General features: G+C 63.4%; 55 protein-coding genes and 1 tRNA gene (1 of these 56 cut by a window edge). 37 read left to right on the forward strand and 19 right to left on the reverse strand.

What is annotated here, in order from left to right:
• Positions 1–2,496: heavy metal translocating P-type ATPase (locus tag J7392_RS17580; protein WP_209218710.1), on the reverse strand; the 2,496-nt coding region annotated here is incomplete at its 3' end.
• Between the two features lie 272 nt (positions 2,497–2,768).
• Between J7392_RS17580 and J7392_RS17585 the strand changes: the two genes are divergently transcribed.
• Both J7392_RS17585 and purU read left to right on the forward strand, forming a co-directional pair.
• On the forward strand, positions 2,769–7,988 hold the full coding sequence (locus J7392_RS17585) for a DUF11 domain-containing protein (protein ID WP_209218711.1): 5,220 nt from the start codon (positions 2,769–2,771) through the stop codon (positions 7,986–7,988).
• Between the two features lie 234 nt (positions 7,989–8,222).
• Entirely contained in the window at positions 8,223–9,107 is an 885-nt protein-coding gene (gene purU, locus J7392_RS17590) for a formyltetrahydrofolate deformylase (RefSeq protein WP_209218712.1), read from the forward strand.
• Positions 9,108–9,235: 128 nt separating this feature from the next.
• On the opposite strand, the gene J7392_RS17595 is transcribed toward purU, so the two are convergent.
• Positions 9,236–9,311: transfer RNA gene (locus J7392_RS17595), tRNA-Thr, on the reverse strand.
• A gap of 127 nt (positions 9,312–9,438) precedes the next feature.
• On the opposite strand from J7392_RS17595, the gene J7392_RS17600 reads away from it, so the two are divergent.
• On the forward strand, positions 9,439–10,314 hold the full coding sequence (locus tag J7392_RS17600) for a hypothetical protein (RefSeq protein WP_209218713.1): 876 nt from the start codon (positions 9,439–9,441) through the stop codon (positions 10,312–10,314).
• On the opposite strand, the gene J7392_RS17605 is transcribed toward J7392_RS17600, so the two are convergent.
• On the reverse strand, positions 10,311–11,711 hold the full coding sequence (locus J7392_RS17605; protein WP_209218714.1) for a pyridoxal-dependent decarboxylase: 1,401 nt from the start codon (positions 11,709–11,711) through the stop codon (positions 10,311–10,313). The two genes, J7392_RS17600 and J7392_RS17605, sit on opposite strands and share 4 nt — an antisense overlap.
• A 186-nt stretch (positions 11,712–11,897) precedes the next feature.
• Between J7392_RS17605 and hpaR the strand changes: the two genes are divergently transcribed.
• Positions 11,898–12,368, forward strand: coding sequence for a homoprotocatechuate degradation operon regulator HpaR (hpaR, locus tag J7392_RS17610; protein WP_331710992.1), 471 nt, complete (start codon positions 11,898–11,900; stop codon positions 12,366–12,368).
• Positions 12,369–12,393: 25 nt separating this feature from the next.
• Here hpaR and J7392_RS17615 read toward each other — a convergent pair whose 3' ends face one another.
• Positions 12,394–13,272: a 2-dehydro-3-deoxygalactonokinase gene (locus J7392_RS17615; RefSeq protein WP_209218715.1), complete on the reverse strand. Its 879-nt coding sequence runs from the start codon at positions 13,270–13,272 to the stop codon at positions 12,394–12,396.
• A 180-nt stretch (positions 13,273–13,452) separates the two neighbouring features.
• Here J7392_RS17615 and J7392_RS17620 point away from each other — a divergent pair, with 180 nt between their 5' ends.
• From J7392_RS17620 to J7392_RS17685, 14 genes are all read left to right on the forward strand, one after another.
• A complete protein-coding gene (locus J7392_RS17620) occupies positions 13,453–15,744 on the forward strand; it encodes a bifunctional salicylyl-CoA 5-hydroxylase/oxidoreductase (RefSeq protein ID WP_209218716.1) in 2,292 nt (763 codons plus the stop codon).
• A complete protein-coding gene (locus J7392_RS17625) occupies positions 15,741–16,472 on the forward strand; it encodes an SDR family NAD(P)-dependent oxidoreductase (protein ID WP_209218717.1) in 732 nt (243 codons plus the stop codon). The genes J7392_RS17620 and J7392_RS17625 overlap by 4 nt, the downstream gene beginning before the upstream one ends.
• Positions 16,469–16,930, forward strand: coding sequence for a MarR family transcriptional regulator (locus J7392_RS17630; RefSeq protein WP_209218718.1), 462 nt, complete (start codon positions 16,469–16,471; stop codon positions 16,928–16,930). Before J7392_RS17625 ends, J7392_RS17630 begins: the two co-directional genes overlap by 4 nt.
• Entirely contained in the window at positions 16,920–17,720 is an 801-nt protein-coding gene (locus J7392_RS17635; protein ID WP_209218719.1) for an enoyl-CoA hydratase family protein, read from the forward strand. The genes J7392_RS17630 and J7392_RS17635 overlap by 11 nt, the downstream gene beginning before the upstream one ends.
• Before the next feature lie 44 nt (positions 17,721–17,764).
• Complete coding sequence (locus J7392_RS17640) at positions 17,765–18,916, forward strand: acyl-CoA dehydrogenase family protein (RefSeq protein ID WP_209218720.1); 1,152 nt, start codon at positions 17,765–17,767, stop codon at positions 18,914–18,916.
• On the forward strand, positions 18,913–20,535 hold the full coding sequence (locus tag J7392_RS17645) for an AMP-binding protein (protein ID WP_209218721.1): 1,623 nt from the start codon (positions 18,913–18,915) through the stop codon (positions 20,533–20,535). Before J7392_RS17640 ends, J7392_RS17645 begins: the two co-directional genes overlap by 4 nt.
• Positions 20,532–21,359: a tryptophan 2,3-dioxygenase family protein gene (locus tag J7392_RS17650; protein WP_209218722.1), complete on the forward strand. Its 828-nt coding sequence runs from the start codon at positions 20,532–20,534 to the stop codon at positions 21,357–21,359. The genes J7392_RS17645 and J7392_RS17650 overlap by 4 nt, the downstream gene beginning before the upstream one ends.
• Complete coding sequence (gene kynU, locus J7392_RS17655) at positions 21,360–22,547, forward strand: kynureninase (protein WP_209218723.1); 1,188 nt, start codon at positions 21,360–21,362, stop codon at positions 22,545–22,547.
• An 87-nt stretch (positions 22,548–22,634) separates the two neighbouring features.
• Positions 22,635–23,780, forward strand: a complete 1,146-nt coding sequence (locus tag J7392_RS17660; protein ID WP_209218724.1) for an ABC transporter substrate-binding protein — start codon at positions 22,635–22,637, stop codon at positions 23,778–23,780.
• 97 nt (positions 23,781–23,877) lie between these two features.
• Positions 23,878–24,795 (forward strand): branched-chain amino acid ABC transporter permease, encoded by a 918-nt coding sequence (locus tag J7392_RS17665; protein WP_136720382.1) that lies wholly within the window; start codon positions 23,878–23,880, stop codon positions 24,793–24,795.
• Positions 24,796–24,798: 3 nt separating this feature from the next.
• Positions 24,799–25,782 carry a branched-chain amino acid ABC transporter permease gene (locus tag J7392_RS17670; protein ID WP_209218725.1) on the forward strand — a complete coding sequence of 328 codons (984 nt, stop codon included), beginning with the start codon at positions 24,799–24,801 and terminating at the stop codon, positions 25,780–25,782.
• A 4-nt stretch (positions 25,783–25,786) separates the two neighbouring features.
• A complete protein-coding gene (locus tag J7392_RS17675; protein WP_209218783.1) occupies positions 25,787–26,542 on the forward strand; it encodes an ABC transporter ATP-binding protein in 756 nt (251 codons plus the stop codon).
• Positions 26,539–27,228 (forward strand): ABC transporter ATP-binding protein, encoded by a 690-nt coding sequence (locus J7392_RS17680; RefSeq protein WP_209218726.1) that lies wholly within the window; start codon positions 26,539–26,541, stop codon positions 27,226–27,228. Before J7392_RS17675 ends, J7392_RS17680 begins: the two co-directional genes overlap by 4 nt.
• A 23-nt stretch (positions 27,229–27,251) precedes the next feature.
• Positions 27,252–27,650 carry a RidA family protein gene (locus tag J7392_RS17685; RefSeq protein ID WP_209218727.1) on the forward strand — a complete coding sequence of 133 codons (399 nt, stop codon included), beginning with the start codon at positions 27,252–27,254 and terminating at the stop codon, positions 27,648–27,650.
• Between the two features lie 18 nt (positions 27,651–27,668).
• Here the strand turns inward: J7392_RS17685 and J7392_RS17690 are convergent, their stop codons facing one another.
• From J7392_RS17690 to J7392_RS17700, 3 genes are read right to left on the reverse strand one after another with little or no spacing between them, the layout of a single operon-like run.
• The gene (locus tag J7392_RS17690; RefSeq protein WP_209218728.1) at positions 27,669–28,475 is read right to left on the reverse strand and encodes a metal ABC transporter permease; all 807 of its coding nucleotides are present in this window, start codon (positions 28,473–28,475) and stop codon (positions 27,669–27,671) included.
• Positions 28,468–29,226, reverse strand: a complete 759-nt coding sequence (locus J7392_RS17695) for a metal ABC transporter ATP-binding protein (RefSeq protein WP_209218729.1) — start codon at positions 29,224–29,226, stop codon at positions 28,468–28,470. Before J7392_RS17695 ends, J7392_RS17690 begins: the two co-directional genes overlap by 8 nt.
• On the reverse strand, positions 29,223–29,702 hold the full coding sequence (locus tag J7392_RS17700) for a transcriptional repressor (RefSeq protein WP_067267520.1): 480 nt from the start codon (positions 29,700–29,702) through the stop codon (positions 29,223–29,225). Before J7392_RS17700 ends, J7392_RS17695 begins: the two co-directional genes overlap by 4 nt.
• A gap of 83 nt (positions 29,703–29,785) precedes the next feature.
• On the opposite strand from J7392_RS17700, the gene J7392_RS17705 reads away from it, so the two are divergent.
• The gene (locus tag J7392_RS17705; protein WP_209218730.1) at positions 29,786–30,979 is read left to right on the forward strand and encodes a zinc ABC transporter substrate-binding protein; all 1,194 of its coding nucleotides are present in this window, start codon (positions 29,786–29,788) and stop codon (positions 30,977–30,979) included.
• A 99-nt stretch (positions 30,980–31,078) separates the two neighbouring features.
• Here J7392_RS17705 and J7392_RS17710 read toward each other — a convergent pair whose 3' ends face one another.
• The 4 genes from J7392_RS17710 to J7392_RS17725 all read right to left on the reverse strand — a co-directional run bounded on the left by J7392_RS17710 (position 31,079) and on the right by J7392_RS17725 (position 34,923).
• Complete coding sequence (locus tag J7392_RS17710; protein WP_209218731.1) at positions 31,079–33,100, reverse strand: PhoX family phosphatase; 2,022 nt, start codon at positions 33,098–33,100, stop codon at positions 31,079–31,081.
• Between the two features lie 65 nt (positions 33,101–33,165).
• The gene (locus J7392_RS17715) at positions 33,166–34,224 is read right to left on the reverse strand and encodes a YeeE/YedE family protein (protein WP_209218732.1); all 1,059 of its coding nucleotides are present in this window, start codon (positions 34,222–34,224) and stop codon (positions 33,166–33,168) included.
• Positions 34,217–34,555 (reverse strand): metalloregulator ArsR/SmtB family transcription factor, encoded by a 339-nt coding sequence (locus J7392_RS17720; protein WP_209218733.1) that lies wholly within the window; start codon positions 34,553–34,555, stop codon positions 34,217–34,219. The genes J7392_RS17715 and J7392_RS17720 overlap by 8 nt, the downstream gene beginning before the upstream one ends.
• On the reverse strand, positions 34,552–34,923 hold the full coding sequence (locus tag J7392_RS17725; RefSeq protein ID WP_209218734.1) for a hypothetical protein: 372 nt from the start codon (positions 34,921–34,923) through the stop codon (positions 34,552–34,554). The genes J7392_RS17720 and J7392_RS17725 overlap by 4 nt, the downstream gene beginning before the upstream one ends.
• Before the next feature lie 97 nt (positions 34,924–35,020).
• Between J7392_RS17725 and J7392_RS17730 the strand changes: the two genes are divergently transcribed.
• The 14 genes from J7392_RS17730 to J7392_RS17795 all read left to right on the forward strand — a co-directional run bounded on the left by J7392_RS17730 (position 35,021) and on the right by J7392_RS17795 (position 46,461).
• Entirely contained in the window at positions 35,021–35,758 is a 738-nt protein-coding gene (locus J7392_RS17730; RefSeq protein WP_209218735.1) for a cytochrome c biogenesis protein CcdA, read from the forward strand.
• Between the two features lie 28 nt (positions 35,759–35,786).
• The gene (locus tag J7392_RS17735) at positions 35,787–36,371 is read left to right on the forward strand and encodes a thioredoxin family protein (protein WP_209218736.1); all 585 of its coding nucleotides are present in this window, start codon (positions 35,787–35,789) and stop codon (positions 36,369–36,371) included.
• Between the two features lie 138 nt (positions 36,372–36,509).
• Positions 36,510–36,983: a sulfur oxidation c-type cytochrome SoxX gene (gene soxX, locus J7392_RS17740; RefSeq protein WP_067267550.1), complete on the forward strand. Its 474-nt coding sequence runs from the start codon at positions 36,510–36,512 to the stop codon at positions 36,981–36,983.
• Positions 36,984–37,105: 122 nt separating this feature from the next.
• Entirely contained in the window at positions 37,106–37,525 is a 420-nt protein-coding gene (gene soxY / locus J7392_RS17745; RefSeq protein ID WP_168613463.1) for a thiosulfate oxidation carrier protein SoxY, read from the forward strand.
• A gap of 31 nt (positions 37,526–37,556) precedes the next feature.
• Entirely contained in the window at positions 37,557–37,886 is a 330-nt protein-coding gene (gene soxZ / locus J7392_RS17750; RefSeq protein WP_168613464.1) for a thiosulfate oxidation carrier complex protein SoxZ, read from the forward strand.
• A gap of 44 nt (positions 37,887–37,930) precedes the next feature.
• The gene (soxA, locus tag J7392_RS17755; RefSeq protein WP_209218737.1) at positions 37,931–38,782 is read left to right on the forward strand and encodes a sulfur oxidation c-type cytochrome SoxA; all 852 of its coding nucleotides are present in this window, start codon (positions 37,931–37,933) and stop codon (positions 38,780–38,782) included.
• Between the two features lie 88 nt (positions 38,783–38,870).
• Positions 38,871–40,571 carry a thiosulfohydrolase SoxB gene (soxB, locus tag J7392_RS17760; protein WP_209218738.1) on the forward strand — a complete coding sequence of 567 codons (1,701 nt, stop codon included), beginning with the start codon at positions 38,871–38,873 and terminating at the stop codon, positions 40,569–40,571.
• 73 nt (positions 40,572–40,644) lie between these two features.
• Complete coding sequence (gene soxC / locus J7392_RS17765; RefSeq protein ID WP_209218739.1) at positions 40,645–41,907, forward strand: sulfite dehydrogenase; 1,263 nt, start codon at positions 40,645–40,647, stop codon at positions 41,905–41,907.
• On the forward strand, positions 41,891–42,949 hold the full coding sequence (locus J7392_RS17770) for a c-type cytochrome (RefSeq protein WP_209218740.1): 1,059 nt from the start codon (positions 41,891–41,893) through the stop codon (positions 42,947–42,949). The genes soxC and J7392_RS17770 overlap by 17 nt, the downstream gene beginning before the upstream one ends.
• 121 nt (positions 42,950–43,070) lie before the next feature.
• Positions 43,071–43,727, forward strand: coding sequence for an ATP-dependent Clp protease proteolytic subunit (locus J7392_RS17775; protein WP_067267539.1), 657 nt, complete (start codon positions 43,071–43,073; stop codon positions 43,725–43,727).
• A 124-nt stretch (positions 43,728–43,851) separates the two neighbouring features.
• Positions 43,852–45,120, forward strand: a complete 1,269-nt coding sequence (clpX, locus tag J7392_RS17780; protein ID WP_067267540.1) for an ATP-dependent Clp protease ATP-binding subunit ClpX — start codon at positions 43,852–43,854, stop codon at positions 45,118–45,120.
• 67 nt (positions 45,121–45,187) lie between these two features.
• Positions 45,188–45,556, forward strand: a complete 369-nt coding sequence (locus J7392_RS17785) for a Rid family hydrolase (protein WP_209218741.1) — start codon at positions 45,188–45,190, stop codon at positions 45,554–45,556.
• A 103-nt stretch (positions 45,557–45,659) separates the two neighbouring features.
• Positions 45,660–46,043: an NADH:ubiquinone oxidoreductase subunit NDUFA12 gene (locus J7392_RS17790; protein ID WP_067267544.1), complete on the forward strand. Its 384-nt coding sequence runs from the start codon at positions 45,660–45,662 to the stop codon at positions 46,041–46,043.
• A 55-nt stretch (positions 46,044–46,098) separates the two neighbouring features.
• Positions 46,099–46,461 carry a DUF2155 domain-containing protein gene (locus J7392_RS17795; protein ID WP_247744633.1) on the forward strand — a complete coding sequence of 121 codons (363 nt, stop codon included), beginning with the start codon at positions 46,099–46,101 and terminating at the stop codon, positions 46,459–46,461.
• On the opposite strand, the gene aat is transcribed toward J7392_RS17795, so the two are convergent.
• The 8 genes from aat to J7392_RS17835 form a co-directional block, all read right to left on the reverse strand.
• Positions 46,425–47,060 carry a leucyl/phenylalanyl-tRNA--protein transferase gene (gene aat / locus J7392_RS17800; RefSeq protein ID WP_209218743.1) on the reverse strand — a complete coding sequence of 212 codons (636 nt, stop codon included), beginning with the start codon at positions 47,058–47,060 and terminating at the stop codon, positions 46,425–46,427. The two genes, J7392_RS17795 and aat, sit on opposite strands and share 37 nt — an antisense overlap.
• 6 nt (positions 47,061–47,066) lie before the next feature.
• Positions 47,067–48,419, reverse strand: coding sequence for an acetyl-CoA carboxylase biotin carboxylase subunit (accC, locus tag J7392_RS17805; RefSeq protein ID WP_209218744.1), 1,353 nt, complete (start codon positions 48,417–48,419; stop codon positions 47,067–47,069).
• Between the two features lie 9 nt (positions 48,420–48,428).
• Positions 48,429–48,932: an acetyl-CoA carboxylase biotin carboxyl carrier protein gene (accB, locus tag J7392_RS17810; RefSeq protein ID WP_209218745.1), complete on the reverse strand. Its 504-nt coding sequence runs from the start codon at positions 48,930–48,932 to the stop codon at positions 48,429–48,431.
• A gap of 197 nt (positions 48,933–49,129) precedes the next feature.
• Entirely contained in the window at positions 49,130–49,882 is a 753-nt protein-coding gene (locus J7392_RS17815) for an ABC transporter ATP-binding protein (protein WP_209218746.1), read from the reverse strand.
• 33 nt (positions 49,883–49,915) lie between these two features.
• Positions 49,916–50,680, reverse strand: coding sequence for an ABC transporter ATP-binding protein (locus J7392_RS17820; protein WP_067261818.1), 765 nt, complete (start codon positions 50,678–50,680; stop codon positions 49,916–49,918).
• 10 nt (positions 50,681–50,690) lie between these two features.
• Positions 50,691–51,896: a branched-chain amino acid ABC transporter permease gene (locus J7392_RS17825; RefSeq protein ID WP_209218747.1), complete on the reverse strand. Its 1,206-nt coding sequence runs from the start codon at positions 51,894–51,896 to the stop codon at positions 50,691–50,693.
• 3 nt (positions 51,897–51,899) lie between these two features.
• A complete protein-coding gene (locus J7392_RS17830) occupies positions 51,900–52,928 on the reverse strand; it encodes a branched-chain amino acid ABC transporter permease (protein WP_209218748.1) in 1,029 nt (342 codons plus the stop codon).
• 104 nt (positions 52,929–53,032) lie between these two features.
• Complete coding sequence (locus J7392_RS17835; protein WP_209218749.1) at positions 53,033–54,379, reverse strand: substrate-binding protein; 1,347 nt, start codon at positions 54,377–54,379, stop codon at positions 53,033–53,035.
• A 234-nt stretch (positions 54,380–54,613) separates the two neighbouring features.
• Here J7392_RS17835 and J7392_RS17840 point away from each other — a divergent pair, with 234 nt between their 5' ends.
• The 4 genes from J7392_RS17840 to J7392_RS17855 all read left to right on the forward strand — a co-directional run.
• Positions 54,614–55,906, forward strand: coding sequence for a helix-turn-helix transcriptional regulator (locus J7392_RS17840; protein ID WP_209218750.1), 1,293 nt, complete (start codon positions 54,614–54,616; stop codon positions 55,904–55,906).
• Positions 55,907–56,023: 117 nt separating this feature from the next.
• The gene (locus tag J7392_RS17845) at positions 56,024–56,392 is read left to right on the forward strand and encodes a response regulator (RefSeq protein ID WP_067261826.1); all 369 of its coding nucleotides are present in this window, start codon (positions 56,024–56,026) and stop codon (positions 56,390–56,392) included.
• A 6-nt stretch (positions 56,393–56,398) separates the two neighbouring features.
• Positions 56,399–56,689: a hypothetical protein gene (locus J7392_RS17850; protein WP_209218751.1), complete on the forward strand. Its 291-nt coding sequence runs from the start codon at positions 56,399–56,401 to the stop codon at positions 56,687–56,689.
• A protein-coding gene (locus J7392_RS17855) for an ATP-binding protein (RefSeq protein ID WP_209218752.1) crosses the window boundary here: on the forward strand, positions 56,689–56,706 show its start. 2,682 nt of this gene lie beyond the right edge of the window; the window shows 18 of its 2,700 coding nt (coding positions 1–18); its start codon is at positions 56,689–56,691; its stop codon lies off the right edge, out of view. The genes J7392_RS17850 and J7392_RS17855 overlap by 1 nt, the downstream gene beginning before the upstream one ends.

Consider the following 56,706-nt stretch of genomic DNA (forward strand, 5'->3'; position numbering starts at 1 on the left):
TGTATAAGAGACAGCCCGGGGGCCGTGGGAGGGGGTGGCGCTCTCAGTCAGAGGGGCGGCGATCCAGCGCAGGCGCAGGGCGTTGCTGAGAACGAAAACGCTCGACAAGGCCATCGCCCCGGCGGCCAGCGCGGGTGACAAGAGCCAACCGGTCAGCGGGTAGAAGGCCCCGGCGGCCACGGGGATCAGTAGGACGTTATAGCCGAAGGCCCAGAAGAGGTTTTGCCGGATATTCGCCATGCTGCGCTGGCTTACGTCGATGGCATTGACCACGCCGCGCAGATCGCCCGACATCAGCACCACATCCGCCGCTTCGATCGCCACATCAGTGCCGGTCCCGATGGCCAGCCCGACATCGGCCTGCGCAAGCGCGGGCGCGTCGTTGATCCCGTCACCGACGTAGGCGATGCGGTTGTCGCCTTTTCTCAGGTCGTCGATGGCGGCCACTTTGCCATCGGGCAGCACCTCGGCGACGATGCGGTCGATGCCCAGTTGCGCCGCGATGGCCTCTGCCGTGCCGCGGTTGTCGCCGGTGATCATCGCCACTTCGAGGTTGAGGTCGTGCAGCTGCGCAATGGCCTCGGGCGTGCCGGGCTTGATCGGGTCTGCCACGGCGATGACCGCCGCTAATTTGCCATCGATCGCGGCGAACAGCGGGGTTTTCCCCCCCTTGGCCAGATCCGCGCTGATCCGCGGGGCATTACCCAGATCAATTCCCTCGCGGGTCATCAGCCGGTCGGCGCCAAGCGTGACCCGGCGGCCCGCCACCAATGCGCTGACGCCGTAGCCGGTATGGGATTGAAAATCGCTCACCTCGCGCGGCACGGGGCCAGCCGCTTCGGCCCGGCGCAGGATGGCTTGGGCGATGGGATGTTCCGAGCGGGCCTCGACCGCGCCGATCAGCGGCAACAGCGTCTCCTCGGTCATGTCGTTCATCAGCACGAGGTCGGTAAGTTCGGGGGTGCCCTTGGTCAGCGTGCCGGTCTTGTCCAAGGCCACGGTCGTGACGCCTTGTAGGCTTTGCAGCGCATCGCCTTGCCGGAACAGCACGCCCAATTGCGCCGCCCGCCCGGTGCCGACCATGATCGACGTGGGCGTGGCCAGCCCCATGGCACAGGGGCAGGCGATGATCAGTACCGCCACCGCCGCCACCAACGCGTGGCTGAGCGAGGGGCCAAAGGCCAGCCAGCCGCCAAAGGTCACCAGCGCCACGGCGATCACCGCGGGGACGAACCACAGGGTGATGCGGTTGACCAAGGCCTGAATGGGCAGCTTCGCGCCTTGGGCCTCTTCGACCATGCGGATGATCTGCGCCAGAACCGTGTCGCCGCCCACCTTGGTGGCGCGATAGGTCAGGCTGCCGGTGCCATTGACCGTGCCGCCGACGAGAGCCGCACCGCCGGTCTTTTCCACCGGCACAGGCTCACCGGTGATCATGCTTTCATCGACATAGGATTGCCCTTCGACGACAATGCCGTCGGTGGCGATCTTCTCACCGGGGCGGAGGTAGATGATGTCGCCGGTTTCGATCTTTTCCAAGGGCAGTTCGATGACGGCGCCGTCGCGCTCCACCCTGGCGTTGGTGGCGCGCAGGCCCATGAGCTTGGCAATCGCGGCCCCGGTGCGCCCCTTGGCGCGGGCCTCAAGATAGCGGCCCAGCAGGATCAGCGTGACGATCACGGCGGCGGCTTCGAAATAGACGACGCGGCTGCCTTCGGGCAACAGCCCCGGCGCAAAGAGCGCGGTGACCGAGTAGAGCCACGCCGCCCCCGATCCGAGTGCCACGAGAGAGTTCATATCCGGCGCGCCCTTCGCCAGTGCAGGCAGGCCATTGCTATAGAAATGCCGCCCCGGCCATGCCAGCACGAGGGTGGTGAGAATGAACTGGATGAGCCAACTTGTCTCCATCCCGATGGTCGCCGCGATCCAATGGTGGAATGCGGGCACCAGATGGCCGCCCATCTCAAGCACAAAGACGGGCAGGGTGAGCGCGGCGGCCAGCAGGGCCATCCGTTTGAGGTTGATGGCCTCCGCTTCCTTGCGCGTCGCGGCCTCGGGGGTGCCCGCCTCGGGCGTGTCGACGCTGGCGGGATAGCCCGCCTTTGCCGCCGCATCGCGCAGGGCGGGCAAAAGATCGGCGTCTTCCAAGGTTTCGACCCGTGCCTCTTCGCTGGCGAGGTTGACCGTGGCCGAGAGCACCCCCGGCACCGCAAGCAGCGCGCGTTCCACACGGCCCACGCAGGAGGCGCAGCTCATGTTCGACAGCCGCAACCGATGGGTGGTCTTGCGCGCCGGGTAGCCCGCCTGCGCCAAGGCGGCATCGAGCTTGCCCGCGTTAAACGCGGGGTGTGCCGTCACGCGCACGGTTTCTGCCGCAAGGTTCACCCGGGCCTCGTCGACCCCCTCCAGCGCGTTTAGCGCTTTTTCAACACGCCCCACACAGGACGCGCAGCTCATGTTCTGCACGCCAAAAGTGAGTGTTTCCGCTTTGCCCATTTCACGCCCTCTATTCGTCTTGGGCTGAATATGGGGCTTCCAGTTGCTGGAGGGTCAAAGTGGTCATTTTCGGAAAATTGATTTGGTAGCGCGGCGGCATAGGCGCGGCAGCTTTGCGGCCCGCTAGGGCACAGAGGCATATGCACAAGAGCGACCACCACCTATCCCTTCACCGCCCGTATAACCGGAAGCATATCTTAATACCTTTCTGCGTAAGTCCTCAGAACCCGCTTCGTCGCTACGCTGTGTTTTAAAAGGTTGTGAGCAAAGATATGCATTTTTACACTTATTTTCTCGGCACGTTCACGGCGCAGCACTTGCGCCGCCTTTGGGCCTTGGCAGGGCAGGGGCTTTGGCTTCGGATGATCGCGGCATCGTTTTGGACATTGTTCTTGTTGGCTTTGCTGACCAGAGCCGCCTTGGCGCAGCAGCTTATTCTCAATCCCGTGGCCGCGCCCACCGTGGTCGGGGCGGGTGTGGGCGAGCGGGCCTTATGGCGCAACGCGGGCACGGTTGGCGGGGTGTCGGTCGATATCGTCGGTGAAATGGCCTTTGCCGGGCGGGATCATATTTTCGCCTCGGGCAATGGGCAAATCCAGATTACCTCGACCGGACAAGACCCGCATTTCATGGATTTCTACCTCTATGAGGCGGGCACCCATGACATCACGACCAATTCCGGCGGGGTGCCGGTGGTGGCGGATGTTTTCTTTCAGATCAATGACATCGACGGTCCGTTGAATGAGCAGGTCTATGTGAACATCTGCGACGGCACGGTCGAATATGTCCGCATCGACCGCAGCGCCACAACCTATCGCGGCTATATCGAAGGGCCGGATGCGAACCTTGGGACAGAGGTGTTCTATCTCGCCGGGGATCGCAACTATAGCAACCAGCCGGTATCGGGGCTTGAAATTTTCTACCCGCAGACCTCGACCTTTCGCTTTGGTCGGACCGCGAACCGGGGCTTCCTCGTCCGGCTCGCCAATCCGACCTATGACGAAGCGCAGACCTATGACCTGCAATGCGGTGACTTCAAAGCGCCCGTTTTGCAGGACGATCTGAAAGAGCAGGTGTTGAGCGAGCCTGTGGTGGTTAACATCCTGTTCAACGACAGTGTCGCGACGGAAAACAACAATGCGCCGGCCAATAATTCGGGCCAGCCCAGCGAATATGCGAAACAGGCTGTCGATCTGATCCCCCCTGCCGGGGCGCAGAACATCGTGACCGATTCCGAAGGCCACCGGGTGGGGTTCGACATTCTGGGGGAGGGCACATGGAGCTATGACGACCTGACCGGGGAGTTGACCTTTACCCCCTTCGTCGCCTTCTTTGCCGCGCCGACGCCGATCAGCTACCGCTATCAATCGCCCATCATCCTGCCGAATGAGCCGCGGGCCTATTCCGCGCCCGCGCAGGTCTCGATCGATGTGGGCTCTGTCGGTCTGCTGAAACTGGCGCAATTGGTCGATACCAACCTCAACGGCTATGCCGATCCGGGTGAGACAATCGCCTATGTCTTTACCGCTGAGAACTTCGGCAATGTTGATCTGACTAATGTGCAGCTTGCCGAGACGCAGTTCAGCGGCAAGGGCGTGCCCCCGGTGATCACCTTTCAGGCCGCCACGTCGCTGTCGCCCGAAGGCACGCTGCTGGTCGGGGAGAAGGCCGTCTATACGGCGACTTACACGCTGGTGCCTGAGGATCTGGACACCACGATCAGCAACCAGGCGGAGGTCACGGCCCAGACACCGGGCGGGACGGCAGTCTCGGACCTGTCGGATTCCGAGAACCCCGGTGACGGGGATGGCGTGGCGTCGAACGGGCCGGGCGAAGGGCGTGATGATCCCACGACGATCTACGCAGGCTCCGGCCCCGACCGGGGGGATGCGCCGGTCACCTATGGCGATCCGCAGCATGCGGACACCGCGCAATATTGGATCGGCGCACTCAACGGTGACGGCGATGGCTCGGCGCAACATTCCGTCGATGGCACCGGCGATGATCTCGACGGTAAGGATGACGAAAGCGAAGAGAGCTTTCCCCAGCTCTATGGCGATCTGACCCGAACAGTGACGGTGGTGGTCAACGAGCCCACCCCCGGCACCGGTTACCTACAGGCTTTCGTCGATTTCGGCGGCGATGGCCTCTTCCTTGGCGACCAGGTCGCGACGGATATCCAAGACGGCGGGGCGCAAGACCTCGACGGGGTGGTGAATGGTGAGATTTCATTCCCCGTCAGCGTGCCGGTTACCGCCGTTCTGACCCCGACCTTCGTCCGGCTGCGCTGGTCTTCGACCGCGGGGCTCGATGCGATCACCCCCGCCCCGGATGGGGAGGTCGAAGACTATGGCATTACCATCAGGACACCGCCCGACGCCGACCGGGGCGATGCCCCGGCGAGCTATGGCGATCCGCAGCATATCATCGAAGGCCCGGGCGCGCCTGAGATCTATCTGGGCAGCACCCCGCCGGATATCGATTTGCTGACGCAGAATTCCATCGGGGCCACGGGGGATGATGTCGACGGGTCGGATGATGAAGACGGGGTGATCCTGCCGCAATTCTACCGTGGTGGTCTGGCCGAGATCACGGTGACAGTCAGCGATCTGATTGCCGCGCCGGGGTCGTCCTATCTGCAGGCCTTTATCGACTTCGATGGCGATGGCACCTTTAACCAAGCCGGGGAGCAGGTGGCGGTGAACCTGCAAGACGGCGGCCCGCAGGATAAGGACGGCCTCAGCAATGGCACGATCCTTTTCGAAGTGGCGGTGCCCGGGGGGGCCACGACACTGCCCACCTATGCCCGCTTTCGCTGGTCGACCGACAGCACTGGCCTTGTCACAGCTTTTGAGGGGGAGGTGGAGGACTATACGCTCACCATTTCAAGCGATCCGCCGCCGTTGGTCTGCGATGCTTCGCTCTATGCCATCGTCGACAGCCCCTCAGCGCTGAGGCGTATGACCTTCCGCGACGGCGGGGGGAGCTATGCCACAACGGTTGAGACCTCGGGCAGCACCGGACAGAACCGCGACGGCGCTTGGGGCTACAACGCGCTGGACGGCTATATCTACGGCGTAGATGAGAACAGTCGGCGGCTCTACCGGATAGATGGGGCGGGCGACATCACGGATTTTGGTAATATCCCCGGCGCGGGGGATGCGTTGAACGCGGGGGATATTCTGCCGAATGGGCGGCTGATCTACGAAGTGGATCTGAATACATGGCAGATCGTCGATCTGAGTAATCCCGCCACGCCGATCGCCTTGGGCGAGATCATCCTCTCCATCGGCGTCAATCCCGAAGACCTCGCCTTCAACCCCGTGGATGGCATCATGTATGGGATCGACAGAAACTCGGGCTTCCTGTTCCGCGCTGCGGTCAACAACGGCACCCCGGGGAGCGTGACACCCCAAGCGATCGGCCCTGCCGTCTATGCGGGCATGTTCGACGCGCTGTGGTTCGACCGTGACGGCAGGCTCTATGGCTATTCCAACACCACCAACAACCTCTTTGTCATCTCAACGGCGACAGGTGTGCCGCAACTGGTATCCGGCATTCCGGTCGATGAGGGCGGGCGCAGCGATGGCATCTCCTGCCGGGGGCCTGCACCGATCCCATTGGGGGGCATCTCGGGCAATATCTATGAAGACGCGGATGCCTCGGACGTGAGAGACAATGGGGAGACCAATTTCGGCGCGGGTGTGGGCATCTCGGTCTATGCCGACAATGGCACCCCGGCCAATACCGCCGATGACATCTTTCTAGTAACCACGGATACCTTGGCCGATGGCACCTATGCGGTGGGGGAGTTGATGGTGAACACGACCTACCGTGTCGCATTGGACGAGGCGGACCCCGATCTGCCTTCGGGGCTCACCATCGGCACCTCCAACCCGCTGCTTGGCGTTCCTGTCTCCGGCAATAGCGTGACCAGTGACCAAGACTTTGGCTTCGATCCGGCTGGCAGTGACCTTGAACTGAGCAAAATCGCCGCCGCTACCGGGACGACCACGCCGATCACCAATGTATCGGAGGGGGATACCATCGATTGGATCATCACCATCACCAATGTCAGTGGCGGCTCGCCCTCGGGGGTCAAGGTGATCGACCAGATCCCAAGCGGTTTCGCCTATGTCTCGGACGATGCGCCCGCGACGGGGGATACCTATGATCCTGACACAGGCCTGTGGTTCGTGGATGAATTGCTGAGCGGAGAGAGCGAGACCCTGACGATCACCACCACGGTGCTGGGCAGCGGTGATTTCACCAATCAGGCCGAGATTATCTATAGCTCTCTGCCCGATCCCGACAGCGATCCCAGCACGGGGCCGTTGACCGATGACCTGTTCGACCAACTGCCCGACGATGACGAAGCCTCCTATTCCGTGAACCTCGTCACCGGAGAGCGGATTTTGACGGGCCGTGTCTTTATCGACAATGGTGCAGATGGCGGCACCGCCCATGACGCTCTGCGCAATGGCAGCGAAGGGGGGGCATCTTCGGCGGTGTTGGAAATCCTCGACAGTGGTGGTGCGGTACTGGCCACCCCCGGTCTTGCGACGGATGGCACTTGGAGCTATGGGCTTTCTGGCAGCTACAGCGGGCCGATCACGATTCGCGCGATCCCGGCGAATGATTACCGGGCGATCTCGGAAGCGACGACCGGGCTGCCAGATTTGGTCGACACCAACCCGCATGACGGTGAATTCACCTTCACGCCCGAGGCTTTCGGCAATCGCATGGGGTTGGACATCGGTCTGCTGCAACTGCCCAGTCTGACCAATGACAGGACCACGACCGTCGCACAGGGGCAGGTTGCGACCTTGCCGCATATCTATACCGCCACCTCAGACGGGCAGGTGACCTTCTCCTACGCCGGTGCCACTTCGACCCCCACAGGCGCGTTCAGCGCGGCGCTGTTCCAAGATATCGGCTGTGACGATAGCGTCGACGGGCCGATCACCGGCCCCATCGCCGTCACCACGGGGCAGACCATCTGCATCGTCTCACGGGTGTCCGCCGGTTCGGGCGCTGGGCAGGGGAGTACCTACGTCTATCAAGTGCTGGCGACCACGGCATTCGCCCGGACCACGGTGACCAGTTCGGCCAGCAATACCGATGAGGTCTCGGTCGGGGGGCGTTCCACCCAGATCGAACTGCGCAAAACGGTCGAGAATGAGACCCAAGGCACTGGGGAGGGCACCACCAACCTCGGCAGTGTGAACGATATCCTTCTGTACCGCATCTATCTGCAAAACAACGCGACCACGCAGGCGTCCAACGTCAAGATCTACGATAGAACCCCGCCCTATACGCAGCTGTCGGAGCCTATCGTCGATCCGCAACAAGTCTCGCCCAACCTCAGCTGTGATCTGGTGGTGCCGGCAGGCAATGTGGCCAGCTATGCCGGAACGATTGAGTGGAACTGCACGGGCCATATGTTGCCGGGAGAGACCGGGGCCGTGCAATTCAGGGTCGGCATTCGATAGGTCGATAGTTCTTGCCGGGGTGGCGGTGCATTTTGATGCGCCGCCGCCCGTTTTTTGACGGATGATCAACATTGATGCGCATAGGAAAACGGCACCTAAGCAGGGCTGCCGATCTTGGCATGGGCGACCCCCGTCATACGCGCGCTATCGCTTGCCTTCCCCCGCGCAGCCTGCAAACGGTAGAGTAAGCACCACGGGCCCCGCCGCCCCGACCAACCCCCCTAAGGACCGCCCATGACCAAGTTCTGCCTGACCGTGACCTGCCCCTCGCAACGCGGGATCGTCGCCGCCATCGCCAATTACATCGCCGAAACCGGCTGCAACATCACCGACAGCGCGCAGTTCGACGACACCGAAAACGGCCAGTTCTTCATGCGCATCAGCGCCGAGGCCGAAACCGGCGCCACGCTCGAAAGCCTGCGCGAGGGGTTCACAGCGGTCGCGGAACCCTTTGGCATGACCTATGAATTTCACGACCAAGACACCACGATGAAGGTCGTGGTCATGGTCTCGCGCTTTGGCCACTGCCTGAACGATCTTCTCTACCGGGTGCGCATCGGCGCGCTCCCGATTGAGATCGTCGCCGTGATCTCGAACCATATGGATTACCAAAAGGTCGTGGCGAACCACGATATTCCATTTCACTGCATCAAGGTGACGAAGGAGAACAAACAGCAGGCCGAAGCGCGGATCATGGAAGTGGTCGAGGAAACCGGCGCCGAGCTGATCGTGCTGGCGCGCTACATGCAGATTCTGTCTGACGCCATGTGCCAAAAGATGTCGGGGCGGATCATCAACATTCACCATTCCTTCCTGCCGTCCTTCAAGGGGGCGAACCCTTACAAGCAGGCCTATGAAAGGGGCGTGAAATTGATCGGTGCCACCTCGCATTACGTCACCGCCGATCTGGACGAGGGGCCGATCATCGAGCAGGACATCGTGCGCATCACCCATGCGCAAAGCGCCTCGGATTATGTCTCGCTCGGTCGCGATGTGGAGGCGAGCGTTTTGGCGCGCGCGATTCACGCCCATGCCCACCACCGGGTGTTTCTGAACGGCAATAAAACCGTGGTCTTTCCCGCATCGCCCGGCAGCTATAGCTCCAAGCGGATGGGCTAGGGGCCACGGCCCCGAGTCTGCCGAATGCGGCGGGGGCGCGGGGCCATCGGGCGGCTTGGCCGAGCCTGTAGGCAGGCGTAAACCAGCGTCCAAAAGCAGTGGATCAGCGTATGATTTAAAGAGAGAAGTGGTGCCCCCACACGGACTCGAACCGCGGACCTACTGATTACAAATCAGTTGCTCTACCAGCTGAGCTATAGGGGCACTGAGGGCTCATTTAGAGAAAGGAGCCGGGGGGTGCAAGAGGGGAAATGCGAGATTCTTTCGGATTTTACACGCGCGCCGGGACGGGCTATTCAACGCCGAGATTTTCAAAGGTAAGCAGAATATCATGCAGCTCGTTTTGCACACAGGTGTCCATTTCACGGAAGACGAGCGGCTGTTGAAATGCCTGCTGCGCAATCAGGACGATTTCGCCAAGACGGGCGTCAAAGTGCCCGGGCCCAGCACCTATCGCAACCTGTTCCGTGACACGCTCAACGCGATGCATAAAGCGGAGCCGTCGGAGGTGGCGCGGGACGTTCTGCTGGATGCGATCCTCGATGATGGGACAGCCAGCCGGGTGATCCTGTCGGATGCGAATTTCTTCCGCTCGCCTGCCACGGCCCTGCAGGAAGGCGTGCTCTATCCCGCCGCCGCCGTGCGCATGCTGCGCATGGCGCAGCTTTTCCCCGAAGATGAGATTCGCATCTTTATGGCGATCCGCAATCCCGCCTCCCTCGTGCCGGTGCTTTATGAGAAAGCGGCGGATAAAACCTCGGCCGCGTTCTGGGGGGAGCGGGGGCCGGAGGACCTGCGCTGGTCCGAGACGATCGGCCAGCTGCGCGAGGCGGTGCCGGGCGTTCCCATCACCCTGTGGTGCAATGAAGACGCGCCGCTGATCTGGGCGCAGATCATTCGCGAGATGGCGGGGCTGGCGCCCGAGACCAAGATCAAGGGCGGTTTCGATCTTTTGCAGACGATCATGTCGGAGGAGGGGATGAAACGCTTTCGCGGCTATCTCGACACCCATCCCGATATGTCCGAGGCGCAGAAGCGCCGCGTGATCACCGTGTTCCTCGACAAATACGCGCTGGAGGAAGAGATCGAAGAAGAGCTCGACATGCCCGGCTGGACCGAGGAATTGGTCGAGCGGATGACGGCGATCTATGACGCGGATGTCGAGGTCATCCGCGCCATGCCGGGCGTCACCCTGATCGCGCCCTAAGTCCCGGCCAATTCGGTGATCACGTCATAGGCCATGGCCACATCTTCGGCCGTGGCGGTGAAAGCACCTGCCTGAAAGCGGATCACGAATGCTCCGTCGATGCGGGTCTGGGTCAGGTAAATGCGCCCGTCGTCGTTGATCCGGTTCAGCAGGTCTTGGTTATGGGCATCGAGTTCTTCGGCTCCGAGATGGCGGAAGGTGAAGAGCGAGAGCATCGGCTGGGTCACGATCTCGAACCCCTCCGTCGCCTCCAGCCGGGCGGCCAAGTCCTGCGCCCATGTCACATGGTTGCGGATCATCTCGCGTAGCCCCTCCAGCCCATGGGCGCGGATCAGGAACCACAGTTTGAGCGCGCGGAAACGGCGGCCTAGCGGCACGGACCATTCGGAATAGTTCACCACGCCATCCGCGCCATGGGTCTTCAGATACTCCGGCTGAATCGCCAAGGTGCGCACCAGATCGTCGGGATTGCGCAAAAAGTGGGTCGTGCAGTCAAACTGCGCCCCCAGCCATTTATGCGGGTTCATCACTACCGAGTCGGCCCGTTCGACGCCGGCCCAGAGGCTGCGGAATTCAGGACAGATCATCGCCGACCCGGCCCAAGCGGCGTCGACATGGGTGTAGAGCCCTTCGGCCTCGGCCACATCCATTACGGCGGCAATGTCATCGCTGGCCCCCGCGCTGGTGCCGCCGGTGCAGGCGATGATGCCCGCAGGCAGATGCCCCGCCGCACGGTCGGCGGCGATGGCAGCGCGGAGCGCTTCGGCATCCATCGCGCGGGTCGCGCCTTGGGTCGGAATGCGGACAAGGTTCTCTTCGCCCAGCCCCGCGATCCAGATGGCTCGGTCGACCGAGGTATGCACCTCTGCCGAGCAATAGACCCGCAGGCGCGGCTGCCCCGACAGCCCCGCGCGGTTGCCCTGCCACTCAAGCGCGCGTTCGCGCATGGTCAGCACGGCACAAAGCGTGGCGGAACTGGCGCTGTCTTGGATCACCCCGGTGAAGCCATCCGGCAGGCCGATCGCCTGACGCATCCAATCGCAAACCCGGGTCTCCAACTCCGTCGCTGCCGGAGAGGTCTGCCACAGCATGCATTGCGCCGCGATGGCCGAGACGAAATATTCCGCCAGCACCGAGACCGGCGCGGCATTGGCCGGGAAATAGGCAAAGAAGCGGGGGTGCTGCCAATGGGTCATGCCGGGCATGAGGGTCTGTTCGAAATCGTCGAAGATCGCCTGCATCGCCTCGGCCCCTTCGGGCGGGGCATCGGGCAGGGCGGAAAGCACCGCGCCGGGGGCCACCTGCGCGCGCACGGGTCGGTTGCGCAGACCCGCGTGGTAATCGGCGGCCCAATCGGCGGCGCGGCGGCCCCAAGCTCGGAACTCCTCCCAATTCATGCGCCGCTCCCTTGCTGTGGAATTCTGGTTGTCATCCGCATTTCCTGCCCCATGTTGTTGTATTGTCTCACTGTTGTTCCGCTGGGCTTGACCTCTTCAAGAATGTTGTCGCAGCGGCTATGGTGGTCGTCACGCCCTTTCGGGCGGTCTTTGACTTGGTAAGTAGCGATCAGGAAACCGTCAAGAATGGCCCCAATGCCCCCCCTGCGCCGCACTGCCCGCTCCCTTCCGATTGCGCTTTTGCGCGCGCGGGAAAGGGTGATGGGGCCGATCCGCGAGATCTTGAACGAAAGCGGCATCTCGGAACAGAAGTTTCGCGTGCTGCGCGTGGTCGAGGAATCCGGCCCGATGGAGCAGACCGCACTGGCGCAGCAGGCCTGTCTGCTGCTGCCGAGCCTGACCCGCATGCTGCGCGCGATGGAGGAGGAGGGGCTGCTCAGCCGTGCCAGCGACCCCGATGATGGGCGCAAATCCATCGTCACGATCACCGATCAGGGCCGTCAGGTGATCCAAGACCACGCGGGCGATGCGGCGGCGCTGTTCTCAGATTTCGAGGCGCGTTTCGGCAAGCAGCGAATGGAAGACCTGCTCGATATGCTCGAAGATCTCGTTAATCTGGACATGCAGAAAAAGACCGACGGGCAAAAGAAAGACTGATCGGAAAGATGCGGGCGGGCAGGGGTTAGCCCCCGTTAACCGCCCTTCGTGCCGCGCAGATCCCCGCCAGCGCCATTCGGCTGCCATCGGCCTCGGTCGCCGGTGCGCCCTGTTGCGACAGCGCCCGCAGATAAAGCGGCACAGCCCCGCCCGTGCCGATCACCGCCAGCGTTTGCCCCAGCCAATAGGCCCGCGCTGCCGCCAGTTCCGCCCCGATCAAAGTGCCCGCCAGCCGCGCCTCTGCGGTGGGTGGCGGGATGTCTTGCAAGGCCAGATCGGCCCGGATGGAAGCCAGCCGCCCCGCCATACGCTCGGGCCGCGACAGCCCATCGCTAAGCGCATCGTCAAAGGCCGTATCATCCAGCGCCGTGCCCTCGGCAGGGGTGCCATCGCTCAAGAGGCCCAGCAATTCCCCGGTCAGGAAGGTCTGAAAACTCACCACCTCGCCCGCGCTGATCTGCGCCCAGACCGACGTGGCTCCGGGCAGGCAGATCACCCCGTCCCAGTCTTTGTTGAGGCTCAGAAACCCCGCGATGCGCGTTTCGGCCCCTTGCAGCAGGCCGCTGGGGGTCTGCTGGCGCAGGGGTGGGATGACCTGAAGGTCGAAGTTTTCGGTGGCGACAGCCATTGTGCGTTCAGCCGTGGCGGAGCAGGGCACCATCCGCGGCGCGGCATCGGTCCTGCGTGCGGGCATGCCAGCGACGAAAACCGGCAGGCGGGGCAGTTGCCACGGCGCGGCGAGCTTAGCGAGCGCGGCGTCGAAGGCCGCGAGGCCGCCGGGTTCGGCAGTCTCGCCATCGCTCGTGGCGCTTTCAAGCACCGATCCGCCCTGCATGGCCCAGACCTGCAAACGCGCCTCGTGAACCTCTACCGCCAGCCAATCTGCATTGCTCAAACCCGTCATCGCGCTGCCCTCGTCGTGGAATGTTTCAACGGCATAGGCCCAATGGCCTGCAGGTTCAACGCGTCCGCTGGACGCAAACAGACGAACCGCCGATTTGCTTCAAGCCTAAAATATTTATTCTTGAACGAAAAAGCGACTCGCCCTAGGCTCCCTTCCAAAGCGAACCAGAGGGGAATTTCGATGCGTGCAATCTGTCTTGGCGGCGGTCCTGCGGGGCTGTACTTCGCGATCTCTCTCAAGCTGCGCCAGCCCGAGGCCGATGTCACCGTGCTTGAGCGCAACCGCCCCGATGACACCTTCGGCTGGGGCGTCGTGCTCTCGGACGAGACGCTGGACAATCTCGAGGCCAATGATCCCGTCTCGGCCAAGGAAATCCGCAGCCACTTCGCCTATTGGGACGACATCGCGCTGCACCACAAGGGCAACACGATCCTCAGCTCCGGCCACGGTTTCTGCGGCATCGGGCGCAAGCGGCTGCTGCTGATCCTGCAGGAGCGTGCCCGCGAATTGGGCGTGAACCTCCAGTTCGAGACCGAGGTGAAGGCCGCTTCGGAATACATGGACGACTACGATCTCGTGGTCGCCTCTGACGGTCTGAACTCCAAGACCCGGATGGAGTTCGAGGACACTTTCAAGCCCGACATCGACGTGCGCCGCTGCCCCTTCGTTTGGCTCGGCACGCATCAGAAGTTCGACAACGCCTTCACCTTTATCTTTGAGAAAACCGACAAGGGCTGGATCTGGGTTCACGCCTACCAATTCGACAAGGACACGGCGACTTTCATCGTCGAATGTAGCCAGGAGACCTTCGACGCCTACGGCTTCGGCGAGAAGACGCAGGAAGAGACCATCGCGATCTGCGAGGAAATCTTCAAGGACCACCTCGACGGGCACAAGTTGATGACCAACGCCAGCCACATCCGCGGCTCGGCTTGGATCAAGTTCCCGCGCGTGCTTTGCGAAAAGTGGAGCCACGAGAACGTCGTGCTGCTGGGCGACGCCTCGGCCACGGCGCATTTCTCGATCGGCTCGGGCACCAAGCTGGCGCTGGAATCGGCGATTTCGCTCGCGAAACACGTCACCGACGACGCCGATCTGCCGACGGCCTTCGAGAAATACGAGGAGGCCCGCCGCCTCGAGGTCCTGCGCCTGCAATCGGCGGCGCGCAACTCGGTCGAATGGTTCGAGGATGTGGAGCGCTATCTCGATCTGGACCCGGTGCAGTTAAACTACTCCATGCTGACCCGCAGCCAGCGGATCAGCCATGAAAACCTGCGCGAGCGAGACCCCAAATGGCTTGAGGGGGCCGAGAAATGGTTCCTCGAACAGGCCGGCGCCGACACCAATGGCCCGATCCGTGCGCCGATGTTCGCGCCCTTCCGCCTGCGCGACATGAAACTCGAAAACCGCATCGTCGTCTCGCCCATGGCGCAGTACAAGGCCGTCGATGGCTGCCCCACCGACTGGCATCTCATCCATTACGCCGAACGCGCCAAGGGCGGCGCGGGGCTGGTCTATACCGAGATGACCTGCGTTTCCCCCGAGGGCCGCATCACGCCGGGATGCCCCGGCCTCTACGCGCCCGAGCATGAGGCGGCGTGGAAGCGGCTCACGGATTTCGTCCATGCCGAGACCGACGCCAAGATCTGCTGCCAGATCGGCCACTCGGGCCGCAAGGGCTCGACCCAGCTGGGCTGGGAGGAGATGGACGCGCCGCTGAAGGCCGGCAATTGGGAGATCATCTCGGCCTCGCCGATTCCGTGGTCCGAGAATAACGCCGTGCCGAAGGAAGCGACGCGCGCGGACATGGACCAGATTCGCGACGAATTCGTCGAGGCCGCCCGCATGGCGGAGCGCGCCAATTTCGACATGATCGAACTGCACGCGGCCCACGGCTACCTGATCTCGTCGTTCATCTCACCGCTGTCGAACCAGCGCGAGGATGAATACGGCGGCAGCCTCGAAAAACGCATGCGCTACCCGCTCGAAGTCTTCCGCGCCATGCGCGACGCATGGCCCGAGGAAAAGCCGATGGCGGTGCGCATCTCGGCCAATGACTGGGTCGAGGAGGACGGCGTCACGCCCGAGGAAGCGGTCGAGATCGCGCGCATGTTTAGCGAGGCCGGGGCCGACATCATCGACGTCTCGGCGGGCCAGACCTCGAAACAGGCCCAGCCCATCTATGGCCGCATGTTCCAGACACCCTTCAGCGACCGCATCCGCAACGACGGTGGAATCAAGACCATGGCCGTGGGCAACATCTACGAGGCCGATCACGTGAACTCGATCCTCATGGCGGGCCGCGCCGATCTGGTCTGCCTCGCCCGCCCGCATCTGGCGGATCCCTATTGGACCCTGCACGCCGCCGCCGCCATCGGCGACCGCCACGCCGACTGGCCGCTGCCCTACGGCCCGGGCCGGGATCAGGCATGGCGTCTGGCGGACCGCGCCGCGGAGATGGAGAAGGTATGAGCCATATCGTCATCACCGGCGGCGGCACCGGCGTGGGGGCCGAGATCGCCCATGCGGTGGCCGCCACCGGCGCCAAGGTGACCATCATGGGCCGCCGCGAAGCGCCCCTGCGCGAGCAGGGGTTGCCGTTCCAGATCTGCGACGTGACCGATCCGGAGGCGGTGCAGGCCGCCTTCGCCGCCGCGCGCGCCGAGAATGGCCCCATCACCGGCGTCGTCGCCAATGCGGGTGCTGCCCATTCCGCGCCTTTTCACAAGATCACCGCGCAGGACATGACCGACATGATGTCGGTCAATGTCACCGGCGTCTTCAACGTCTGGCAGGCGGCACTGGCGGAGATGAAGGAGGCCGGGCAGGGGCGGCTGATCGCCGTGGCCTCCACCGCGGGGCTCAAGGGTTACCCATATGTCGCGGGCTATGTCGCGGCGAAACATGGCGTCGTCGGCCTCACCCGCGCGCTGGCGCTGGAACTGGCGCGTACCGGCATCACGGTGAACGCGATCTGCCCCGGTTTCATCGACACGCCGCTTCTGGAACGCTCGGTCGAGAATATCATCAAGACCACCGGCAAGAGCGCCGAGGAGGCCCGCGCCCTGCTGAAACGCGCGAGCCCGCAGAACCGCTTCGTGGAGACCTCCGAGGTCGCCTGCGCCGTGCTCTACCTGCTGTCGGACGCCGCGGCCTCGGTCAACGGCCACGCGCTGGCGCTATCGGGGGGCGAGGTGTGAGCGACGCGGCCAAGGATCGTGTCCGGCTTTGGCTGCGGCTGCTGAAAGTGGTGCGCGGGCTGGAGCAGGAGTTGCGCGACAGGCTGCGGCGCGAGCATAACACCACGCTGCCGCGTTTCGATGTGATGTCGGCCCTCTCGCGCCATCCCGAGGGGCTGAAGATGAGCCAGCTTTCCGGCGTGCTGCGGGTGTCCAACGGCAATGTCACTGGCATCGCCGACCGCCTCAGCGAAGAGGGGCTGGTGGAGCGCATCCCCGTGCCGGGCGACCGGCGCGCGATGATGCTGCGGCTGACGCCTGAGGGGGCGGCGCAATTCGCCCGCCAAGCGCAGGCGCATGAAGATTGGATCAACGAAAAACTGCGCGGAATCTCCTCCGAGGAAGCCCGCGCCATGGCGGCCCGCCTACAAGCCTTCGCCGCCCAAACGGAAGAAGAGGAAAAAGCCAATGCGCAGTGATGTGACGCATTTTCAATGCGAGATCAAAGACCGGATCGCCACCGTGCGGCTCGACCGGCCCGACCGCAAGAACCCGCTGACCTTCGACAGCTACGCCGAGCTGCGCGACTGGTTCCGCGATCTGGTCTATTCCGATGACGTCGACGTGGTGATCTTCGGCTCCAACGGGGGTAACTTTAGCTCCGGCGGGGATGTACATGATATCATTGGCCCTTTGACCAAGATGAATATGAAGGAGCTGCTGCAATTCACCCGCATGACCGGCGATTTGGTCAAGGCCATCGTGAACTGCGGCAAGCCGGTGATCGCTGCCGTCGACGGTGTCTGCGTCGGCGCGGGCGCGATCATTGCCATGGCCTCGGACCTGCGGCTGGCGACGGCGGAGGCGAAGACGGCTTTCCTCTTCACCCGCGTGGGCCTTGCCGGCTGCGACATGGGGGCCTGCGCGATCCTGCCGCGCATCATCGGCCAGACGCGGGCCGCGGAATTGCTCTACACCGGCCGCGCAATGTCGGCGGACGAGGGTGAACGCTGGGGCTTCTACAACCGTCTGGTGACCGGCGAAACGCTGGAAGACGAGGCGCTGAAACTGGCGCAGAAAATCCAAGCCGGTCCCAATTTTGCGCATATGATGACCAAGACGATGCTGGCCCAGGAATGGGCCATGTCGATCGAACAGGCGATCGAGGCCGAGGCGCAGGCGCAGGCGATCTGCATGCAAACGGGTGATTTTGAACGCGCCTACAACGCTTTCGTCGCCAAGGAACGCCCGGTCTTCGAAGGGGACTGAGCCTAATACGAAAGCCAAAAGATAACACGCGGGGAGGCGTAACCATGGCTGACACAAGTTTTCTCGACTGGCCCTTCTTTGAGCCGCGCCACAAGGAGTTGGCGCTGAAGCTCGATGACTGGGCCAAGCGCGAGTTGAAGAACGTGGATCACGGCGACACCGACGGGGCCTGCCGTGATCTGGTGACGATGATGGGGCAGGACGGCTGGCTGCGCCACAGCGGCGCGGAAGGCGACGAGGTACTCGACGTGCGCACCCTCTGCCTGATCCGCGAGACATTGGCCCGCCACGACGGGCTGGCGGATTTCTCCTTTGCGATGCAGGGACTTGGCACCGGGGCAATCTCGCTCTTCGGGACCGATGAGCAGAAGGCCGAATGGCTGCCCAAGACCCGCTCGGGGCAGGCGATCTCGGCCTTTGCCCTGACCGAGCCGCAGTCCGGCTCGGACGTGGCCAATTCCACCATGACGGCCAAGGCCGACGGCAACGGCTATGTGCTCGACGGGCGCAAGACATGGATTTCCAACGGCGGCATCGCGGATGTCTACACTGTCTTTGCGCGCACCGGGGAGGCGCCGGGCGCCAAGGGGCTTTCGGCCTTCATCGTGCCCGCCGACACGCCGGGGCTAAAGGTCGAGGAACGGCTCGAGGTCATGGCACCGCACCCGCTGGCGACGCTGCATTTCGACGGCGTGAAACTGCCCGGCTCGGCGCTTCTGGGCGAGGCGGGGCGCGGCTTTGCCATCGCCATGTCGGTCCTCGACGTCTTCCGCTCCACCGTGGCCGCCGCGGCCCTCGGCTTTGCCCGCCGCGCGCTGGACGAGGCGCTCACGCGCGTCACCTCCCGTCAGGTGCAGGGCGCGCCCTTGAGCGAGTTGCAGATGGTGCAGGGCCATATCGCGGACATGGCGCTCGATGTCGATGCCGCGGCGCTGCTGGTCTACCGCGCCGCCTGGACCAAGGACAGCGGCGCGCCGCGCGTCACCCGCGAGGCGGCGATGGCCAAGCTCTTTGCCACCGATCAGGCGCAAAAGGTCATCGACAAGGCGGTTCAATTGCACGGCGGCGATGGTGTGCGTAATGGCGAGGCAGTCGAGCGACTTTACCGTGAAATCAGGGCCTTGCGCATTTACGAGGGCGCGTCGGACGTGCAACGTGTTGTCATCGCGCGACAGACTTTGGGAGCCATGTCATGAAGCTGCATCCGACCGGACATGAAGACACATTCGCCCGCGACAACCTGCCGCCATTCGACCAGTGGCCGGACCTGCTGCTGGAGCGTTTCGACTATCCCGAACGCCTGAACGTCGGCGTCGAACTCACTGATAAAATGGTGGAAAAAGGGTTCGGCGATCACACCGCGCTGATCGGTAACGGGCGGCGGCGGACCTATAAGGAGTTGTCGGACTGGACCAACCGTCTGGCCGCGGCGCTGGTTGAGGACTTGGGCGTGAAGCCGGGCAACCGGGTGCTGATCCGTTCGGCCAACAACCCCGCCATGGTGGCTTGCTGGCTGGCGGCGACCAAGGCAGGCGCGGTGGTCGTGAACACCATGCCGATGCTGCGCGCGGGTGAGCTTTCGGCCATCGTCGACAAGGCCGAAATCACCCATGCGCTCTGCGACACGCGGCTGATGGATGAGATGACGGCCTGCGCCAAGACCTCGAAATTCCTCAAGACCGTCGCGGGCTTCGACGGTACCAGCAACCACGACGCCGAGTTGGACCGTCTGGCGCTTGAAAAGCCGGTTCATTTCGAGGCGGTGGATACCGCACAGGACGATGTGGGGCTGCTCGGATTTACATCAGGAACCACCGGTAACCCTAAGGCTACAATGCATTTTCACCGCGATCTTCTGATCATCGCGGATGGCTATGCCCGCGAGGTGCTCAGCGTCACCCCCGAGGACGTCTTCGTGGGCTCGCCGCCCTTGGCCTTCACCTTCGGCCTCGGTGGCCTGGCCGTCTTCCCGCTCCGCTTCGGGGCCGCGGCGACGCTTTTGGAGACCGCCAGCCCGCCCAACATGATCGAGATCATCGAGAAGTACAAAGCCACCGTCTGTTTCACCGCCCCCACCGCCTACCGCGCCATGCTGCAGGCGATGGAGGAGGGCGCGGACCTTAGCAGCCTGCGTGCCGCCGTCTCGGCAGGCGAGACGTTGCCCGCGCCGGTCTACCATGAATGGCGGGAGAAGACAGGCAAGCCCATGCTCGACGGCATCGGGGCGACGGAGATGCTGCATATCTTCATCTCCAACCGCTTCGACGACCACCGCGCGGCCTGTACCGGCAAGCCCGTGGCGGGCTACGAGGCGAAGGTGATCGACGGGGAGGGCAACGAGGTGCCCCGCGGCGAGGTGGGGCGTCTGGCGGTGCGCGGGCCGATCGGTTGCCGCTATCTGGGCGACAAACGGCAGGCCGATTACGTCAAGGACGGCTGGAACATCACCGGCGACAGCTTCATCATGGACGAAGACGGCTACCTGCATTTCGCCGCCCGCAACGACGACATGATCATCAGCTCGGGCTACAATATCGCGGGTCCGGAGGTCGAAGCCGCACTTCTGAGCCACCCTTGGGTCAGCGAATGCGGCGTGGTCGCCGCCCCCGACGAGGCGCGCGGCTCCATCGTGCAGGCGCATGTGGTTCTGGTCGAGGGTACGCCAGAAGATGTCAACACCATCAAGACCTTGCAGGACCATGTTAAAGCGACGATTGCGCCTTACAAATACCCGCGCGACATCCGTTTCATCAAGGAACTGCCGAAGACCGCCACCGGCAAGATCCAGCGTTTTGCGTTGAGAGAGGGCACATGAGCACTTTCGACGAAGCCTCCCGCGGTGCCAAGATGGATTTCGCCAAGGACAAGTCCTATGGCGACTACCTCGGGCTGGACCAGATCCTGACCACCGAGAACCCGCTCGACACGGCGCATGACGGGCTGTTGTTCATCATCCAGCACCAAACCTCGGAACTGTGGATGAAGCTTGCGATCCACGAGTTGACGGCCTGCCGCAAGGCGTTGCAGGCAGGTGATTTGCGGCCCAGTTTCAAGATGTTGACCCGCGTGGCGCGCATTTTCGAGCAGCTCAATTCGGCCTGGGACGTGCTGCGCACGATGACGCCCAGCGAATACACCCAGTTCCGCCCGTTTCTCGGAGCCTCATCGGGGTTCCAATCTTACCAGTACCGCCTGATCGAATATCTTCTGGGCAACCGCATCGCGGCGCTGACCAAGCTGCACGAACATACGCCTGAGCCGCACGCGGCGCTGGTCGCAGAGATGGAACAGCCGAGCCTTTATCAGGTGGCAATCGATCTGCTCAGCGACCGGATGGGGGTGCCCTCGCTTGCAGGCGAGCCCGAGCCGCGCGCATGGGAGGCCAAGCAAGAGGTGCAGGACCTCTGGCAAAAAGTTTACGAAGACCCGGCAACCCATTGGGAAATCTACGAATTGGCGGAAAAACTCGTTGATCTGGAGGATTATTTCCGCCGCTGGCGGTTCAACCACGTCACCACCGTGGAACGTATCATTGGTTTCAAGCGCGGCACCGGGGGCACCTCGGGTGTGACCTACCTGCGCAAAATGCTCGAAGTGGAGCTCTTCCCCGAGCTTTGGCATGTGAGAGGAGCACTGTAAGTGTCTGTTTTGAAAAAAGATCAGTTCGTCCTGCCCGAGGGCGTTATCTACCTTGACGGCAACTCGCTAGGGCCATTGCCCAAGGCCGCCGCGGCGCGGGTGCAGGAGATGGTCACGGACGAATGGGGCGAGATGCTGATCCGCGGCTGGAACAAGGCCGGTTGGATGGAGCAGCCCGCCCGCGTCGGCAACATGGTGGCCGGGATCGTCGGCGCGCCCGAGGGCTCGGTCGTCATGGGCGACACGCTCTCGATCAAGGTGTTTCAGGCGCTGGCCTCGGCGCTGAAGCTGCGGCCCGGGCGCAAGGTGATCCTGTCAGACAACGGCAACTTCCCGTCGGACCTCTACATGGCCGAGGGGCTGGTGGGCCTGTTGGAGCAGGGCTATGAGCTGCGCACCGTGGCGCCCGAGGAGGTGACGGAAGCCATTGGCGAGGATATCGCCGCCGTGATGCTGACAGAGGTCGATTACCGCACCGGCCGCAAGCACGACATGAAGGCGATCACCGAACTGGCACATGCCAATGGCGCGGTGATGATTTGGGACCTGGCGCATTCCGCGGGCGCGCTGCCGGTGGACCTTGCAGGCTCCAACTGCGAATTCGCCGTGGGCTGCACCTACAAGTATCTCAACGGCGGGCCGGGCGCACCGGGCTTCATCTACGTCCGCCCCGATCTGGCAGACGAGGTGCAGCCGGCGCTGGCGGGCTGGCTGGGCCACCGCCAGCCCTTCGCCTTTGAGCAAAGCTACCAGCCTGGGCATGGGATCGAGCGGATGCGCGTCGGCACGCCGCCGGTCATTCAGCTCACGGCGCTGGAAGTGGCGATGGAGCTTTGGGCCGATGTCGACATGCAGGCGCTGCGCGACGCCTCGGTGGCGCTGCAGGAGCAGTTCATCGAGGAGATCGAGCGCGACGTGCCGCAACTGACGCTGGCGAGCCCGCGGGGCAGCGCCGAACGTGGCAGCCAGGTCTCCTTCCGTTTCGAGGAAGGCTATGCCGCGATGCAGGCGGTGATCGACCGCGGCGTGATTGGCGACTTCCGCGCGCCCGACATCATGCGCTTTGGCTTCACGCCGCTTTATCTAGACGCCGAGGATGTCTCCAAGGCGGTCGCGATCATCCGCGATGTGATGGAGAACCGCCTCTGGGACAACGAAAAATACAAGACCCGCGCGCGGGTGACCTGACAGTATCAGGCGCAGGCGTTAAGCTGGCAAAACGATCCAACAAAACGGGCCCGGCAAAGAGGCCCAAACCAACCAAGGGAGACTGAAATGAAGATGAAATCACTGGTGATGGCGGCCTCGGTCGCGGCATTGGCGGCAGGCGGCGCATGGGCCGAAGAGGGCAAGGTGAAGGTCGGCATGATCACCACGCTTTCAGGCGGCGGCGCGGGCCTTGGGATTGACGTGCGCGACGGGTTCCTGCTGGCCACCAAGATGGCCGGGAACGAGAACCTTGAGGTCGTGGTCGAGGACGACCAGCGCAAGCCCGAGATCGCGGTGCAACTGGCCGACAAGATGATCCAGTCCGAGAAGGTCGACGTCATGACCGGCATCATCTGGTCCAACCTCGCCATGGCCGTGGTGCCGGCGGCGACGGCCCAAGGAAAGTTCTACCTCTCGCCCAACGCCGGTCCCTCCGCGCTGGCGGGCAAGGGCTGCAACCCGCTTTACTTCAACGTGGCATGGCAGAACGACAACCTGCATGAGGCAGCGGGCGCCTATGCAAATGACGCGGGCTACGCGAACACCTTCATGCTGGCGCCGAATTACCCGGCGGGCAAGGACGCGTTGACCGGCTACAAACGCACCTATGAGGGCGAAGCGGCGGGCGAGGTCTATACCGATCTGGGCCAGACCGACTACGCCGCCGAGATCGCGCAGATCCGCGCCTCGGGCGCCGACAGCGTGTTCTTCTTCCTGCCCGGCGGCATGGGGATTTCTTTCCTCAAGCAATACGCCAACTCCGGCGTGGAACTGCCGGTGGTGGGTCCGGCCTTCAGCTTTGATCAGGGCATCCTTCAGGCCGTGGGCGAAGCCGCTGTTGGGATCAAGAACACCAGCCAGTGGAACAAGGATCTCGACAACGCGGCCAACAAGACCTTTGTCGAAGCCTTTCAGGAGGAATACGACCGTCTGCCGTCGCTCTACGCCAGCCAGGGCTATGACACCGCGAACCTGCTGCTAAGCGCGATGGAGAAGGCGGATGTGTCGGATGCCGAAGCCTTTGGCGCGGCGCTGAAAGAGGCTGATTTCGACAGCGTACGGGGCAAGTTTTCGTTTGGTAACAACAACCACCCGATCCAAGACTACTACGTGCGCGAAGTGGTCAAGGAGGGCGATGTCTATACCAACAAGCTCATCGGCCCCTCGCTGACCGATCACGCTGACGCCTACGCGGCCGACTGCAAGATGTAATCCCGCGCGGCCCCGGCGCTGACTTCGGTCACGCCGGGGCCGACAAACTAACGCTTTCACGCCGGGCTTCGTCCGGCGCGCCGGGAGGCTTTGCCAAATGTCATTCATCCTGCTCGTCGAACAGGTGCTGAACGGGGTCCAATCCGGGGTCATGTTGTTTCTCATGGCCGCCGGGCTCACGCTCATCTTCGGGGTCATGGGGCTCATTAATCTCGCCCATGGTTCGCTCTACATGGTCGGCGCCTTTGCCGCCGCGGCGGTGGCGGCGGCCACCGGGTCCTTCCTTCTGGCGCTGGTGGCCGCGCTTGCCGCTGCCGCCTTGGCGGGCTGCCTGATCGAGATGACGGTGATCCGTCGCCTTTATGACCGCGACCACCTCGATCAGGTTCTGGCGACCTTTGCGATGATCCTGATCTTTTCCGAGGGTACACGGTTCTTCTTTGGCTCCTTCCCGCTGTTTCTCGACATTCCCGCCGCGTTGGCGGGGCCGGTGACGCTGCCGGGGGGCATCCAGTATCCGCTTTACCGCCTTGTCATCATCGGTGTGGGTCTTGCCATCGCCGCCGGTCTCTTCCTGCTGATCGCCCGCACCCGCATCGGCATCCAGATCCGCGCGGGCGAGGCCGATCGCGAGATGATCGCGGCGCTCGGCGTCGATATCGCCAAGCTCTACACGTTGGTCTTCGCACTCGGGGCCGCCCTTGCGGGTCTCGCCGGGGCGTTGGTGGGGGCGATCCAGTCGGTGCAGGTGGGCATGGGCGAGCCGGTGCTGATCCTTGCCTTCGTGGTGATCGTCATCGGCGGCATCGGCTCGATCAAGGGCGCACTTATCGGCGCGCTGCTGGTGGGGCTGACGGATACGCTGGGTTCGGTCCTGCTGCCGCTGTTCTTTGCCAATTTCATGGAGGCTTCGGCGGCCACCTCCGTCGGCTCCTCGCTCGCCTCCATGTCGATCTACATTCTCATGGCGGGGGTCTTGCTATTCAAACCCACCGGCCTGTTTGGGGAGGCCTGAGCCATGATGCGCGAAAAACTCGTAAACGTCTTTCTCTTCCTGCTCCTGCCGGTCACGGCACTGGCGGCCTTTGCGCTGGACGAGCCCTTCATCATCACGCTGGCGACCAAGGCCGCGATCCTCGCCCTTGCGGGCGTGGGGCTGAATATCGCGCTTGGCCTCGGCGGGCTGGTGAGCTTTGGCCATGCGGCATTCTTTGGGATCGGCGGCTATGCAATGGGCATTCTCGCCGCCCATGCGCAGAGCTACACACCGATCATGGAGAGCCCATTTCTGATCGAAGGCACCAAGTCGATGCCGGTGATCTGGCTGGTGGCGATCGTGGTCTCTGGCCTTGCTGCGCTGCTGATCGGGGCGCTGTCTTTGCGCACCTCGGGCGTCTATTTCATCATGGTCACGCTCGCCTTCGGGCAGATGCTTTTCTACTTCTCGATCTCCTGGCCGGCCTATGGCGGGGAGGACGGGCTGTCGATCTACGTGCGCAACGGCTTTCCGGGGCTGAATACGCTCGATCCGCTGACCTTCTTTGCCATCGCCTTTGCCGTGCTGGCGCTGGTGCTGTTGTTCGCAGGCCGTCTGGCGCGCGCGCCCTTTGGCTTGGCACTCTCGGCAGCACGCCAGAATGCCGAGCGGGTCGAGGCCGTGGGCCTCGCACCCTTCCGGCTGCGGCTGGTGGCCTTTGTCATCTCGGGCGCTGTCACCGGACTGGCGGGCGCGCTTTTCGCCGATCTCAACCGTTTCGTCAGCCCCACGATGTTCTCGTGGCACACCTCTGGTGAGATCATGGTCTTCGTGATCCTCGGCGGGGTGGGGCGGCTCTTTGGCCCTGTGGCCGGGGCGGCGCTGTTTATCCTGTTGGAGCATGTCTTAGGCGGGCTGTCGGAGTTCTGGCACATTTACCTCGGCTTCCTGCTGCTGATGGTGGTGCTCTTTGCCCGGGGCGGGATGATCGGCCTCATCGCCGGACGGGAGGTGGCCCATGACTGAACAGATGACTGATGTGCTTTTGGATGTGCGCAACCTGCACAAGAGCTTCGGCGCCTTGAAGGCCACGGATGATGTCTCCATCACGCTGCGCCCGGGCGAGATCCATGCGCTCATTGGCCCCAACGGGGCGGGCAAGTCGACGCTGATCAAGCAGATCGCGGGCGGGCTGCGCTCGGACAGCGGCTCGGTGCATTTCGCAGGGCAGGACGTGACGCCGCTCAGCACCGTGCAGCGTGCGCGGGCCGGGCTGGGGCGGACCTTCCAGATCTCCTCGCTGGCGATGGAATACACGGTGCTGCAAAACGCGGTGCTGGGCGCGCTTGGTCAATCGGGCCGGGTGATGCGTTTCTTCGCCCCGGTGATGCGGCAGGCGGAGCTCAGGGCCGAGGCGATGCGCGCGCTGGAACTGGTGGGGCTGGCCGATCACGCGGCCAAGCGCACCTCGGACCTGTCGCATGGCCAACGGCGCCAGCTTGAGGTCGCCGTGGCGCTGACGCTGCGGCCCAAGGTCTTCCTGATGGATGAGCCGATGGCCGGTCTCGGGGCCAGCGGCTCGCGCGAGATGACCGGCTTTCTCGATGGCCTCAGGGCCGAGGCGCCGATCCTGTTGGTGGAGCATGACATGGACGCGGTCTTTGCACTCGCCGACCGCATCTCGGTGCTGGTTTACGGGCGCATCATCGCCAGCGGCACGGCGGCCGAGATCAAGGCCGATCCACAGGTCCGCGTGGCCTATCTGGGCGAGGAGGACGCGGCATGAGCCTGCTGGAACTGAAGGACATCACCGCCTCCTACGGGCCGACACAAGCGCTTTTCGGCGTCGATCTGGCGCTGGAGGCGGGCGAGGTCTGCGCGCTGATGGGGCGCAACGGGATGGGCAAATCTTCGACCATCAAGGTGATCTGCCGAATGCTGAAACACGACGGCGGCAGCCTGCGCCTGAATGGGCGCGACATTGCGGGGCTGCCGTCGTTTCGCGCTGCACAGGCTGGCGTAGGGCTGGTGCCCGAGGGGCGGCGCTGTTTCGCGACGCTGACGGTGCATGAAAACCTCATCGCCGCCGCGCGCCCCGGCCCGTGGGATGAGGCGCGGGTGGTCAAGCTCTTCCCCCGTTTGGGGGAACGGCGGGATCAGGCGGCAGGCTCGCTCTCGGGCGGGGAGCAGCAGATGCTGGCGATTGGCCGCGCGCTGATGACCAACCCGCAACTCCTGCTGTTGGATGAGGCGACCGAGGGGCTGGCCCCGGTGGTGCGTCAAGAAATCTGGGCCGCCGTGGCCGAGTTGAAGCGCGACAGCGGTCTGGCGCTTCTGGTGGTGGACAAATCCCTCGCCGAGCTGCGGCGCGTGGCCGATCACGCCGTCATCCTCGAACGGGGCCGCTCGGTCTGGGCCGGTCCGATGCCCGCGCTCGATACTCAAATCGCCGATCAATTCCTCGGCGTGTGACTGTTAACAAAAAGGAACACGACATGTCGCATCAAATCATTCAGCCCGAAGGCTGGGCCCCCGCGAAAGGCTATGCAAACGGCGTGCTGAGCGCGGATGGTCATCTGTTCGTCGGCGGTCAGATCGGCTGGACCGCCGAGCAGAAGTTCGAATGCCACGATTTCATCGGCCAGATGAAACAGGCGCTGCAAAACATCCGCGACGTGGTCGAAGCGGCGGGCGGCACGCCCGAGGATATCACCCGGCTGACGTGGTATGTCACGGATAAGAAAGAATATCTCGCCGCGCAAAAGGACGTGGGCCGCGCCTATCGCGAGGTGATGGGCAAACATTTCCCAGCCATGGCGATGGTGGTCGTCGCCGGTCTGGTCGAGGATGAAGCCAAGCTTGAGATCGAAGCCGACGCGGTGATTACGCGTTAAGCCAAGTCGCCGTCGGGGTCACCCCCGGCGGCGCAGCGCCGGAAGGGCCGCCGAAAAGGCCGAGGAAAGCGCAAAGAGACCCGCCGCGATGCTGACGATGCTGGGCCCCGTGGGCGTGTCGAACTCCAACGAGGCCAGCAGCCCCCCAAGGGCCGCTACCGCGCCCAGACCCATGGCCCAAAAAGCCATGGTTTCCGGGGTGCGGGCAAAAGGGCGGGCGGTGGCGGCGGGGATGATCAGCATTGCCGCGATCAGCAGCGCGCCGACCACTTTGATCGCCACGGCCACCATGATTGCCAGCGCCAGCGTCAGGATCAACTGCTCCCGCCGCGGATTGCCGCCCGCGGCCTGCGCCAGATCGGGGTTCAGCGTCGCCGCCAGCAGCGCCGACCAGCGCCACGCCAGCAACAGCGCCACCGCCACGGCGCCGCCCCAGATCACGCCGAGGTCAAAACGCGTCACGGCGAGGATTTCACCAAAAAGGTAGGAGGACAGATCGACCCGCTGTCCCGGCAGCAGGGACACGGCAACCAGACCAAGCGCCAGTGCGGAATGGGCCATCACGCCCAAAAGCGCGTCGGCGCTGACATTGCGGCCCGACAGCGTGCTGATCACCAGCGCCATGACGAGCGCCACCAAAAGCACGCCCGCGGTGATCGGCAGATCGGTCGCAAGCGCCAGCGCCACGCCCAAGAGGGCAGCATGGCTAGTGGCATCGCCGAAATAGGCCATGCGCCGCCAGATCACGAAACAGCCCAAAGGGGCGGCGGCCAGCGCCACCCCCAACCCGGCGAGGGCGGCGCGCAGAATGAAATCGTCAAGCATTCTCAGTCTCTTGGTGGTGGCCGTCACAGGCGGCGCCGTGATGGTGGTGGTGATGGTCGTGATCATGCCGGTAGAGCGCCAGCGCCCCTTGGGTGCCGCTGCCAAAGAGGGCGCGGTATTCGGGCGCTTCGGAGACTGTCTCGGGCGTGCCTTCGCAGCAGACATGGCCGTTGAGGCAGAGCACACGATCGCTGGCCGCCATTACGACATGCAGATCGTGGCTGACCATCAGCACGGCGCAGCCGAGGTCTTGGCGCACGGCTTCGATCTGGCGGTAAAAGGCGGCGGAGCCGGGCTGGTCCAGCCCCTGCGTCGCCTCGTCGAGGATCAGCAGATCGGGCCTTTCCAGCAGGGCGCGGGCCAGCAGCACGCGTTGGAATTGCCCGCCCGAGAGGTCGACCATCTGCCGCTCTGCCAGTTCCGGCACGCCAACGGTGGCCAGCGCCTCGCGGATTGCCTCGGGCTTTTGGCGGCGGGGCAGGTTGATGAAACGGCGCACGGTGAGCGGCAGGGTCGCGTCGATTTGCAGCTTTTGCGGCACATAGCCGATGCGCAGCCCCGGTTTGCGGGTGATCTTGCCCGCAGCCGGTTTCAACGCGCCGATCAGCGCGCGCAGCAGGCTGGATTTGCCCGACCCGTTGGGGCCGACGATGGTGACGATCTCACCAGCGTCGATATTGAAGTTCACGTCGCGCAGGGCGATCTGACCGTCGTGGCGCAGGGTCAGGCCGCGCGTATTGATCAGGCTCATGCACCGGGCTCCTGACAGGCGGGGCAGAGGCCCTCGGCCTCGACCACGCTGCGCTCGATGCGGAACCCGGCGGCGCGGGCGGCATCGCCAAGGCGGCTTTTGTTCGGGGTGGTATCGGCCTCCGCCACCGAGCGGCAGCTGCGGCAGATCAGAAAGGCGGGCGCGTGATCCTCGCCCGGGTGCACGCAGCCGACATAGGCATTGAGCGCTTCGATTTTATGGGCAAGCCCGGCTTTCACCAGAAAATCCAAGGCGCGATAGGCCACGGGGGGCTGCGCGCCCAGCCCCTCGGCCGACAGGCGGGCGAGCAGGTCATAGGCGCCCAAGGCGCGGTGTTCCGACAGCAGGATCTCCAGCGCGCGGCGGCGCACCGGGGTCAGCCGCAGCCCGCGTTCGGCGCATTGCGCTTCGGCCACCTGCATGGTGCTCCGCACGCAGGCGGCGTGGTCATGATCACTGAATCCTATGGGGCGCATGGGGAACCTCAATTCGTTTCGGTATTGATATGTTATAACAGCGGTGTTAGCAAGGTGATACTATAACATTTTGAAGGTCTGCCATGTATCGTTTCACGCTCCCCGCCGCCGTTCTCGCCGCTGCCGCGTCGCCGCTTTGGGCGGATGTCCCTGCTGTTGCGACAGATATCGCCCCGGTGCATGGGCTGGTGTCGCAGGTGATGGAAGGGGTCGGCACGCCCGACCTCATCGTGCCGCCGCGCAGCTCGCCCCATGGCTACGCCATGCGCCCCTCCGAGGCACGCGCGCTGAGCGGGGCCGATTTGGTCGTTTGGGTCGGCCCGTCGCTGACCCCATGGCTGGCGGATCCGCTGCAATCGCTGGCCAGCAGTGCGAGCCATCTGGCCTTGATGGAGCAGCCCGGCACGCGGGTTCTGGCCTTCCGCGAAGGGGCGACCTTTGAGCCGCATAGCCACGGTGACGAGGGGCATGAGGGTCACGAGGGCCATGATCACGCCGAGGAAGGGCATGACCACGACGCGCATGGGCATGATGACCACGGTCATGAGGGGCATGACCACGAAGAGCATGGTCACGAGGAGCATGACGAAGAGCATGACCACGGCGACCACGACCACGATCACGAGGCGCATGACCACGAGGGGCACGACCACGGGGATCATGACGATCACGGACATGGCGAGAAGGATCACGACGACCACGATCATGAGGACCACGGCCACGACGATCACGGCCATGAAGGTCACGATCACGCCCATGACGGCGACGATCCCCACGTCTGGCTCGACCCGCGCAATGGGCAGCTTTGGCTGGGCCAGATCGCCGAGGCGCTGGCGGAGCTAGACCCTGAGAACGCCGCGCAATATCGTGAGAACGCCGAGGCCGCTCAGGCCGAGCTTGCGGTCTTGGAGGAAGACATCGCCGAGACTCTCGCCCCGGTCAAAGACCGCCCCTTCATCGTCTTCCATGACGCCTACCACTATTTCGAAGCGCGTTTCGACATCGAAGCTCGTGGTGCCATCAGTGAAAATGACGCCCGCGCCCCGGGGGCTGCGCGTGTGGCAGAGCTGCGCGACTTGGTGGCCGAGAGCGGCGCGAAATGCGTCTTTGCCGAGCCGCAGTTCAACCCCGGCCTGATTGCCGCCGTGACCGAAGGGCAGGAAACCGGGACCGGCACGCTTGACCCGATCGGCGCGGATCTGGAGCTGGGCGTTTCCTTCTACCCCGATCTGCTGCGCGGCATGGCGCAGAGCATGTCTGACTGCCTGTCGGACTGATTTAGGCGCTGGCTAATAGAAGCAGCCCAATAAAAAGTGGTGCAGCCGGGGAAGCTGCACCACATCTTACATGCTGAAATGACTTTTATAGAATTCTGATCAGACGGCGATCTTGCCGCCGCCTTGCTTGGTAATGACGACCACCGCAGGGCGCGGGGGCATCTTGGGGTCGAAGTCGGGCCAGCGGGTGGCCGGGTCCTCAAAGGTGCTTTCGCGCTCGAAACCGGGGATGTCCTTGGTGCCATCCGTCCCCGGGTGCTGCACCGCGACAAAGAGCGTTTCGCCATTCTCGGTGAAGTAGGGGCCGCACATCTCACCGCCGATGGGGCAGCGGAAGAAGAGCTTCGAGGTGCCGCGCGCGTCGCCTTCGGTCTCAAGCGCATAAAGCCCATCGGATTTACCGGTTTTGCCCCAGCTGCTGCCCTGATCGGTGCTGATCCAGAGGCGCCCGTCGGCATCCATCGCGGCATTGTCGGGGCTGCCGAACCAGCCGTTCTCCGATGTCTCGGGGTTCCACTGGGCGCCGACTTCGGCCACCTTTGGGTCACCACATTGCACGAGGATCGACCAAGTGCCGCTGGTGGCGGCGTGGTCGGCATTTGCTTCTTTGATTTCGATGATATGGCCAAAGCTGCTTTCCGGGCGCGGGTTGGCGGCATTGGTGTCGCCCTGCTTGCGCTTGGTGTTGTTGGTCAGCAGGATATAGGCCGTGCCATCGCCGCGCGGCTGCGCGTCTTCGGGGCGGTCCATCGGGGTGGCGCCCAGCAGGTCGGCGGCGAGACGGGTGTCGATCATCACGTCGCCTTGGTCGTTAAACCCATTCTCGGCGGTCAGCGGCCCGGTGCCATGCACCAGCGGCAGCCAGTTGATCGTGCCGTCCTCTTCGAACCGCGCGACATAGAGCGTGCCATCGTCCAGCAGATTGCCATTGGCTGCCGGATCATCGGAAACCGTGCCTGCAGAGACGTATTTGTACTGATAGTCAAAGCGGTTGTCGTCGCCCATATAGACCACCAGCTTGCCGTCTTTGCTGACCGTGGTCTCGGCGCCTTCGTGGCGGAAACGGCCCAGAGCGGTGCGTTTGATGGGGGTGGAGGTCGGGTCCATTGGGTCAACCTCAACCACCCAGCCGAATTTGTTGGGCATGTTGGGTTCGGCGTCGACGTTGAAGCGGTCGTGCTTCTGGCCCCAAGCGTACCACATGCCCGGCACGCCGTAGCGCTCCCAAGACCGCTCTTCCACAGCGCCCGTGATGTCGGGCTTGCCTTCGGCGTCCAGCTTGTCGGTCCAGAAATAGCCGTGGAAGTTCTCTTCGGCCATCAGCCATGTGCCCCAAGGGGTCAGCCCGCCCGCGCAGTTGTTGAGCGTGCCGATGACCTTGGTGCCACTAGGATCGTCGTTGGTCTTCATCCGCGCGTGACCGGCGGCAGGGCCGCTCAGCGTCATGGCGGTGTCGAGGGGGGTAATGCGGCGGTTCATCTTGCCATCACGCACTACCTGCCACTTGCCCACCTCATCGCGGGCGATCTCGACGACCGAGCCGCCGTGCGCCGCCATCTCAATGTCGATCAACTCAGGCGTCATGCCTTTGAAGTCGACTTTGTCCTGACGGCCAAGGCCGGGGAACATGACCTCTTCATTGGTGTATTCGTGGTTCACGCACAAAAGGCCACGGCTGCCGTCTTCGTTCAGCGGCACAAAGCCCACGTAGTCGTTGTTATAGCCGAACTGTTTGAGCTGCGCGGCGGCGGTTTGGTTCATCACGTCGAATTCGGGCGCGTCGGCGGTGATCGGATCGCCCCAACGTAGCAGGATCTGCGCGTCATAGCCGGGGGCGACGTGGTGGGTCTCATCATTGCCCCATGCCAGTTCGTCAAAGACATAGCGGCTCTCGGCGGCGCGGGCTTTGGACGGGGCGATGGCGGCGGCGGTGCCGAAAAGGGCGGTGGTGGCCGAAACCCCAAGCATTCCGCGCAGGATGTCGCGGCGGCCATAGCGGGCGTTGATCACATCGCCGATGGTGCGCGACAGGTTCGCGTTGGTGGGGATGTCGTCGAAGGCCTCAAAGGCTTCGGCCTTGTTGCCGATGGCGGGGTCGTTGAGAATCTCGCGGCGGGTCATCATGCTTCCTCAGGTGACTTGGCTGGCCTCCATTTGCACCATGACTGTCACGGTTTTATGACGCGTCAGACTGTGCTGCGGCGAAATCCTACGATGAGTTGGCGCAGGCCCAAAGCCGCGCCCGCAAAGATCGCAGCCAGGGTCACCGGCCCGCTGAAGGCCAGCACCGAGATGGCCGAGATGCCTTGCCCGATGGTGCAGCCCATGGCGATCACCGCACCCGCCCCCATCAGCCCCGCGCCGAATATCTGGCGGCGGAGTTCGCGCGGGTCTTCGCAGGCTTCCCAGCGGAAATGCCCCTGCCAGAGCGAACCCAGAAAGGCCCCGACCCAGACCCCCGCGACCGAGCCGATGCCAAAACTCAGCGGGCGGACCGACCCCTGCATCGCATAGAGCAGCGTCTCTCCCACGGGGGCGGCATAGCTATGTGACATGAGCGTTTGCGCGCCAAAACCGGTCCGCGCCAGCCACGCCGTGCCCGCCCAGCCCGAGGTGATCGCAAGCCCGGCCACGGCGCCCCAAATCACTTTGCGCAGATCGCGGCGAAAACTGCGGGCGCCGAGCATCAGCAGGCAGACCGCAAGGCCCAGCAGAATGCCGATCAGCGCCACCGATCCGCCCGTAAGCGCGGCGACCGCATGGGCGATACCATCCGGCGGCCCGGCGTTCATTTGACGCGGGAAGAGCAGGGCGCGCGCCGGGGCAAGCGGGCCGGAGAGCACGGTAAAGGCCGCAAGCCCCATGACCAAGACAATCACGAAGGCGCGCAGGTCACCGCCGCCCAACCGCGCCAAAGCGCCAAAGCCGCAGGTGCCCGCCAGCGCCATGCCATAGCCGAAGATCAGCCCGCCAAAGACCGCAGGCGCCCAAGAGAAGGCAATCGTCAGGTGAAAGGCGCGGTCGAGGTTGATCAGCCCCAAGCTGGCAAGGGTGAAACTGCCCAGCATCGCCACCCCGATGGCCAGCCCCCACATCCGCATTCGGTCGCCCGATCCGCCATAGAGCAGGTCTTCGATCGCGCCGAGGGTGCAAAACCGCCCCAATCGTGCGGCGAGGCCCAGCAACACGCCGCCCAGCCCGCCCAGAAGGGCGGCGGTCAGCGGCTGGCCCCAAAGCTCAATCATCCTTGCAGAACAATTCGTAGACCAGTTCCAGCATCCTGCGCGGGCGGTCGTCGGTCAGCCGGTAATAGATCGTCTTGCCATCGCGGCGCGGCGTGACCAGACCTTCGAGCCTGAGCCGCGACAGCTGCTGCGACACCGCTGCCTGTCGGGTGGACAGCAGCGCCTCCAACTCGCTCACCGATTTCTCGCCAGAGACGAGGTGGCAAAGGATCATCAACCGCCCCTCATGGCTGATCGCCTTGAGGAAGTTCGACGCGGTCACGGCATTGGTCAGCATCCGGTCCATGTCCTCTTGGGACATGTCGGGGGTCATCACGGGCAGGCTTGTCATTCGGTCGGGTCCTCGAAATCGGTCTTGTCGTGCAAGAGCGTATCAAGCATGGGCCAGAAGAACTCCGCACCGGGGTAGCCTTCGAGGCGGCCCAATTCGACATCGTCTTCGACCAGCAAAAAGGTCGGGGTGAAGATCACCGCACGCTGCGGGGTGACGCTTTCCTCCACGGCGGAGATATCGACGCGGCGCAGCGGGGCGAAAGCCCCTTCGGCGGTCTTGGGATAGGCGGGGGCGATCTCTTCGTCCCAACGCTGGCAGTAGATGCAGCCGGGCTGTTCGACCATGACCAGTTCCACCGCCTCGACGGGCCGGGCGGGCAGGGCGGTCAGCGCCGCAAGGCTCAATGCGGTCAGTGTGCGGATCATCGGCTTGCCTGATTGACGTTTGGACGACACTCAACGTAATTTGAATATGTGAATTGTTCAAGCGTGGCGGACCGGCGCGGCGCGGGTGGGGGGTAACATGTTCGACATCACCTATGCAGGCGCGCTTTTCGCAGGGCTGCTCAGCTTCTTTACGCCCTGTATTCTGCCGATGGTGCCATTCTACCTTAGCTATATGGCGGGGCTCAGCGTCACCGAATTGCGCAGCGATGGCGCAATCGCGCCGGGGGCGCAGCGGCGCTTGGTGCTGTCCTCGGTGCTCTTCGCGCTTGGGGTCACGACGATCTTTGTTCTGCTCGGCATGGGTGCCACGGCCATCGGGCAGGTGTTCACCCAGTACCTTGAGCCGCTGAGCTGGGTTGCGGCAGCGATCCTGACAGTCTTCGGTCTGCACTTCCTCGGCGTGATCAAAGTGCCGCTGCTCTACCGCGAGGCGCGGCTGGAGGGGGGCGGCAAGCCCACCTCGGTCTGGGGCGCCTATGTCATGGGGCTGGCCTTCGGCTTTGGCTGGACACCCTGCGTCGGCCCCGCGCTGGCGGCGATCTTGATGATCGCCTCAGGCATGGGCGATATCGCCCGGGGCGGGCTGTTGCTGGCGGCCTATGGCGCGGGGATGACCGCGCCCTTCGTGGTGGCCGCGCTTTTCGCCAAACCGTTTCTCAACTGGGCCGCGCGGCATATGGCGCTGGTGCAAAAGGTGGAAAAGGCGATGGGGGTGATGCTGATCCTCTTTGCCGTGCTGATCGTGACCGGCGGGGTGCAACTGATCGCGGATGCGATGATCCGTTGGTTCCCCAGCTTCACGACGCTAGGATAGATGCAACAATCAGGAGGAGGACGCCAAGATGATCGGATCGAGGATAGGGGCCGCAGTGGCGGCGGCGATGCTGGCTTGGCCTTTGGCCGCGGCGGAACTGGGCGACGATGGGCTGCACAAGACACCCTGGATGCGCGACACCTTCAAAGACCTGCGCGAGGATCTGGAGGAGGCTAGGGGCGAGGACAAACGTCTGATGCTGATGTTCGAACAACGCGGCTGCATCTATTGCACCAAGATGCACGAAGAGGTTTTTCCCACCCCCGAAATCGCCAATTACATCGAAGAGAATTACTTTGTCGTGCAGCTGAACCTGCATGGCGATATCGAAGTGACCGATTTCGACGGGGAGACGCTCTCGGAAAAGCAGATGGCGCGGAAATGGGGGATTCTCTTCACCCCGACGCTGATGTTCCTGCCCCATGAGGTGCCCGAAGATGCGACCGCGCCGCAGGCGGCGGTGGCGGTGATGCCGGGGGCGTTCGGCAAGGGCACGACGCTTGATATGCTCACTTGGGTGAACGAGGAACGCTACGCGCTCGACGGCGATGAGGATTTCCAACGCTACCACGCGCGGATGATCCAAGAGCGCAACAATGGCAGCACCGATTGACCGGGGAAAGCGGCGCCGCACGTGGAAAGCTATTCAAAAGTTTGAATTTGTTGTTGCGCCGCGCCGCATCCCTGTCTTAGGGTCAGGTAAACCGGATCACACATCACCGTGATCGGCACTGGGAGGAAGTTTTCGATGATGAGATGGATCGCCGCCGCAATTGTGTCGGGCGCGCCCGTTCTGGCCGCCGCTGAAACCGTGGCACCTGCCGACGTGACCTATGATGACTATGGTTCGGTTGAACAATCCCTGACCGGGACACCCGGCGATGCCGCCAAGGGTGCGGCCATCGTCGGCAGCAAGAAAGCGGGCAACTGCGTGGCCTGCCACCAGATCAGCGCGCTTAGCGAGGTTCCCTTTCAGGGCGAAATCGGTCCGATGCTCGACGGGGCGGGCGACCGCTGGAACGAGGCCGAGTTGCGCGGCATCGTGGCCAATAGCAAGATGACCTTCGAAGGCTCGATGATGCCGTCCTATTACAAGACCAGCGGCTACATCCGCCCCGGCGACGGCTTCACCGGCAAAGCGGGGACCGAACCGTTGCCGCCGCTGCTGGACGCGCAGCAAATCGAAGATGTCGTGGCCTTTCTGGCGACGCTTAAGGAAGAGTAACGCGGCCCCGCCGCCCTGCGAGAGCAGGCGGCGGCGGTGGACCGGTGCAAGAGATCGCGAGCCTAGGCCTCGTGGAACGGAATGACGGCGCCCCGCGCCGCAGACGAACAAGGAGATGAGAGATGAACTTCTCAAGACGTGAAACTCTGGGCCTCGGCCTTGGCGCCATGGCGCTGACCATCCTGCCGGTGGGGGCTTCGGCCGCCACGGTGGACGAACTGATCGCGGAATTCACTGGCGGGGCCGATATGGCCGACACCGGCGTGACCCTGACCGCGCCTGAAATTGCGGAGAATGGCAACACCGTGCCGATCTCGGTCGAGGCACCGGGCGCTTCGGCCATCATGGTGCTCGCTGCGGGCAACCCGACGCCGCCCGTGGGCACCTTCAACTTCGGCCCGCTGGCGGGCTCGCGCAGCGCCTCCACCCGCATCCGGCTGGCGCAGACCCAAGATGTCATCGCCATCGCCAAGCTGGAAGACGGCACATTCGCCCGCACCAGCGCTGAGATCAAAGTTACAATCGGTGGCTGCGGCGGCTAAGCCCGCGCGCCCCAAATCAGGAGTTTAGAAAATGGCAGAAGGTGTAACACCCCGCGTCAAAGTGCCGAAAAAGGCCGAGGCCGGCGAGGTCATCACGATCAAGACGCTGATCAGCCACCCGATGGAATCGGGCCAGCGCAAGGACAGCGACGGCAACGTCATCCCGCGTTCGATCATCAACCGCTTCACCGCCGAGTTCAACGGCGAGAACGTGATCGACGTGAAGATGGAACCGGCGATGTCGACCAACCCCTATTTCGAATTCGACGCCACCGTTCCGGAAGCGGGAGAGTTCAAGTTCACGTGGTACGACGACGACGGTTCGGTCTACGAAGAAGTCAAATCCATCGCCATCGGCTGACCCACCGGGTCAGCCAAGCGGCGCATGGAACAGGGAGGAAAGACATGAAATTCAAGGCAATGACCGCGGTCGCGGCGCTTTTGGTGGCCGCCCCCACGCTGGGGGCCGCCGATGAGGAGGCCGAGCTTGTCGTCAACGGCGAGATCGAGATTGTGACCAAGACCGATGCGCCCGCGCATCTCGACGGCGCCTTGCCCGAGATCATGTCTGGCTGGCGTTTCCGCTCGGACGAGACGCAGCAGCTTCAAATGGACGACTTCGACAACTCTGGCATGATCTTTGTCGATCAGGCGCAGGCGGCTTGGGACACGGCAGAGGGCAGCGAGGGCAAATCCTGCGCCTCCTGCCACAACGATGTCGAAACCTCGATGAAGGGGGTCCGCGCGGTCTATCCGAAGTGGAACGAGGACGCGGGCGAGGTGCGCACGCTGGCGCAGCAGATCAACGACTGCCGCGAGAACCAGATGGGCGCGGAGCCCTACAAGTACACCGGCAACCAGATGACGGCGATGGAAGCGCTGATCTCGGTCCAGTCGCGCGGCATGCCGGTCAACGTGGCGATCGACGGCCCGGCCCAGAGCACATGGGAACAGGGCAAGGAGATGTATTACACCCGCTACGGCCAGCTTGAACTCAGCTGCGCCAACTGCCACGAGGACAACTACGGCAACATGATCCGGGCCGATCACCTGAGCCAGGGCCAGATCAACGGCTTCCCGGTTTACCGTCTGAAGAACACCAAGCTCAACAGCGCCCACGCGCGTTTCAAGGGCTGCGTGCGCGACACGCGGGCCGAGACCTTCAGCCCCGGCAGCCCCGAGTTCGTGGCGCTGGAGCTTTACGTCGCCAGCCGCGGCAACGGCCTGTCGGTCGAAGCCCCCTCGGTGCGTAACTGATTTAACTTCCGGGCGTTTCGCCTGACCTGATCCCGCCCCCCGTCCCGGGGGCGGGGCCTTTCCCTGTTTTCAAGTGCTGGAGCGTAACATGCTGTCTCGCCGTGATTTTCTGCAAATGTCCATGGCTGCGGCCTCCATCTACGGCGGCTCGGGCTTCGGCAACTGGGCGCGGCTGGCGGCGCAGGACCGCTTTGATCAGGACGCGCTTCTGGAGTTCGAGAAGTTCGGCAATGTCACCCTGATGCATGTGACCGACATCCATGCCCAGCTAAAGCCGATCTATTTCCGCGAGCCCGCCGTGAACATCGGCGTGGGCGAGAACCGCGGCAAGGTGCCCCATATCACCGGCGAGGATTTCCGCGTCCGCTACGGCATCGGCGGCGGCACGCCGCTGGATTATGCCCTGACCTACGACGATTTCGTGGCCCAAGCACAGGCCTACGGGAAGGTCGGCGGGCTCGACCGCGTGGCCACCGTGCTCAATGCCATCCGCGCCGACCGCCCTGACGCGCTGCTCTTGGACGGCGGCGATACATGGCACGGCTCGATGACCTGTCTCAAGACCGAGGGTCAGGACATGGTCAACGTGATGAACGCGCTGAAGCCCGATGCGATGACCTTCCACTGGGAGTTCACGCTGGGCTCCGAGCGGGTACAGGAGATCGTCGAGGGGCTGCCCTTCGCCGCCCTCGGCCAGAACATCTTTGACCGCGAATGGGACGAACCGGCAGAGCTGTTCAAGCCCTACGAATTCTTCGAGCGCGGCGGCGTAAAGATCGCCGTCATCGGGCAGGCCTTTCCCTATATGCCGATCGCCAACCCCGGCTGGATGTTCCCCGAATACTCCTTCGGCATCCGCGACGAGCATATGCAGCAGATGGTCGACGAGGTCCGCGCGCAGGGGGCCGAACTGGTCGTCTGTCTGAGCCACAACGGTTTCGACGTCGACAAGAAGATGGCCGGGATCGTCAAGGGGATCGACGTGATCCTCTCGGGCCATACCCATGACGCGCTGCCCGAACCGGTGCTGGTGGGCGAGACGCATATTATCGCCTCCGGCTCGAACGGGAAATTCGTCTCCCGCGTCGATCTGGACGTGCGCGACGGCAAGATGATGGGCCTGCGGCACAAGCTCATCCCGATCTTCTCGGACCTGATCACGCCGGACGCGGAGGTGGCCAAGCTGATCGACGCGCAGCGCGCGCCTTTCCTTGAGGATCTGACCCATGTGGTGGGGCAGAGCGATGCGCTGCTCTACCGCCGTGGCAACTTCAACGGCACCTGGGACGACCTTATTTGCGACGCGCTGCTGAGCGAGCGCGACGCCGAGATCGCGCTCAGCCCCGGGGTCCGCTGGGGGCCGTCGATCCTGCCGGGTCAGGACATCACCCGCGAGGATATCTTCAACGTCACCGCCATGACCTATCCCAATGCCTATCGCACGGAAATGACGGGCGAATTCCTGAAAGTCGTGCTGGAGGACGTGGGCGACAACCTGTTCAACCCCGATCCCTATTACCAGCAGGGCGGGGACATGGTGCGCGTCGGTGGCATGGGCTTCAAGATGGACATCGCCAAGCCGCAGGGCGAGCGCATCAGCGAGATGACCTTGCTCAGCACCGGCGAGCCGATTGATCCGCAGCGCAGCTATGTCGTGGCCGGTTGGGCCTCCGTCAACGAAGGCACCGAAGGTCCGCCGATCTGGGACGTGGTGGAAAGCCATATCTCCAAACTGAACACCGTGGGCGAAGGCGCCCGGACCCCGGTGAAATTCGTTCTGCCAAAGTAAGAAAAATGAGAATAGGGGTTCTCACATAGATACAAATTCAATAAAATGAATTTGAATATGTGAGGGCCACGACATGACAGAAGAGAACCACAAGGGGCCATCGCGCCGTGCCTTTCTGACGGGGGCAGGGGCGGCGGCCGCGGGGACGCTGGCAGGGCAAGCCAGTGCCGCGCAGACCGATCCGGGCATCGCGATCCATCCATGGATGCAGGAGTTGGGGGACGGCGTCGATGTCGCGCCCTACGGCATGCCCTCGCCGCATGAGGCGGATGTGAAACGCCGCACTGTGGAATGGCTGACCGCCGACCCGGTGAGCTCGATTAACTTCACCCCGCTGCATGACCTTGATGGGACCATCACCCCCAACGGGCTTTGCTTTGAACGGCACCACTCGGGCGTGGCCAAAGTGGATCCCGCGCAGCACCGGCTGATGATCAACGGGCTGGTCGACAAGCCGCTGGTGCTGACGATGGACGACCTGCACCGCTTCCCCCGCGAGAACCATGTCTATTTCCTCGAATGTGCGGCCAACTCCGGCATGGAGTGGCGCGGCGCGCAGCTCAATGGCTGCCAGTTCACCCACGGCATGATCCACAACGTCCAATACACCGGCGTCCCGCTGCGGCTGGTGCTGGAGGAGGCGGGCGTGAAGCCCGAGGGCAAGTGGCTGCTGGCCGAGGGCGCGGATGCCGCGGCGATGAGCCGGTCGATCCCGATGGAAAAGGCGCTCGACGATTGCCTCGTGGCCTTCAAGATGAACGGCGAGGCGCTGCGCCCCGAACAAGGCTACCCGGTGCGCCTCGTCGTGCCCGGATGGGAGGGCAACATGTGGGTCAAATGGCTGCGCCGGCTCGAGGTCGGCGACCAGCCTTGGCACCACCGCGAGGAGACCAGCAAATATACCGACCTTATGGCCGACGGTGTGGCGCGGCGCTTCACTTGGGAGATGGACGCGAAATCGGTCATCACCAGCCCCAGCCCGCAGGCGCCGATCACCCATGGCCCGGGGCCGACCGTTCTGACCGGCCTCGCTTGGTCGGGCCGCGGCACGATCCCGCGCGTGGACGTGACGCTCGACGGTGGCATCACCTGGCATCAGGCGCGGATGGACGGGCCGAGCACGTCCAAGGCGCTGCACCGCTTCTACTTCGACTTCGAATGGGACGGCAAACCCTTGCTGCTGCAAAGCCGCGCGCATGACAGCACCGGCTACGTCCAGCCCACCAAACACGCGCTGCGCGCGGTCCGGGGCGAGAATTCGATCTACCACAACAACGGCATCCAGACCTGGGCGGTCGATGCAGACGGAAAGGCCGAAAATGTCGAGATTTCTTAAAGCTGCCCTCCTGACCACCGCGCTGGCAAGCCCGCTGGCCGGCGAGCCTTTGGGCCTCGGCCGCGCCGCCACTCCTCAAGAGATCGCGCTGTGGGATATCGATGTGCGCCCTGACGGCACAGGTCTGCCCGAGGGTCGCGGCGACGTGATGACCGGGGATGAGATTTACACCGAGAAATGCGCCTCCTGCCACGGTGTCTTTGGCGAGGGCACGGGCCGTTGGCCGGTCCTCGCGGGCGGGCAGGGCAACCTGACCGACATGCGCCCCGTCAAAACGATCGGTAGCTATTGGCCATACCTTTCAACGGTTTACGACTATGTGAACCGGGCGATGCCCTTCGGCGATGCGCAGTCGCTGAGCGATGACGAGGTCTATGCGATCACCGCCTATTTGCTCTATCTCAATGACGAGGTGGATGAGGATTTCGTGCTCTCGTCAGAGAACTTCGCCAAGCTGCGCCTGCCGAATGAGGAGGCCTTCAAACCCGATGACCGGGCGGAGGTTGAGTTTGCGTCCTTCAAACAAGAGCCCTGCATGAGCGATTGCAAACCCTCGGTCGAGATCACCATGCGCGCCGCCGTGCTGGACGTGACGCCCGAGGAGACCGCCGCCAAGGCCGCAGCCGAAGAGGCTAAGGCCGAAGAGACCAAAGCCGCGGCGGAGCCTGCCCCCGAAGAGCCCCCCGCGCCGGTCGGAGTGGCCGAAGCCCCCGCCGCAGATCCCGCGCTGATCAAGGCCGGGGAGAAAGCGTTTCGCAAATGCAAATCCTGCCACCAGATCGGCGCCAAGGCCAAGAACCGTGTCGGGCCGATGCTGAACGGCATCGTGGATGGTCCGGCGGGTGCGGTTGACGGCTTCCGCTACTCCAAAGCCATGCAGGCCGCAGCGGCAGAGGGGTTGGTCTGGTCTCACGATGAGTTGAGCGCCTTTCTGGCGGACCCTAAGGGTTTCATGAAAGGCACTAAAATGTCGTTCCGAGGTGTGCGCAAGCCCGAGGATATCGACGCGTTGATCGCCTACCTGCGCGACGCGTCGGAGTGATCGGCGCGATTAGCGCAGACTGTCGTGCCTGCCCCCCTTGAACCCCCATACCGGGGGGACTAATCTCTGGGTAACAGTTTTGCGGGTATGGTCCCGCGAACAGGAACTGAGGCAGGCACGCATGAACGATCCGATCAACACCTATATGAACACGCTTGTCCCGATGGTGGTTGAGCAAACCAGCCGGGGCGAGCGGTCCTACGACATCTTCTCGCGTCTGCTGAAAGAGCGGATCATCTTCGTCAACGGCCCGATCCACAGCGGGATGAGCCATCTGGTCGTCGCCCAGCTGTTGCACCTTGAGGCCGAGAACCCCTCCAAGGAAATCAGCATGTACATCAACTCGCCCGGTGGCGAGGTGACGGCGGGCCTGTCGATCTACGACACGATGCAATACATCAAGCCCAAGGTCTCCACCCTGATCTGCGGCATGGCGGCCTCCATGGGGTCGGTCATCGCGATCGGCGGCGAAAAGGGCATGCGTTTCGCGCTGCCCAATGCCGAGGTGATGATCCACCAGCCCTCCGGCGGTTCGCAGGGCATGGCCGAAGATATCCTGATCTCGGCGCGGCACATCGAGCGCACCCGTGAGCGGATGTATCAGCTCTATGTCAAACACTCCGGCCAGCCGCTGGAAACCGTTCAAAAAGCCCTCGACCGTGATCTGTGGATGACGCCCGAGGAAGCCAAGGAATGGGGCCATCTGGATGAGATCGTCGAAAGCCGTGGCAAGGCCGATGAGGCCGCCGCCGGTGGCAAGGACAAGAAAGACAAGTAATCGAAGGGGCCCGGCGCTGCATATTTTGCGATTGTAGCGCCGGGGTCACTGGCCTAAGCTTGAGGCCAAATCTCGCGGCCCCAAGACCGGGGCGGACATACACGACAGACCTGAAAGGTTTGAGATGGCGAATAATTCCGGCAACGACAGCAAAAATACGCTCTACTGTAGCTTCTGCGGCAAGAGCCAGCACGAGGTGCGCAAGCTGATTGCGGGGCCGACCGTGTTCATCTGCGACGAATGCGTCGAGCTGTGCATGGATATCATCCGAGAAGAGACCAAAGCCTCGGGCCTCAAGGCGACCGATGGCGTGCCCACGCCCCGCGACATCTGCGGCGTGTTGGACGACTATGTGATCGGTCAGGCGATGGCCAAGCGCGTGCTCTCGGTGGCGGTCCACAACCACTACAAGCGGTTGAACCACGCCCAGAAGGGCGGCGATATCGAACTGGCGAAATCCAACATCCTGCTGATCGGCCCCACCGGCTGCGGGAAGACGTTGCTGGCGCAGACGCTGGCGCGCATCCTTGATGTGCCCTTCACCATGGCCGATGCGACCACGCTGACCGAAGCCGGCTATGTCGGTGAGGATGTGGAGAACATCATTCTCAAGCTGTTGCAGGCGTCGGAATACAACGTCGAGCGCGCACAGCGCGGCATCGTCTATATCGACGAGGTCGACAAGATTACCCGCAAGTCGGAAAACCCCTCGATCACCCGCGACGTGTCGGGTGAGGGCGTCCAGCAGGCGCTGCTGAAGCTGATGGAAGGCACCGTGGCCTCCGTGCCGCCGCAGGGCGGGCGCAAGCATCCGCAGCAGGAGTTCCTGCAGGTGGACACCACGAACATCCTCTTCATCTGCGGTGGTGCTTTCGCCGGTCTCGACAAGATCATCGCGCAGCGCGGCAAAGGCTCTGCCATGGGCTTTGGCGCCGATGTGCGTGACAATGACGCCCGCGGCATTGGTGAGATTTTCACTGACCTCGAACCCGAAGACCTGCTGAAGTTCGGCCTGATCCCGGAATTCGTAGGCCGTCTGCCGGTTCTGGCGACGCTCGAAGATCTGGACGAGGACGCTTTGGTCACCATCCTGACCGAGCCGAAGAACGCTTTGGTCAAGCAGTACCAGCGTCTGTTCGAATTGGAGGACACGCAGCTGACCTTCACCGATGACGCGCTGCAAGCCATCGCCAAACGCGCGATCGAGCGGAAGACCGGCGCGCGGGGCCTGCGCTCCATCCTCGAAGACATCCTGCTCGACACGATGTTCGAACTGCCGGGGCTGGAGACGGTGAGCGAAGTGGTCGTCAACGAGGAGGCCGTCTCATCCGAGGCCAAGCCGTTGATGATCCACGCTGACAGCGAAAGCAAAGAACCAGCCAGCGCGGGTTAAGCGCGTAAGGCAAAGTCATAGGGGCGGGCCATCTGGCCCGCCCTTTTGCGTTTCAGGAGAGGGCTTTATGCAGCGCATTTCATCGGGCGGTATCTATGAGGACAAGATCGGCTACAGCCGCGCTGTGGTGGCGGGGGGCATGGTCCATGTCTCCGGCACCGTGGGTGAGGGGGCAGAGGTGACAGCGCAATGCGCGGCGGCACTGGCAACGATCAAGGCGGCCTTGACCGAGGCGGGCAGTGATTTCGCCCATGTGGTGCGCGTCACCTATATGCTGCCCGACGCGGTGGAGTTCGAAGCCTGCTGGCCGCTTCTACGTGCCGCCTTCGGCGCGCATCCGCCCGCCGCGACGATGATCGAATGCGGGCTGATCGACCCGAAATACCGGATTGAGATCGAATGCACGGCCCTTTTGCGCGCGGCGGCAGAGGGCTGATTTGCGGTGGTGAATCCTGCCGCGCGTGGAACCTCCTGCGCGGTGAGGCTGGACGCCAAAGCCTCCATGGTGCATATAACGGGCAACAGGAACGGAGACCTCAATGGGCATTCTCAATTCACTTCTGCGCAGTGTTACGTGGTGGAACGGTCAGACGCTGAACACCCAGCTTTTCACTTGGCGCAAGGGCAGCAAGGTGGGCGAAGACGCGCAGGGCAACGTCTATTACCGCAACGCCGATGACAGCAAACGCTGGGTCATCTTCAACGGTGAGGCCGAGGCGAGCCGCGTGAGCCCCGATTGGCATGGCTGGCTGCACCGCACATGGGATGAGCCGCCGACCGACAAGCCGCTGGCGCATAAGCCGTGGGAAAAGGCCCATGTGGAGAATCGCACCGGCACCGCCATGGCCTATGCGCCCGCCGGGTCGCTGCGCCGCGCCGAACCTGTCGAACGTAAGGATTACGAGGCCTGGCAGCCTGAATGATCGGTTGGCCCCGCCTTTCGCGCGGCCCCAAAGCTCACGCAATCCGGGTGGACCCATGAAAAAGCTTCTCTTGGCCGCGCTTGTGCTGGCCGCGCCGCTTCACGCTCAAGAGGGGGGGCAGGTCGCCAGTGCCACGGGCGGCGTGTTGCGTGCCTTGGACAAGATTTCGGGCGATACGACCGATCTGGAGATCGCCAAGGGTGACCGCCTGACCTTGGGCAATTTGCAGATCACCATGGTCGATTGCCGCTATCCCGCGGGGGATCCGGCGGCCAATGCCTATGCCGCGCTTGAGATCACCGAAAAGGGCAGCGACAGCGCCTTGTTTTCCGGTTGGATGATCGCCTCGGCCCCGGCGCTGCACGCGCTGGAGCATTTTCGCTATGATATCTGGGTCATGCGCTGCAGCACGTCCTGAAGGCTGTCCAACTTAGGCGCGCTGAACCGCGCATTACCGCGTTTCGCCACATCGAGCTGCGCGTGATATTCTGCCCGCGAAATCTCCACCGCCCCGAGAGAGGCGAGGTGATCGGTTAAAAACTGCGTGTCGAACAGGGTGAACCCCGCGCGGCGCAGCCGATCCACCAGCGCCGCCAGCGCTATTTTTGACGCATTGGTCCGGCGCGAAAACATGCTCTCGCCAAAGAACGCGCGCCCCAGCGTCACGCCATAGACGCCGCCAACCAGCGTATCCCCGTCCCAAACTTCAAGCGAATGGGCATAGCCCGCGCGGTGCAACGCAGTGTAGAGCGCGGTGATCTCGGCATTGATCCATGTGTCTTCGCGGTCGGCGCAACCGGCCACGACAGCTTGGAAATCACGGTTGATCGTGTGGTGGAATGTGCTGCGCCGAATGGCGCGGGCCAGAGAGCGCGAGATGTGGAAACCGTTGAGCGGCATCACCCCACGGCGCCGCGGATCGACCCAGAAGATTTCCGGGTCGTCGCGGTGTTCCGCCATGGGGAAAATCCCGATGGAATAGCCGTGGAGCAGGATCTCGGGCGTCAGATCCGACATGTCATGTCAGCCGTCGCCGAGGTTGGTTTCCAGCCAATGCTCAAGCCAGTGGATGTTGTAGCCACCCGATTGGATGTCTTCTTCGGCCAGCAGGGCGTGGAACAGCGGCACGGTGGTATCGACACCGTCCACGATCAACTCACCCAGAGCGCGCCCCAGTCGGGCCAGCGCCTCGGGACGGTCTCGGCCGTGCACGATGAGCTTGCCGATCAGGCTGTCGTAGAAGGGCGGGATCGAATAGCCGTCATACAACGCCGAATCCATCCGCACGCCAAGCCCGCCGGGGGCGTGATACTGCGTGATCTTGCCCGGGCAGGGCGCGAAGTTTGGCAGTTTCTCGGCGTTGATGCGCACCTCGATGGCATGGCCGTTGATCTGCAAATCGTCCTGCGTGAAGGACATCGGCAGGCCCTCGGCCACGCGAATCTGTTCGCGCACCAGATCGACGCCAAAGATCGCCTCGGTCACCGGGTGTTCCACCTGCAGACGGGTGTTCATCTCGATGAAGTAGAACTCGCCGTTCTCGTAGAGGAACTCGATCGTGCCGGCACCGATGTAGTTGATGTTGGCCACGGCGTCGGCGCAGGTCTTGCCGATGCGGGCGCGCTCTTCGGCGGTGATCGAAGGGCCGGGGGCCTCCTCAAAGACCTTCTGGTGGCGACGCTGCAGCGAACAGTCCCGCTCGCCCAGATGCACGGCATTGCCCTTGCCGTCGCCAAAGACCTGAATTTCGATGTGGCGCGGCGTGGTGAGGTATTTCTCGATGTAGACTTCGTCGTTGCCGAAGTTCGACTTGCCCTCGGCCCGCGCGGTCTGGAAGGCTTTTTCCATGTCCTTGGCGGTCTGTGCCACTTTCATGCCCTTGCCGCCGCCACCGGCGGTCGCCTTGATGATGACCGGATAGCCGATTTCCTCACCGATGCGCTTGGCTTCTTCCAGCGAGGTGACCCCGCCTTCGGAGCCGGGCACGCAGGGCACGCCGAGCTTTTTCATCGTGTCCTTGGCGGTGATCTTGTCGCCCATGACGCGGATATGCTCGGCGGTGGGGCCGATGAAGGTGAGCCCGTGATCCTCGATCACCTGCACGAAATTCGCGTTTTCCGACAGAAAGCCGTAACCGGGGTGGATCGCCTCGGCGCCGGTGATCTCGCAGGCGGCGATGATCGCTGGGATCGAGAGGTAGGATTGGGTCGAGGAGGGCGGGCCGATGCAGACGGATTCGTCGGCCATACGCACGTGCATCGCGTCACTGTCGGCGGTGGAATGCACCGCGACGGTCTGGATGCCCATCTCGCGGGCCGCGCGGATGACGCGCAGCGCGATCTCTCCCCGGTTGGCGACTAGGATTTTGCTGAACATGTCCGGCCCTTATTCCAGGATGACCAGCGGCGCGCCGAATTCCACGGCATCGCCGTCGCCGACGAGGATGCGCTTGACGGTGCCGGCGCGGGGGGCGGGGATGTGGTTCATGGTCTTCATCGCCTCGACGATCAGAAGCGTGTCACCTTCGGAGACGGAGGCCCCGACGGAGATGAACGCCGGCGCGCCCGGCTCGGCTTGCAGATAGACGGTGCCGACCATGGGCGAGGTCACGGCGCCGGGGTGATCTGCAGGATCGGCGTCTGCGGCAGGGGCAGAAGCTGCGGGGGCCGCCGCAGGGGCCGATGCGGCGGCAGGCGCCGGGGCGGCTTGGTACTGCTGCTGGGGGGCGGCCATGACCTGCTGCGGGGGCTTGCGGCTGACGCGCACGTTCAGGCTGTCATCCTCGGCATAGTCGCGTTTCACCTGAAGCTCGGTCAGATCGTTTTCGTTCAGCAGCTCGGCGAGGGCCTTGATGAAGGCCACGTCAGCGTCATGGGTTTTGTTTGTCATTGGATCCTCGAAGATTTCGGCAGGCCTGCGGCCCGTCGCTGCGCGATTGATTGGCACGCTTATAGGGCATGGGCAAAGCCATGAAAAGCCAACTGTTGTCTAGGGGGTAGGATCGGTTTTTTGTCGCGCAAAGCGGTCCGGGGCGTGAGAATGAGGCTGGGCCTCAGCCGCGCGCGCCGGACTTGAGTGACCTTAGGTCAGATCGCGAGGTATTCTGCGCGCAGTTCCGCATTGTCCAGCACCTCGGCGGCGGTGCCGTCAAAGACCACGCCGCCGGTGTCTAGGATCACCGCCCGGTCGGCCAGTTTCAGCGCCCGCACCGCGTTTTGTTCGACCAGAATCGTGGTGATGCCCTGCGCCTTGATCAGCCCCAGTGTCTTTTCGATCTCATCCACGATCACCGGCGCGAGCCCTTCGTAGGGTTCATCGAGCAGCAACACCTTGATGTCACGGGCCAAGGCGCGGGCGATGGCGAGCATCTGTTGCTCCCCGCCCGAAAGGGTCACCCCCTCTTGGTTCCGCCGCTCACGCAGGCGCGGGAAGAGGTCATAGAGCCGGTCGAGCGACCAGCCGATGGGCGGGGCGATCTGGGCGAGCTTGAGGTTCTCTTCGACCGTGAGGCCGGAAATGATGCGCCGGTCTTCGGGCACCAGCGCCAGTCCCGCGGCAGAGGCTTGGTGGCTGGCCATATTGTGCAGCGGCTGATGGTCGAGCCAAACCTCGCCGCGTTTCAGCTCCGGGTCACTCACCCGCGCGATGGCCCGCAGGGTCGAGGTTTTGCCCGCCCCGTTGCGGCCCAGCAGGGCGAGAATCTCCCCTTCATGGACGTTAAAGCTCACCCCCTGCACGATGTAGCTTTCGCCGTAATAGGCGTGAATGTCCCAGACCGAGAGGAAAGCGGGGGCGGTTTGGGCGTGGTTGGCGTTTTTGTCGAGCGTGCTGGTGGTCATATGCGGTCCTAGATCTGCGGCAAAGGGAGGGGGTCAGGCGGCGTCTTGGCTTTCGCCGAGGTAGGCTTCGCGGACCTTGGGGTGGCCCTTGATCCGGTCGGGCGTGTCTTCGACCAGCGGCGTGCCTTGGGCCAGCACGGTGATCCGCTCGGCCAGTGAAAAGACGACATGCATGTCGTGTTCGATGATGGCGATGGTGATGTCGCGCTCGTCCTTGATCTGTTTGAGCAGGTCGATGGTGTTATTGGTGTCGGCCCGCGCCATCCCGGCGGTCGGTTCGTCCAAGAGCAGCAGACGGGGGTCTTGGGCGAGGCACATGGCGATCTCCAACCGCCGTTTGTCCCCGCGCGACATGGAGGCTGCGGGCATGTGCCGTTTGTCAATCATACGCATGTCGCGCAGCATTTCCTCGGCCTTGTCGATCATGTCGCGCTGGCCCACGACCCGTGACCAGCCGTTCAGTTGAAATGCCCCGTCGCGTTTGGCAAGGCAGGGGATCAGCATATTCTCCATCACCGTCAGATCACCAAAGATCTCGGGCGTTTGGAACACGCGGGAAATGCCCATCTGGTTGATCTCATAGGGTTTGCGCCCAAGCACCGACTGCCCGTCGAACATGACAGAGCCGGTGTCGGGGATGAGCTTGCCCACCAGACAGTTCAGCAACGTGGATTTGCCCGCCCCATTGGGGCCGATGATCGCGTGGACGGAGTTCTCCGCCACGCTGAGGTTCACATCGCTCAGCGCCTGCAACCCGCCAAAGCGCTTGCCGACATTTTTGACTTCGAGAATGGCCATGATGTCTCTCCTATTCCGCGGCTTCGCTGCGCTGTTGGGCGGCATCGGCCTCGACCGAGCCCGCGTTCTTGTCCCGGCGGCGGAAGACCCGGCCCAGACGTTGCCCGCCCTCGACCAGCCCACCGGGCAGGAAGATCACGACCAGCATGAACAGCAAGCCCAGCGTGAGGTGCCAGCCCTTGCCGACGAAGGGGTGGATGATCGCGACCATCGCGTCTTCGATCCCGTCGGGCATGAAGGCGAACCAGCCGTGCAGCACGTTGTCGTTGATCTTGGCGAAGATGTTCTCAAAGTACTTGATGAACCCTGCGCCCAGCACCGGGCCGATGAGCGTGCCCGCGCCGCCGAGAATGGTCATCAGCACCACTTCGCCGGAGGCCGTCCATTGCATCCGCTCGGCCCCCGCCAGCGGGTCCATCGCCGCCAGCAGACCGCCCGCAAGCCCGGCATACATACCCGAGATGACAAAGGCCGCCAGCGTGTAGGGCCGCGTGTTCAGCCCGGTGTAATTCATCCGCTGCTGGTTCGATTTCACCGCCCGCAGCATCATGCCGAAGGGCGAGCGGAAGATGCGGATCGCCAGATAGAAGGCGAGGATCAGGAAGACCGCGCAGAAATAGTAGCCGACCGAGAAAGTGAAGGTCCAACCGCCGAAGAACAGCGTCGTCGAGGAGTTCATCGCGGCACCGAAGAGATTCGGGAACGAAGGCGCGTCGACGGATTGGAGATATTGCGGATCGGAGGTGTAGATCTGCAACCCCGTCTCACCATTGGTGATCGGCGTCAGCACCGAATAGGCGAGGTTGAAGGACATCTGCGCGAAGGCCAGCGTCAGGATCGAGAAGTAGATGCCCGAGCGCCGCAGGCTGATGTAGCCGATGAGTGCCGAGAACAGCCCCGCCATGATGACGGCCAGCACCAGCGCGGGCACGACGTTGTAGCTGAGCAGTTTGAACATCCAGACAGCAGAGTAGGAACCGACCCCCAGAAAGGCCGCATGACCAAAGGAAAGATAGCCGGTCAACCCGAAGAGGATGTTGAACCCGATGGCAAAGATGCCAAAGATCACAAAGCGTTGCATCAGGTCGGGGTAGCCCGCGTTGAACTGTGCAAGGCCCGAATCCGCCGGAAAGGGGTTAAGGATGAAGGGGGCGAAGAGCGTGAGAACGATCACGACCCCCAAAAGAAGCGTATCGCGTTTTTCCAGTCCGAACATGTCTTATTCCTCCATCACGCCGCGGCGTCCCATCAGACCGCGCGGGCGGACCAGCAGGATCACGATGGCAACGACGTAGATGATGATCTGGTCGATACCGTAGATGATGCTTTTGATTTCATTCATGGACGCGAGGCTTTCGAGGATGCCCAAAAGGAACCCCGCCAGCACCGCGCCCGGCAGCGAGCCCATGCCGCCGACCACAACGACGACGAAGCTCAGCACCAGAAAGTCCATGCCCATGTGATAATTGGGCGAGTTTATCGGCGCGTACATCACGCCTGCCAGCCCCGCCACGGCGGCGGCGATGCCGAACATGATGGTAAAGCGGCGGTCGATGTCGATGCCCAGAAGGCCCACGGTCTCACGATCCGCCATGCCGGCGCGGACAACCATGCCGAAGGTGGTGAATTGCAAGAAAGCAAAGACGGCGGCGATGATGAGGGTCGAAAAGCCAAAGTAGACCAAGCGCCAATAGGGGTAGGCCAAAGACGTGTCCAAACCCAAGAGCGGCGCGAAATCGAAGCTGCCGACAAAGGCCTCGGGCGCAGGTGTGGGGATTGGGTTGGCGCCGTAGAAATATTTGACGACTTCCTGCAAAACGATGGCGAGGCCGAAGGTCACGAGGATCTGATCCGCATGGGGGCGCTTGTAGAAATGTTTGATCAGCCCGCGTTCCATGATGAAGCCAATGAGCAGCATCACCGGAATCGCAAAGAGGATCGCCAGCGGCACCGACCAATCAATGATCGCCTGTCCCATCTCGGGGCCGAACCAACTCTCGACATAGGGGGTTTTGACCTTCAGCGGATTGCCCAGAAAATCCTTCTGGGTCTCGTCGATGGTCTCAAAACTCAGCGTCAGCAGCCGCTGCAATGTGACCGAGCAGAAGGCCCCGATCATGAACAGCGCCCCATGGGCAAAGTTGACCACGCCAAGCGTGCCGAAGATCAATGTAAGCCCAAGCGCGATCAGCGCATAGGCCGAGCCCTTGTCGAGCCCGTTAAGTATTTGCAGAAGAACAGCGTCCATGGACCCAACCTGTAAGGGATGCGTTCACATGAGGGCGCGCCCCATGTGGTGAGAAAAGGGGGCGCGCGGCGCAAGGCCGATGCGCCCCCCAAAGGTTCAGTGGATCAGGCGCCCGGGTTGCACTTGCCCAATTCGCCACCGGCGAACATGGGGTGATCCGGGGCGTATTCGACCTGCGCACGCGGGGTGACCTCAACGATCTCCAGCGTGTCGTATTCGTTGGTTGGGTTTTCCTTGCCCTTCATGACCAGCACGTCTTTGAAACACTGGTGGTCATCGCCGCGATACAGCACCGGACCATTGCCCAGACCGTCGAACTCGAAATCCTCAAGCGCTTCGACCACACCGCAGGGGTTGAAGGTGCCCGCACGTTCGACCGCATCCGCATAGAGCAGCGTCTGCACATAGCAGGTGTGCGCGGAGTTGGAGGGCGGACGGCCATATTTCTCACCAAAGGATTTCACGAAGGCTTTGGAGCCTTCATCCTGCAACTGCCAGTTCCAGTTCATCGAACCGATAACGCCCTGCACGTTGGACCCGGCACCGGCGGCCATAAGCTCGGAGTAAAGCGGCACGACGATTTCGAATTTCTTGCCGTTTACTTCTTTGTCGAGCAGGCCGAACTGCACTGCGTTGGTCAGTGAGTTCACCATGTTGCCGCCGTAGTGGTTCAGGACCAGCACATCGGCACCGGAGTTCAGAACCGGCGCGATGTAGGAGCTAAAGTCGGTCGAGGCGAGCGGCGTCAGCACGTTGTTGACGGTTTCCCAGCCCATCGCTTCGGTCGCGGCGGCAATGGATTCCTGCTGGGTCCAGCCCCATGTGTAATCCGCCGTCAGGTGATAGGCGCGGCGGTCTTCGCCGTAGGCATTTTTCAGCACCGGCGCGAGGGCGGCGGCGGACATGTAACCGTTAAAGAAGTGACGGAAACCGTTGGCCTTTTTGTCTTTGCCAGTGGTGTCGTTTGAATGTGTCAGACCGGCCATAAAGATCACGCCCGCTTCCTGACACAGGCCCTGAACCGCCACAGCCACGCCCGAGGACGAGCCGCCGTTGATCATCACGGCGCCGTCTTTTTCGATCATCGCCTTGGCGGATGCGCGGGCGGCGTCGGATTTGGTCTGGGTGTCGCCGGTGACATATTCGACCTTCTTGCCCAGAATGCCGTTCCCTTTCAGCGCCTTAGAGCTGAATGTGTTCATCATGCCGCCGTCGCCCCCGCCATTGAGGTGTTCGACCGCAAGCTCCTGCGCGCGCAGCTCATCCAGACCTTCTTCGGCATAGGGGCCGGTTTGCGGCACGTTGAAGCCAAGCGTCACGGTGCTGCCCGTGGGGGCATTGGTGAAGCCCGCGTGATTTTCCGCGCGCAGATAGGTCGGCAGCGCCAACCCTGCACCGGCAACCGCGCCGGTCTGGATCAGCCCGCGGCGTGTCAGTTTCGTAAACGACATGAAGTCCTCCCATTTTTGTAAGTCGTGGCAGCGGAACCTCCCCCCGACGCCACAACACGCAATAGTGCAAAGAAACTATGGCGTGGAAAATGAAAACCGATCAATAAGGCGCTTGATCGAAACGATTTTTTTGTAAATATATTCGCAATCCTGCCGGAGAGGTTGTAAAGAATATGATATTGCGGCGCAGAAAGACCTTGAAACAACGGGCGAAAAATCCCGCGGGGCCGTCCCATGCGTGAGGGGCTGACCGGCAGCCGTATCCGTGAGCGGCGCGTGATGGCAGGGCTGAAACAGGCCGAGCTTGCGCAACAAAGCGGCATCTCGGCCAGCTATCTCAACCTTATCGAGCACAATCGGCGCAGAATCGGCGGCAAGCTCTTGCTCAACATCGCCCATGCGCTTGGGGTCGAGCCGCAGGCGTTGACGGAAGGGGCCGAAGCCGCGCTGATCGCCACCCTGCGCGAGGCGGCAGAGGATGCGGGGCTGACCGGGCCCGAAAGCGACCGGGCGGATGAATTCGCAGGGCGGTTTCCGGGCTGGGCCAAGGTACTGGCCAACAGCCAGCGCCGCATCGCGGCATTGGAGCAGACGGTCGAGGCGCTCTCGGACCGTTTGGCCCATGACCCACAGCTTGCCACCTCCATGCATGAGTTGCTCAGCACCGCCGCGGCGATCCGGTCCACCGCCGCGATTCTGGCCGAAACGGACAGTTTGCAAGCGGAATGGCGCGATCGGTTTCACGCCAATATCCACCAAGACAGCCGCCGCCTATCTGACAGTGCGCAGGCGCTGGTGACCTATTTCGACAATGCCGCCGAGACCCGCGAGGTGGCCCATTCGCCCCAGGCCGAGGTTGAGAGTTTCCTCGCCGCGCATGACTACCGTTTCGACCCTTTGGAAGAGGAGCGCGCCCCGCAGGCGGCGATTGCGGCGCTGGTCGAACAGGCCGAAACGCTTAAAACCAAGGCCGCGCAGCATATCGCGACGGGGGTGTTGCAACAGATCGCCCGCGATGCGGCGGCGCTGCCTTTGGCGCGGCTGGAGCGGGCGGCGGGGGAGATGGGTCACGATCCTGCCGAACTGGCGCAGGCACTCGACCAGCCGATGGGCCGGGTGCTGCGGCGCTTGGCGTCACTGCCCGACCTCGGCGCGGGGCTGGTGGTCTGTGACCGTTCTGGCAGCGTGACATTCGCCAAGTCGGTTGAGGGGTTCACCGTGCCGCGCTTTGGCGCCTGTTGCCCGCTTTGGCCGCTCTTTGCGGTGCAGGGGCAGCCGGGGCTGGTGATGAAATCCCGCGTCATGCAGATGGGGCGCGGGCAGGCGGAGTTCGAGGCGATTGCCACCTGCGAGGTGCAGGCCGCCGCTGCCTATAACACGCCGCCGCTCAGCCAATCCGTCATGCTGCTCTTGCCGGTGCCCTCGGGGGCGGCACCTGCGCAGCCGGTGGGGGCGACCTGTCGCATTTGCCCGGTCGAAGGATGCCGCGCGCGGCGCGAGCCTTCGATCCTGCGCGAGGGGATCTGAGGCCGCGCGGCAGGCAGTTTTTGACAGGGCCGGCAAACCGATGCATGCTCCCCCCGGTGCGCGAGACCCCGCAGCAAGACGGGGCCGCCGCACACCGAGGGGGGAGACTTTTTGCCGATGAGCAAACTCGTAGTTCTGGTGGAGGACGAGGTGAATATCGCCGAGGCCATCCGCTTTTTGCTGAGCCAAGAGGGTTGGCGTGTGGAGACCTTGGCCAATGGGTCAGGCGCGGTGGAGGTGATCCGCAAGGCATCGCCGGATCTGGTCATGCTCGACGTGATGCTGCCGGGCAAGAGCGGTTTCGAGATACTGGACGAGCTGCGCGGTGACCCCGAAACCGGCGCGTTGCCGGTGCTGATGCTGACCGCGCGGGGCCAAAGCCGGGACCGCGCCATGGCCGAAAAGGCGGGTGTCAGCCGCTTCATGACCAAGCCGTTCTCAAATGCCGAGATGTTGGACGCGGTGCGCGACCTGATCGCCAGTTGACCCGCCATGCCCCGTAGGCCGATCTTTCTGGAAAAACGCGGCTACCGTCAGCGGCGGATGATGGATGCGGTGCGCCTGTTGCCGTTTCTGGGGCTGATGCTGTGGATGGTGCCGCTGCTTTGGCCCGTGCCAGCGGGCAGTACGGACCCCACCGCGCCGACCATCCCGATGAGCGTGGCGCTGCGCTATCTTTTCGGGGTTTGGGCGTTGCTGATCTTGGGGACATGGGCGCTCTGGCGGCGGACGCGGGATGTGGCCTCGGGTGAGGATGCAACACAGCCGGACGGGCCGCGCTGATGGTATCACTCAACCAG

The organism is Sulfitobacter sp. R18_1 (assembly GCF_017743915.1).
GTDB lineage: Bacteria > Pseudomonadota > Alphaproteobacteria > Rhodobacterales > Rhodobacteraceae > Sulfitobacter > Sulfitobacter faviae.

Bases quoted from the DNA above. Each gene is read 5' to 3' on its own strand.
- J7392_RS17670 (WP_209218725.1), top strand. From the start codon at position 24,799: ATGATGCGCGAAAAACTCGTAAACGTCTTTCTCTTCCTGCTCCTGCCG.
- J7392_RS17600 (WP_209218713.1), top strand. From the start codon at position 9,439: ATGCAGCTCGTTTTGCACACAGGTGTCCATTTCACGGAAGACGAGCGG.
- J7392_RS17820 (WP_067261818.1), bottom strand. From the start codon at position 50,680: ATGGCCATTCTCGAAGTCAAAAATGTCGGCAAGCGCTTTGGCGGGTTG.
- J7392_RS17650 (WP_209218722.1), top strand. From the start codon at position 20,532: ATGAGCACTTTCGACGAAGCCTCCCGCGGTGCCAAGATGGATTTCGCC.
- J7392_RS17815 (WP_209218746.1), bottom strand. From the start codon at position 49,882: ATGACCACCAGCACGCTCGACAAAAACGCCAACCACGCCCAAACCGCC.
- J7392_RS17645 (WP_209218721.1), top strand. From the start codon at position 18,913: ATGAAGCTGCATCCGACCGGACATGAAGACACATTCGCCCGCGACAAC.
- soxY (WP_168613463.1), top strand. From the start codon at position 37,106: ATGAACTTCTCAAGACGTGAAACTCTGGGCCTCGGCCTTGGCGCCATG.
- J7392_RS17840 (WP_209218750.1), top strand. From the start codon at position 54,614: ATGCGTGAGGGGCTGACCGGCAGCCGTATCCGTGAGCGGCGCGTGATG.
- J7392_RS17640 (WP_209218720.1), top strand. From the start codon at position 17,765: ATGGCTGACACAAGTTTTCTCGACTGGCCCTTCTTTGAGCCGCGCCAC.
- J7392_RS17850 (WP_209218751.1), top strand. From the start codon at position 56,399: ATGCCCCGTAGGCCGATCTTTCTGGAAAAACGCGGCTACCGTCAGCGG.
- soxA (WP_209218737.1), top strand. From the start codon at position 37,931: ATGAAATTCAAGGCAATGACCGCGGTCGCGGCGCTTTTGGTGGCCGCC.
- J7392_RS17770 (WP_209218740.1), top strand. From the start codon at position 41,891: ATGTCGAGATTTCTTAAAGCTGCCCTCCTGACCACCGCGCTGGCAAGC.
- J7392_RS17605 (WP_209218714.1), bottom strand. From the start codon at position 11,711: ATGAATTGGGAGGAGTTCCGAGCTTGGGGCCGCCGCGCCGCCGATTGG.
- soxX (WP_067267550.1), top strand. From the start codon at position 36,510: ATGAGATGGATCGCCGCCGCAATTGTGTCGGGCGCGCCCGTTCTGGCC.
- J7392_RS17680 (WP_209218726.1), top strand. From the start codon at position 26,539: ATGAGCCTGCTGGAACTGAAGGACATCACCGCCTCCTACGGGCCGACA.
- J7392_RS17685 (WP_209218727.1), top strand. From the start codon at position 27,252: ATGTCGCATCAAATCATTCAGCCCGAAGGCTGGGCCCCCGCGAAAGGC.
- soxC (WP_209218739.1), top strand. From the start codon at position 40,645: ATGACAGAAGAGAACCACAAGGGGCCATCGCGCCGTGCCTTTCTGACG.
- J7392_RS17695 (WP_209218729.1), bottom strand. From the start codon at position 29,226: ATGAGCCTGATCAATACGCGCGGCCTGACCCTGCGCCACGACGGTCAG.
- J7392_RS17715 (WP_209218732.1), bottom strand. From the start codon at position 34,224: ATGATTGAGCTTTGGGGCCAGCCGCTGACCGCCGCCCTTCTGGGCGGG.
- J7392_RS17620 (WP_209218716.1), top strand. From the start codon at position 13,453: ATGCGTGCAATCTGTCTTGGCGGCGGTCCTGCGGGGCTGTACTTCGCG.
- J7392_RS17775 (WP_067267539.1), top strand. From the start codon at position 43,071: ATGAACGATCCGATCAACACCTATATGAACACGCTTGTCCCGATGGTG.
- J7392_RS17835 (WP_209218749.1), bottom strand. From the start codon at position 54,379: ATGTCGTTTACGAAACTGACACGCCGCGGGCTGATCCAGACCGGCGCG.
- J7392_RS17615 (WP_209218715.1), bottom strand. From the start codon at position 13,272: ATGACGGGTTTGAGCAATGCAGATTGGCTGGCGGTAGAGGTTCACGAG.
- J7392_RS17825 (WP_209218747.1), bottom strand. From the start codon at position 51,896: ATGTTCGGACTGGAAAAACGCGATACGCTTCTTTTGGGGGTCGTGATC.
- soxB (WP_209218738.1), top strand. From the start codon at position 38,871: ATGCTGTCTCGCCGTGATTTTCTGCAAATGTCCATGGCTGCGGCCTCC.
- accB (WP_209218745.1), bottom strand. From the start codon at position 48,932: ATGACAAACAAAACCCATGACGCTGACGTGGCCTTCATCAAGGCCCTC.
- J7392_RS17660 (WP_209218724.1), top strand. From the start codon at position 22,635: ATGAAGATGAAATCACTGGTGATGGCGGCCTCGGTCGCGGCATTGGCG.
- J7392_RS17665 (WP_136720382.1), top strand. From the start codon at position 23,878: ATGTCATTCATCCTGCTCGTCGAACAGGTGCTGAACGGGGTCCAATCC.
- J7392_RS17830 (WP_209218748.1), bottom strand. From the start codon at position 52,928: ATGGACGCTGTTCTTCTGCAAATACTTAACGGGCTCGACAAGGGCTCG.
- J7392_RS17585 (WP_209218711.1), top strand. From the start codon at position 2,769: ATGCATTTTTACACTTATTTTCTCGGCACGTTCACGGCGCAGCACTTG.
- clpX (WP_067267540.1), top strand. From the start codon at position 43,852: ATGGCGAATAATTCCGGCAACGACAGCAAAAATACGCTCTACTGTAGC.
- J7392_RS17700 (WP_067267520.1), bottom strand. From the start codon at position 29,702: ATGCGCCCCATAGGATTCAGTGATCATGACCACGCCGCCTGCGTGCGG.
- J7392_RS17845 (WP_067261826.1), top strand. From the start codon at position 56,024: ATGAGCAAACTCGTAGTTCTGGTGGAGGACGAGGTGAATATCGCCGAG.
- J7392_RS17675 (WP_209218783.1), top strand. From the start codon at position 25,787: ATGACTGATGTGCTTTTGGATGTGCGCAACCTGCACAAGAGCTTCGGC.
- accC (WP_209218744.1), bottom strand. From the start codon at position 48,419: ATGTTCAGCAAAATCCTAGTCGCCAACCGGGGAGAGATCGCGCTGCGC.
- J7392_RS17625 (WP_209218717.1), top strand. From the start codon at position 15,741: ATGAGCCATATCGTCATCACCGGCGGCGGCACCGGCGTGGGGGCCGAG.
- J7392_RS17785 (WP_209218741.1), top strand. From the start codon at position 45,188: ATGCAGCGCATTTCATCGGGCGGTATCTATGAGGACAAGATCGGCTAC.
- aat (WP_209218743.1), bottom strand. From the start codon at position 47,060: ATGTCGGATCTGACGCCCGAGATCCTGCTCCACGGCTATTCCATCGGG.
- J7392_RS17735 (WP_209218736.1), top strand. From the start codon at position 35,787: ATGATCGGATCGAGGATAGGGGCCGCAGTGGCGGCGGCGATGCTGGCT.
- hpaR (WP_331710992.1), top strand. From the start codon at position 11,898: ATGGCCCCAATGCCCCCCCTGCGCCGCACTGCCCGCTCCCTTCCGATT.
- J7392_RS17725 (WP_209218734.1), bottom strand. From the start codon at position 34,923: ATGATCCGCACACTGACCGCATTGAGCCTTGCGGCGCTGACCGCCCTG.
- J7392_RS17635 (WP_209218719.1), top strand. From the start codon at position 16,920: ATGCGCAGTGATGTGACGCATTTTCAATGCGAGATCAAAGACCGGATC.
- J7392_RS17720 (WP_209218733.1), bottom strand. From the start codon at position 34,555: ATGACAAGCCTGCCCGTGATGACCCCCGACATGTCCCAAGAGGACATG.
- J7392_RS17710 (WP_209218731.1), bottom strand. From the start codon at position 33,100: ATGACCCGCCGCGAGATTCTCAACGACCCCGCCATCGGCAACAAGGCC.
- J7392_RS17690 (WP_209218728.1), bottom strand. From the start codon at position 28,475: ATGCTTGACGATTTCATTCTGCGCGCCGCCCTCGCCGGGTTGGGGGTG.
- J7392_RS17730 (WP_209218735.1), top strand. From the start codon at position 35,021: ATGTTCGACATCACCTATGCAGGCGCGCTTTTCGCAGGGCTGCTCAGC.
- J7392_RS17705 (WP_209218730.1), top strand. From the start codon at position 29,786: ATGTATCGTTTCACGCTCCCCGCCGCCGTTCTCGCCGCTGCCGCGTCG.
- J7392_RS17795 (WP_247744633.1), top strand. From the start codon at position 46,099: ATGAAAAAGCTTCTCTTGGCCGCGCTTGTGCTGGCCGCGCCGCTTCAC.
- purU (WP_209218712.1), top strand. From the start codon at position 8,223: ATGACCAAGTTCTGCCTGACCGTGACCTGCCCCTCGCAACGCGGGATC.
- soxZ (WP_168613464.1), top strand. From the start codon at position 37,557: ATGGCAGAAGGTGTAACACCCCGCGTCAAAGTGCCGAAAAAGGCCGAG.
- J7392_RS17790 (WP_067267544.1), top strand. From the start codon at position 45,660: ATGGGCATTCTCAATTCACTTCTGCGCAGTGTTACGTGGTGGAACGGT.